The 45,889-nt window shown below is 64.5% G+C and carries 46 protein-coding genes and 2 pseudogenes; 26 read left to right on the top strand and 22 right to left on the bottom strand.

From position 1 onward, the window contains the following. Window positions 1-123 precede the first annotated feature (123 nt). The 3 genes and pseudogenes from ACWEKS_RS41690 to ACWEKS_RS41680 form a co-directional block, all read right to left on the bottom strand. Window positions 124-474, bottom strand: coding sequence for a DUF732 domain-containing protein (locus ACWEKS_RS41690; protein ID WP_452345233.1), 351 nt, complete (start codon window positions 472-474; stop codon window positions 124-126). Between the two features lie 419 nt (window positions 475-893). Then, window positions 894-1,409, bottom strand: a pseudogene (locus tag ACWEKS_RS41685) (IS30 family transposase); the annotation flags it as partial. Between the two features lie 115 nt (window positions 1,410-1,524). Further along, complete coding sequence (locus ACWEKS_RS41680) at window positions 1,525-2,268, bottom strand: group II intron maturase-specific domain-containing protein (RefSeq protein ID WP_452345236.1); 744 nt, start codon at window positions 2,266-2,268, stop codon at window positions 1,525-1,527. Between the two features lie 158 nt (window positions 2,269-2,426). Here ACWEKS_RS41680 and ACWEKS_RS41675 point away from each other — a divergent pair, with 158 nt between their 5' ends. Then, window positions 2,427-2,633: a hypothetical protein gene (locus tag ACWEKS_RS41675; RefSeq protein WP_452345232.1), complete on the top strand. Its 207-nt coding sequence runs from the start codon at window positions 2,427-2,429 to the stop codon at window positions 2,631-2,633. Window positions 2,634-2,655: 22 nt separating this feature from the next. On the opposite strand, the gene ACWEKS_RS41670 is transcribed toward ACWEKS_RS41675, so the two are convergent. Together ACWEKS_RS41670 and ACWEKS_RS41665 are read right to left on the bottom strand one after the other, a co-directional pair. After that, window positions 2,656-3,471 (bottom strand): reverse transcriptase domain-containing protein, encoded by an 816-nt coding sequence (locus ACWEKS_RS41670; RefSeq protein WP_452345231.1) that lies wholly within the window; start codon window positions 3,469-3,471, stop codon window positions 2,656-2,658. A 600-nt stretch (window positions 3,472-4,071) separates the two neighbouring features. Then, window positions 4,072-4,959: pseudogene (locus tag ACWEKS_RS41665) on the bottom strand (transposase); the annotation flags it as partial. Between ACWEKS_RS41665 and ACWEKS_RS41660 the strand changes: the two are divergent. Further along, a complete protein-coding gene (locus tag ACWEKS_RS41660; RefSeq protein ID WP_452345237.1) occupies window positions 4,902-5,336 on the top strand; it encodes a hypothetical protein in 435 nt (144 codons plus the stop codon). The pseudogene ACWEKS_RS41665 and the gene ACWEKS_RS41660 sit on opposite strands and share 58 nt — an antisense overlap. Before the next feature lie 349 nt (window positions 5,337-5,685). Here the strand turns inward: ACWEKS_RS41660 and ACWEKS_RS41655 are convergent, their stop codons facing one another. The 3 genes from ACWEKS_RS41655 to ACWEKS_RS41645 form a co-directional block, all read right to left on the bottom strand. Further along, a complete protein-coding gene (locus ACWEKS_RS41655; RefSeq protein WP_452345230.1) occupies window positions 5,686-5,895 on the bottom strand; it encodes a hypothetical protein in 210 nt (69 codons plus the stop codon). A gap of 601 nt (window positions 5,896-6,496) precedes the next feature. Continuing rightward, on the bottom strand, window positions 6,497-9,241 hold the full coding sequence (locus tag ACWEKS_RS41650; protein WP_452345229.1) for a tetratricopeptide repeat protein: 2,745 nt from the start codon (window positions 9,239-9,241) through the stop codon (window positions 6,497-6,499). 12 nt (window positions 9,242-9,253) lie between these two features. Then, window positions 9,254-9,667: a hypothetical protein gene (locus ACWEKS_RS41645; RefSeq protein ID WP_452345228.1), complete on the bottom strand. Its 414-nt coding sequence runs from the start codon at window positions 9,665-9,667 to the stop codon at window positions 9,254-9,256. A gap of 108 nt (window positions 9,668-9,775) precedes the next feature. Here ACWEKS_RS41645 and ACWEKS_RS41640 point away from each other — a divergent pair, with 108 nt between their 5' ends. From ACWEKS_RS41640 to ACWEKS_RS41610, 7 genes are all read left to right on the top strand, one after another. Beyond that, complete coding sequence (locus tag ACWEKS_RS41640; protein WP_452345227.1) at window positions 9,776-10,723, top strand: hypothetical protein; 948 nt, start codon at window positions 9,776-9,778, stop codon at window positions 10,721-10,723. Further along, on the top strand, window positions 10,680-10,898 hold the full coding sequence (locus ACWEKS_RS41635) for a hypothetical protein (protein WP_452345226.1): 219 nt from the start codon (window positions 10,680-10,682) through the stop codon (window positions 10,896-10,898). The genes ACWEKS_RS41640 and ACWEKS_RS41635 overlap by 44 nt, the downstream gene beginning before the upstream one ends. Further along, on the top strand, window positions 10,895-11,359 hold the full coding sequence (locus ACWEKS_RS41630) for a hypothetical protein (protein ID WP_452345225.1): 465 nt from the start codon (window positions 10,895-10,897) through the stop codon (window positions 11,357-11,359). Before ACWEKS_RS41635 ends, ACWEKS_RS41630 begins: the two co-directional genes overlap by 4 nt. Continuing rightward, window positions 11,356-11,586: a hypothetical protein gene (locus tag ACWEKS_RS41625; RefSeq protein WP_452345224.1), complete on the top strand. Its 231-nt coding sequence runs from the start codon at window positions 11,356-11,358 to the stop codon at window positions 11,584-11,586. Before ACWEKS_RS41630 ends, ACWEKS_RS41625 begins: the two co-directional genes overlap by 4 nt. Beyond that, window positions 11,583-11,966 (top strand): DUF6221 family protein, encoded by a 384-nt coding sequence (locus tag ACWEKS_RS41620; protein ID WP_452345223.1) that lies wholly within the window; start codon window positions 11,583-11,585, stop codon window positions 11,964-11,966. Before ACWEKS_RS41625 ends, ACWEKS_RS41620 begins: the two co-directional genes overlap by 4 nt. Before the next feature lie 271 nt (window positions 11,967-12,237). Next, window positions 12,238-12,978, top strand: coding sequence for a hypothetical protein (locus ACWEKS_RS41615; protein ID WP_452345222.1), 741 nt, complete (start codon window positions 12,238-12,240; stop codon window positions 12,976-12,978). Between the two features lie 63 nt (window positions 12,979-13,041). Next, a complete protein-coding gene (locus ACWEKS_RS41610; protein ID WP_452345221.1) occupies window positions 13,042-13,248 on the top strand; it encodes a hypothetical protein in 207 nt (68 codons plus the stop codon). A gap of 167 nt (window positions 13,249-13,415) precedes the next feature. Here the strand turns inward: ACWEKS_RS41610 and ACWEKS_RS41605 are convergent, their stop codons facing one another. Then, entirely contained in the window at window positions 13,416-13,718 is a 303-nt protein-coding gene (locus ACWEKS_RS41605; protein ID WP_452345220.1) for a DUF6907 domain-containing protein, read from the bottom strand. Window positions 13,719-14,090: 372 nt separating this feature from the next. Here ACWEKS_RS41605 and ACWEKS_RS41600 point away from each other — a divergent pair, with 372 nt between their 5' ends. Beyond that, window positions 14,091-15,212 carry a hypothetical protein gene (locus ACWEKS_RS41600; RefSeq protein ID WP_452345219.1) on the top strand — a complete coding sequence of 374 codons (1,122 nt, stop codon included), beginning with the start codon at window positions 14,091-14,093 and terminating at the stop codon, window positions 15,210-15,212. A gap of 1,146 nt (window positions 15,213-16,358) precedes the next feature. Here ACWEKS_RS41600 and ACWEKS_RS41595 read toward each other — a convergent pair. After that, the gene (locus tag ACWEKS_RS41595; protein WP_452345218.1) at window positions 16,359-17,318 is read right to left on the bottom strand and encodes a restriction endonuclease; all 960 of its coding nucleotides are present in this window, start codon (window positions 17,316-17,318) and stop codon (window positions 16,359-16,361) included. A gap of 334 nt (window positions 17,319-17,652) precedes the next feature. Then, window positions 17,653-18,180, bottom strand: coding sequence for a hypothetical protein (locus ACWEKS_RS41590; protein ID WP_452345217.1), 528 nt, complete (start codon window positions 18,178-18,180; stop codon window positions 17,653-17,655). Window positions 18,181-18,207: 27 nt separating this feature from the next. Here ACWEKS_RS41590 and ACWEKS_RS41585 point away from each other — a divergent pair, with 27 nt between their 5' ends. Next, window positions 18,208-18,609 (top strand): hypothetical protein, encoded by a 402-nt coding sequence (locus ACWEKS_RS41585; RefSeq protein WP_452345216.1) that lies wholly within the window; start codon window positions 18,208-18,210, stop codon window positions 18,607-18,609. A 280-nt stretch (window positions 18,610-18,889) separates the two neighbouring features. Then, window positions 18,890-19,138 (top strand): hypothetical protein, encoded by a 249-nt coding sequence (locus ACWEKS_RS41580; protein ID WP_452345215.1) that lies wholly within the window; start codon window positions 18,890-18,892, stop codon window positions 19,136-19,138. Between the two features lie 432 nt (window positions 19,139-19,570). On the opposite strand, the gene ACWEKS_RS41575 is transcribed toward ACWEKS_RS41580, so the two are convergent. Further along, entirely contained in the window at window positions 19,571-20,464 is an 894-nt protein-coding gene (locus tag ACWEKS_RS41575; protein WP_452345214.1) for a hypothetical protein, read from the bottom strand. Between the two features lie 167 nt (window positions 20,465-20,631). On the opposite strand from ACWEKS_RS41575, the gene ACWEKS_RS41570 reads away from it, so the two are divergent. The 5 genes from ACWEKS_RS41570 (at window position 20,632) to ACWEKS_RS41550 (ending at window position 26,488) form a co-directional block, all read left to right on the top strand. Next, entirely contained in the window at window positions 20,632-21,615 is a 984-nt protein-coding gene (locus tag ACWEKS_RS41570) for a hypothetical protein (RefSeq protein ID WP_452345213.1), read from the top strand. A gap of 244 nt (window positions 21,616-21,859) precedes the next feature. Further along, the gene (locus ACWEKS_RS41565; RefSeq protein WP_452345212.1) at window positions 21,860-22,342 is read left to right on the top strand and encodes a hypothetical protein; all 483 of its coding nucleotides are present in this window, start codon (window positions 21,860-21,862) and stop codon (window positions 22,340-22,342) included. A 440-nt stretch (window positions 22,343-22,782) separates the two neighbouring features. Then, window positions 22,783-23,742: a tyrosine-type recombinase/integrase gene (locus ACWEKS_RS41560; protein WP_452345211.1), complete on the top strand. Its 960-nt coding sequence runs from the start codon at window positions 22,783-22,785 to the stop codon at window positions 23,740-23,742. Window positions 23,743-25,019: 1,277 nt separating this feature from the next. After that, entirely contained in the window at window positions 25,020-25,214 is a 195-nt protein-coding gene (locus ACWEKS_RS41555; RefSeq protein WP_452345210.1) for a hypothetical protein, read from the top strand. A 434-nt stretch (window positions 25,215-25,648) separates the two neighbouring features. After that, the gene (locus tag ACWEKS_RS41550) at window positions 25,649-26,488 is read left to right on the top strand and encodes a sulfurtransferase (protein WP_452345209.1); all 840 of its coding nucleotides are present in this window, start codon (window positions 25,649-25,651) and stop codon (window positions 26,486-26,488) included. Window positions 26,489-26,555: 67 nt separating this feature from the next. Here the strand turns inward: ACWEKS_RS41550 and ACWEKS_RS41545 are convergent, their stop codons facing one another. Next, the gene (locus ACWEKS_RS41545; protein WP_452345208.1) at window positions 26,556-27,203 is read right to left on the bottom strand and encodes a helix-turn-helix domain-containing protein; all 648 of its coding nucleotides are present in this window, start codon (window positions 27,201-27,203) and stop codon (window positions 26,556-26,558) included. A gap of 140 nt (window positions 27,204-27,343) precedes the next feature. Here ACWEKS_RS41545 and ACWEKS_RS41540 point away from each other — a divergent pair, with 140 nt between their 5' ends. Further along, entirely contained in the window at window positions 27,344-27,997 is a 654-nt protein-coding gene (locus tag ACWEKS_RS41540) for a TetR/AcrR family transcriptional regulator (protein ID WP_452345207.1), read from the top strand. Beyond that, window positions 27,997-28,839, top strand: a complete 843-nt coding sequence (locus tag ACWEKS_RS41535) for an LLM class flavin-dependent oxidoreductase (RefSeq protein ID WP_452345206.1) — start codon at window positions 27,997-27,999, stop codon at window positions 28,837-28,839. Before ACWEKS_RS41540 ends, ACWEKS_RS41535 begins: the two co-directional genes overlap by 1 nt. 25 nt (window positions 28,840-28,864) lie before the next feature. Here the strand turns inward: ACWEKS_RS41535 and ACWEKS_RS41530 are convergent, their stop codons facing one another. The 4 genes from ACWEKS_RS41530 to ACWEKS_RS41515 are packed head-to-tail and all read right to left on the bottom strand — an operon-like array spanning window position 28,865 to window position 34,139. Continuing rightward, window positions 28,865-30,508: a dipeptide ABC transporter ATP-binding protein gene (locus tag ACWEKS_RS41530; RefSeq protein ID WP_452345205.1), complete on the bottom strand. Its 1,644-nt coding sequence runs from the start codon at window positions 30,506-30,508 to the stop codon at window positions 28,865-28,867. Beyond that, window positions 30,505-31,413 (bottom strand): ABC transporter permease, encoded by a 909-nt coding sequence (locus ACWEKS_RS41525; RefSeq protein WP_452345204.1) that lies wholly within the window; start codon window positions 31,411-31,413, stop codon window positions 30,505-30,507. The genes ACWEKS_RS41530 and ACWEKS_RS41525 overlap by 4 nt, the downstream gene beginning before the upstream one ends. Beyond that, complete coding sequence (locus ACWEKS_RS41520) at window positions 31,410-32,363, bottom strand: ABC transporter permease (protein WP_452345203.1); 954 nt, start codon at window positions 32,361-32,363, stop codon at window positions 31,410-31,412. Before ACWEKS_RS41520 ends, ACWEKS_RS41525 begins: the two co-directional genes overlap by 4 nt. Window positions 32,364-32,369: 6 nt before the next feature. Continuing rightward, window positions 32,370-34,139, bottom strand: a complete 1,770-nt coding sequence (locus ACWEKS_RS41515) for an ABC transporter substrate-binding protein (protein WP_452345202.1) — start codon at window positions 34,137-34,139, stop codon at window positions 32,370-32,372. Window positions 34,140-34,343: 204 nt separating this feature from the next. Here ACWEKS_RS41515 and ACWEKS_RS41510 point away from each other — a divergent pair, with 204 nt between their 5' ends. The 7 genes from ACWEKS_RS41510 (at window position 34,344) to ACWEKS_RS41480 (ending at window position 40,696) form a co-directional block, all read left to right on the top strand. Next, window positions 34,344-34,829 (top strand): nuclear transport factor 2 family protein, encoded by a 486-nt coding sequence (locus ACWEKS_RS41510; protein WP_452345201.1) that lies wholly within the window; start codon window positions 34,344-34,346, stop codon window positions 34,827-34,829. A gap of 585 nt (window positions 34,830-35,414) precedes the next feature. Continuing rightward, on the top strand, window positions 35,415-35,906 hold the full coding sequence (locus ACWEKS_RS41505) for a nuclear transport factor 2 family protein (protein ID WP_452345200.1): 492 nt from the start codon (window positions 35,415-35,417) through the stop codon (window positions 35,904-35,906). 31 nt (window positions 35,907-35,937) lie between these two features. Further along, window positions 35,938-36,363 (top strand): hypothetical protein, encoded by a 426-nt coding sequence (locus ACWEKS_RS41500; protein WP_452345199.1) that lies wholly within the window; start codon window positions 35,938-35,940, stop codon window positions 36,361-36,363. A 10-nt stretch (window positions 36,364-36,373) separates the two neighbouring features. Next, a complete protein-coding gene (locus ACWEKS_RS41495) occupies window positions 36,374-37,261 on the top strand; it encodes a TIGR03621 family F420-dependent LLM class oxidoreductase (protein ID WP_452345198.1) in 888 nt (295 codons plus the stop codon). A gap of 46 nt (window positions 37,262-37,307) precedes the next feature. Continuing rightward, the gene (locus ACWEKS_RS41490; RefSeq protein ID WP_452345197.1) at window positions 37,308-38,600 is read left to right on the top strand and encodes a Rieske 2Fe-2S domain-containing protein; all 1,293 of its coding nucleotides are present in this window, start codon (window positions 37,308-37,310) and stop codon (window positions 38,598-38,600) included. Between the two features lie 372 nt (window positions 38,601-38,972). Then, a complete protein-coding gene (locus tag ACWEKS_RS41485) occupies window positions 38,973-39,563 on the top strand; it encodes a flavin reductase family protein (protein ID WP_452345196.1) in 591 nt (196 codons plus the stop codon). Window positions 39,564-39,991: 428 nt separating this feature from the next. Continuing rightward, window positions 39,992-40,696 carry a hypothetical protein gene (locus ACWEKS_RS41480; protein ID WP_452345235.1) on the top strand — a complete coding sequence of 235 codons (705 nt, stop codon included), beginning with the start codon at window positions 39,992-39,994 and terminating at the stop codon, window positions 40,694-40,696. Between the two features lie 175 nt (window positions 40,697-40,871). Here the strand turns inward: ACWEKS_RS41480 and fabD are convergent, their stop codons facing one another. The 5 genes from fabD to ACWEKS_RS41455 are packed head-to-tail and all read right to left on the bottom strand — an operon-like array spanning window position 40,872 to window position 45,876. Further along, a complete protein-coding gene (gene fabD / locus ACWEKS_RS41475; RefSeq protein WP_452345195.1) occupies window positions 40,872-41,801 on the bottom strand; it encodes an ACP S-malonyltransferase in 930 nt (309 codons plus the stop codon). A 2-nt stretch (window positions 41,802-41,803) separates the two neighbouring features. Further along, entirely contained in the window at window positions 41,804-43,072 is a 1,269-nt protein-coding gene (locus ACWEKS_RS41470; protein ID WP_452345194.1) for an MFS transporter, read from the bottom strand. Further along, entirely contained in the window at window positions 43,065-44,105 is a 1,041-nt protein-coding gene (locus tag ACWEKS_RS41465) for an LLM class flavin-dependent oxidoreductase (protein ID WP_452345193.1), read from the bottom strand. Before ACWEKS_RS41465 ends, ACWEKS_RS41470 begins: the two co-directional genes overlap by 8 nt. Before the next feature lie 17 nt (window positions 44,106-44,122). Next, window positions 44,123-44,344, bottom strand: a complete 222-nt coding sequence (locus ACWEKS_RS41460; RefSeq protein WP_452345192.1) for an acyl-CoA carboxylase subunit epsilon — start codon at window positions 44,342-44,344, stop codon at window positions 44,123-44,125. After that, entirely contained in the window at window positions 44,341-45,876 is a 1,536-nt protein-coding gene (locus tag ACWEKS_RS41455; protein ID WP_452345234.1) for an acyl-CoA carboxylase subunit beta, read from the bottom strand. The genes ACWEKS_RS41460 and ACWEKS_RS41455 overlap by 4 nt, the downstream gene beginning before the upstream one ends. Between the last annotated feature and the right edge of the window lie 13 nt (window positions 45,877-45,889).

Below are 45,889 nucleotides of genomic sequence, written 5' to 3'. Positions count from 1 at the left end.
CCCGCTCTACCAGGGGCTTCGCCATCCCGTCGCGCGACACGCCACACCAAATATCCACTGCCACAACAGCATCCATCACAGATGAAAAGGGCTCACGGTTCCGGGGGCGGCAGTCACGAGCAGCTACGAATATTCCGGGCACAACTCGGTCGTAGCGATCGCAACCCACATCGCGGCATCTTCCTCCGAATACGTCTTCGACAGCACGATGACTTCGCCGGCCGTCGTCAGCCCGCGATCGAGGCCCTGGCACACTCCCCAGCCGAGGCCGATGGACTCTGACCGCAGGTGCGCAGTCGGATTGGCGGGGATCAGGCCCATGCGGATGATGCCGTCGATAAACGCCTGTTCCCGCTCCGCCCGTGTCGGTGTGTCCTGATCAGCGTGTGCGCTGCCAGCGGCGGCAACGGCCACGGCGATCGTTGCTGCCGCGAGCGCGGAGGCAGGTAGAAAACGGCCATTTCGCAAACCCATGGAGAACCCCTCTTGTGAGAAAAACGAGCACAGAGTACCGCCGTAATCACCTGCGTAATAGGGGGATTCGAACTCCTAATTGCGTACGGCACGGATTGTCAGAAAGTTACGCAGCGGTAGCTCCTGATGCACGACCCACAGTAGTCGTAACGTGAATTCCGTGCGCTTCACTTACGTGGCAACGCTTCTCGTCTCAGCGCTGTTCACCGGCGCCTGCGGAACGCAGCTCGTACGCACCCGTCATGCCCGCACGCACGCCATGACACTGGCCCCCGCGAAGTGGATGACACCTGTGTCCATGGGCTGTGATCTGGTCACCAGGGACGAGGCGGCGAAGATCTTCGGCGTCACCTGGGATGACGTTGATCCGATCGACGCTGGTATCTCTGAGCACAGAGACGGCGGTTTGATGGGCGGATTCAAGCGGTCCTCGCAACGCCATTGTGTGGGCGCGAGTATAGCCGTTCGTGGAAGGCTTCTGCGGGCGTCTTCCAGTCGAGCACTTTTCTCGGTCGGGTGTTGAGGGTGTGTGCGATCGCATCGACTTCGCTTGCGCCCCAACGTGATAGGTCGGTACCTTTGGGAAAATACTGTCGCAGAAGACCGTTGGTGTTCTCGTTCGTGCCGCGCTGCCAAGGGCTCTTCGGGTCAGCGAAGTAGACCTTCACGCCCGTCTCGGCGGTGAAACGAGCGTGATCGGACAGCTCTTTCCCGCGGTCCCAGGTCAGCGACCGCTGCAACGACACCGGGAGGTTGCGCAGCGTGCTGGCCAGGGCGTTGGTCATGGTGATCGCGCCGTAGCCGGCTAGCGCGGGCCCGTTCTTCGTGCGCGCGACGGTCCCGTAGCCCTTCTCCCGAGGCAGGTGGATCAGCAGCGTGAACCGCGTCGTCCGTTCCACGAGCTCCCCGATCGCCGAACGGTTGAGCCCGATGATGTAGGGGTCGGACCGGGGCGCGGTGCCGGGATTGCTCCCGGTCCGTTTCCCCGGCCCGCCCTCCGCACCGGACGTGCGACTCTCATCGCATCCGGCGCTCCACGGATCGCCACTGCTATGCGGGAACCGCAGTTCCCGCGAGGCTGGACCATGGTGTGGGGATGTTGTTCGCCCGCCACCGATACCGGGTAACGGCAACGGTTGCGGTGTCGAACATGACGATCCCGCCTGCCTCGGGCCGGTTGCCTGGCCTGCCGGTCAGAAACCGCCGATAGAGCTCCGCCCACGTGATTCGCTTGTGCCGCTTGAGCAACCATTGGGTGACCCGATGCCAGGCAAAGGAATCGAGATATCCGAAGGTCGCCTTCGAGACACCGTGACGGAAATACGCACACCATCCTCGGAGCACCGGGTTGAGGCGTCCAAGGAGATCAGCGAGGCCGTGATGACGTGCCTTCTTGGTCAGCGCCCGCACCTTCGCCGTGATAGAAAGCAGCGCCTTCTTCGACGGATAGGTGTAGACACTCATCGTGTCGGTTCCCTTCTTCCGGCGTCGCTGGATGCGAAACCCAAGGAAATCGAACCCCTCATCGAGGTGGCAGACCCGGGACTTCTCGACGGACAACCGAAGGCCCAACGGGGCGATCACGTCCGCGACCTCGTCCCATAATGCGTCCGCGTGCGCTTTGGTTCCGGCCACCATAATCACGAAAACGTCCGCGTAGCGGACGATTCGATAGGTGGCCCCGCCGCGTTTGCGGTGCGCCTCCCGCTGGTAGGGAGTTGTGTGGGCGTCCCATTTCGCGCAGAAATGCGCGTCCAGCACCGTGAGAGCGATGTTGGCCAGAAGTGGGGACAGAATCCCGCCTTATGAACAGCGCTGGGTTATGCGCAGCGGCGGACCGTAAGGCCTGGTCGCGGTGGTGCTGGGGGCGAATCACTACCCATAACCTGGGGACTCTCGGCCCTGGCCGGCGCCGACCTCAGCCCACACGCCCTGCGTCACACAGTAAAGCCATGCACCTCTACGAAGCCGGCGTCCCGTTGCCCTACATCCGCGACATCCTCGGACACGTCGACCTGTACACCACCGAGATCTACGCCCGCGCCTCCACCGAGGCCAAACGCAAAGCCCTCGAAGCCGTCTACACCGACATCGTCACCGACGATCTACCCGAATGGAACCACGACACCGAACTGTTGAACGGGCTCACCGGCCTGTGATCCCCGACCCCCGGCAGAAGGGTTATGCGCAGTGATTCAACCCCGGCATCGCCGTCACCAGGCCCAGCGGGCCACCACTGCGCATAACCCGGCACTGTTCATAAGGGGGCTTATGTTCAGCTGAACATAAGCCGCCCTGTGGCGTGCCGGTGTCGGAGTTCCTGATCGTCCCGTCGCCGGACATGATGCCCGCCTTCAGGAACGCCTTGATCAGGGCCAGGACTCGCTTATCGGCGATTCGCGTGCGGACCCGTTCCATGATCGCGGAATGGGCCAGCTCGTCGAAACATGCCGCGATGTCAGCCTCGAAAACCCAGTGGTAGCGCCGGGTCCCGAGGGCATGAATCTCAGCGATGGCGTCCTGAGCGCGCCGCCTCGGACGGAAACCGAAGGAAACCGGTTTGAAATCCGCCTCGAAGATCGGCTCCAACACCAGCAACAACGACGCTTGCACCGTCCGGTCCATCGCTGTAGGGATGCCGAGACGTCTGAGCTTGCTGCTCCCCGGCTTGGGAATGAGCCTCTCCCGCACCGGAAGTGGAGCAAAGGTCCGAGTCTTCACCCGCTCTCGGACCTGGCCCAGGAACGCCACGATCTCAGCGTCGCCGACGATGGACGCCGGAGCGAGCCGGTCTACGCCGGCTGAACGCGCGCCCTTGTTGCCTTGCACCCGGTCCCACGCGACGGTGAGGAAGTCCGGGTGATAGACGAGGTTGAACACGTCATCGAACAGGCGGCCGGAATTTCCGACCGCCCAGTGGTGCAGCTTGCGTTGCATCTGTCGTACCCGCCATGCCGCCCGATCTGGATCGGGCCATGACAGCTCACCGGTATTCACCAGCGACTCCTCCTCTACTCGCGTACTGCGTCAAATCCGCTGGGGCCCTTCGCCATGTACGAGGCTTTCCCCCGCTCGGACTACTACGACCCCTCCGCCCCACCACGCGGCCATCGACTGACGACGCGTCAACCCGGATCATCGCCGCCTGGCTGGCGGCGGCGACCGGGAGCCGCACGGCGGTTCCCACTGCAAACCGATCGAGGAGGGAGGTGCCCAGCTATGCCCCTGCGATATCGCCACGGCTACGCCGCAGGCATTCACCGTGGCCTCCGGAACCGGCGACCTAAACCGATCCCGGAGTTCCCAACGCCCTCGAAAGGTGTTGGTGCGCATCGCAGACCAGCCCGAATCCACCGGTTTAGAGCTGGCGGGAGACTTGAGAGGCGTTAGAACACTGGTTCCTCGCGTACACCTTCTCCTCTTGCTTGCCGGACCCGAACCATCCGGCAGTACTGGCCCGTCCCGTCGTTGTCGGGGCTGCTTGCCACCCTCACCGGCGTCTCCCGGCTCGGGCTGCCCCCAGCTTCGTTATGCTGCTGCGACAGCACAACGGCGCAGGTCTCTCACCTCCGCTCGGTTCAACAGCGCCTCGTGGCGCACCAGATCGCCTTCCCAGTGCCCGGCGACCGCTCGGTCGGCGACCTCGGCGGGACGCTGCTTGATCAGTGTTTCTTCGGTGACGTGCGCCCATGCCTTCTGCCTGCTGCGGGCGCGGGGAACCCACAAAGCGCGACCCTTGCGCAGGCAGCCGACGAGCTCACGCTCAAGGCCACCCCGGGACTCGACATACAGCGCCTGGTAGATCGCCTCGTGGCTGATGCGCATCGACTCGTCGTCGGGGAACTCCACCTTCAACCGGCGCGATATCTGCTCCGGGCTCCATGCCGAAACCCACGCACGATCACCGCGGTGAGGTTTGTTACGGCCCTTCCACTCCGGGGCCTCCGGCCCCTCGACGACAGTGCCGTAGGCGTCGCGGACGGCACCGTTGAGCCGGTCCTGGACATACCTGCGGAGCCGGTCGTTGGTGACCAGCTTCGCGACCTTCGGGCGTCTGGCGCGCCGCTCGGCATGCCACTGCGCGACCGTCGCCTTGTAGTCGAGGCGATAGGTCCGTGTCGAGGCGTTACGCCGCAGCTCCCGCGAGATCGTCGACGGATTGCGACCCAGCCGACGGGCGATCTCACGCACGCAAGCACCCTGCGCGCGCCACAACGCGATGCCTTCACGCTCAGCCGAAGACAGATAACGACCCGAAACTGACTGCGGCAAACCAGGATTCACGCCACCAGCATGCCGGAACCACCGGAACCCGACCGGCGCCGACACCCCCGCCTCGGCGGCAGCGTCCTCGGTCATCGCCCCGCGCGCGATCGCCGCCCAGAACCTCACCCGATCCTCACGCCAGGCCACCGTCGGTCGCCCGGGTGACGGCATCTGGCCCCGATACTCGCGAGCATCCTTCCACCGTTGAACCGCTCCCATACAACACCTCCAAGATCGAGGTGTTGCGACAACCAGTTGATTTCGCCATGTGTTCTTGGTCCGAATTCCGTACCCCCGTCAAACACATGGTAAATGGAACGCTGACCGGCGCAGGCGGATTCCCCGATGACCGGGACGCGCGAGCGGAATACGCGAAGTGGAGCAGCGAAGACGCGAACAACAACCTGCAGCCAGTCCCGAAGCTCGGCGATGCCGCCTTCTGCGAAATGACTCCCGGAGGCGGACGCTCGGGGGCTGTGCTGGTCATCCTCGCTGGGCAGCGCACCCTGAACCTGATCCCCTACGAGGCCGCCGACGACTCGTGCGAGACGCTCGTGAAATTCGCGGCCCTCGCCCTCTCCAAGATGGACCGCTGAGACTGGACCCGCATCGTGGATTCGACGCCAGGTTGCTCACGATGCTCGATGCCGATCGGGAGAGGTTCGTGCTCAAACCGGCGAATCGTCTCTGTGGTGAAGGTGTCGTCATCGGGGCGGCGGCCAGTCTGGTTGGCACGTCGCACTGTTGGCGGCCGCCGCGGCCGGTAGCTATGTCGCGCAGAGGTACTGCCCGCTGCCCGCCCTCGCCGGTCATCCTCACCTCGCGGTCGGGCTGGATGCGTTCCTGCTCAACGGGGCTTTCGTCGGTTACACCGCCCGATGCTCGGAGAGCGCGATCCTCAACGTTTCGGCGGGTGTGTCGTGTGACACGCCGTTGTCGTTGTCCTCACGCGGCACGATCTCGATGGAAGGCGGTGCCACCGCGCCCCATCACAAAGTCCGCGATCCGCAACCCCAAGACTTCCCCGAGCCGGCAACCAGTTTCAGCGACCACGGCGAACACAAACCGGTCGCGCATATTGCCCACCCACTCCCCGGTATCCGGATCCGGCACCGCACAGCCGTCGAGGACCACTTGAATATCGTTCGGCAGCAACAGCGGAGGACGATCCTGTCGGCTCCGACTTACCCGCACCAGCGACGACGGTCGCGGAGCCACCCGCGCCAACAGGTGCGCCAGCAGTCCCCGCGCGGGCTTGCGCCGTGGTGCACCACGCAGCAGCCGACCGGCCACCGGCACCGCGGTGACAGCTTCCTGCCACCGATAGAACGAGACAACGCCGCCGACCTGGCCTCAAGCGTGCGTGGCGACGGCTCGGTGTCGGCGGTGACGAGGCTATGTTCGACCGTGCGGCCGTTACGAAGCCACGACACGAATCCGAGCACTGTCGAGACCTCGGCACCGTCCCATCGGTCGGCCTCACCGCCTAGCTCGAGGAAGCTCCACCAGTGCGCCAGCGCGGTGGCATATCCGCGCACCGTGTTGGGCGACCACACCGTGCGATGCGCCTCGAGCCAGCCCTCGATCGGCGCGACCGTGCGGTGCGAACAATCGATCACTGTCCATGTGCGCCTCCCGGACGAGGGCCGCACCGCCAGGGCATACGCCATCCAATTCCCGCCTCGAAAAGCCATGGGGTAGACCCCGATCGGAGCACGCCGTAATCCCTGACCGGCGAACGTGACAGCGGATTCTCCTATCCCGAATGCTGATCCACTGGCGAAGGTGATGTATTCGGGGAGTTCTTGCCGAGCTCTGTGTCTACCTCGACCGTCATTATGCTCAGATAGGCTGCCAGGGAGTCGGTTTCAGCGGCTCCCAGGCGTCGGCAGATCGCCACCGCTTCTCGCAGTTCGCAGAGCGCGGTTTCGCGATCACCTTGCTGGGCCCGGCCCCGAGCGAGCCCTTCCAGTCCGCGCGCTTGTTCGAGGAGGTTGTCGATCCTACGCGCGAGATGCAATGCATCGTTGTAGGTCGCGAATGCTTGGGGGAAGTCGTTGGATTCGGTCAACACTGCGGCCAGCCGGTTGAGGGTCTCGACCTCACCGGTGCGGTACCCGATCGTGCGGAAGATGGTCAGCGCCTGCTGCAGTGAATCTGCGGCTGCTGTGTGGTCTCCGGTCAGGCGTTGTGCCCAGCCGAGATTGCTGAGCGCTTCACCTTCGCCGATCCGATTGCCGATCTTCCGGTAAATCGCCAGCGCCTGCCGGATCGCGGCAATGGCGGTTGGATAATCTCCCGTGGGTATCCGGATTCGCCCGAAATTGTTGAGGGCTGATGCCTCACCGGACTGGTTGCCGAGTTTGCGGTAGATCGCCAGTGCCTGCTGTATCGCGTCGGCGGCGAAGCAATGATCACCGCGCAGATGCGTCAGCCAGGCCACGTTGCTCAGCAGAAATGCTTCCCCGGCTTGGTTGCCGAGGTCGCGGTAGAGCGCCAGTGCCGACCAGCACCGATCCGCGGCGAGCGACCAGTCACCGGTAAGGTAATGCAACCACCCCAGCAGGCTTGCGACAAAAGCTTCTCCGGACCGTCGACCGGCTGCACGGTATGTCGTTCGAGACCGCTCCAGCAACTCGACTACCGAGGAGCGGTCACCGGAGAGAAACCGCACCCACCCGAGGGAAAGCAGGGCGGCGGCGGTCCCGCTGCGGTTGCCGATTTCCTCATTGGTCCTCAAGGCGCGCTCGAGAGTGTCGATCGCGCTCGTATAGTCTCCGGTCAGGTGGAGCACCCAGCCCAAAGTGTTGTATACGGCGGCCTCGCCCGACCGATGACCGACGCTGAGACACAGCGACAACGCCTGTCGCAGTACATCGACCGCGGCCCAATAGTCGCCGGCCAGATACCGTGCCTGGGCCAGTGCCCGAAGAGCCGAGGATTTGGTGGCTAGGTCGACATCGCGGTGGGCGTGCAAAACATGCTGTAACGCCGTGCCTGCGGTGGCGTAGTCATCGGCCAGAAACCCCACCCCACCCTGGTCTTTGACGGCGAACGCCTCGGCGCAACTGTCGCTGATGGTGTGAGCTGCGACGGCCGAACGCTGCTGAAGTGCGACCACTTGCTGCCAACCACCGTGCAGGCGCAGCTCCCCGGTCAACGCAGTGGTGAGATCAATTGCGCGATGCAGCTGATTGTTCGACGCGGCAAACAGCAAGCAGGCCAACAGATTCGCGCGCTCCTTCCGCATCCACGTCGTGGAGGAGGCATAGGTGAACAGCGGCGGTTTTGCTGTTGGTAGCGGGCCGGATGTGGGTGGTGGTTGCGTCTCGTGGTGCGGGCGCACGGCGGTCAGCGCAGTGCGCTGGTAGTAGTCGGCGAGCCTGCCGAAAGCCATGGCGCGGCCGTGCGCGGGATCAACCTCGGCGAGGGTGCGGGCGTATTCGCGCAGGAGGTCGTGCAGCCTGAAGCGGCCCGGGGTGGTCTCGATCAGCAGATGATCGGTGTGGAGCGCGTCGAGTTCCCGGCGTGCGCTGGCGAGAGGGACATCGCTGAGAGCGGCGACGGCATAGGCATCGAAATCGGTTCCGGGGTGCACGCCGAGATGACGGAAGATCTGTTGCCGCTGCGGCGGCAACGCTCGATACGACATGGTGAACGCGACTCGCACAGCGCGGTCGCCCGCCTCGAGTTCAGCGAGCCGATCCTGCGCGGCCGCGAAGTCGGCGGCCAGCTCGGTCACCGTCCACGACGGGTGGTGCGCCATTCTGCCCGCCAGCAGCACGATCGCCAGCGGCAGGTACCCGCACAAACGAACGATCTCCTCCACCGCGGCCCTGTCGGTGTCGGTGCGATGGGCCAGGGTGGTGAACAGGTCAACGGCATCGCCACCGTCGAGCACGTCCAGCGGCAGGGGCACCGCGCCGTCGAGCGCGACCAGACGCCGCCGGCTGGTGATCACCGTCAAACAGCCATCCTCGGCAGGCAGCAAAGGTTCGACCTGCGCATGATCACGGGCATCGTCGAGGACCAGCAGCATCCGCTTCCCGCTCGACCGGTCCAGCCACAGATCGCGCCGCCCTGCCAGGGTCGCAGGCAAAAAGCCGGGATCGACACCGAGATCGGTGAGCAACGTCGCCAGAACATCCATCGGATCCACCGGATCCCGCCCTGGAGTGTGAGCATGAAGATCGACGACGAAACGACCATCCGGAAAACGGTCACTCAGCTCATGTGCCGCCCGGACGGCCAGCGCGGTCTTGCCGACGCCGGGCATACCGTCGATAGTGTGGATCGACACCACCCGCCCTGGCCCCGCCGCCGCCAGGATCCGCTCCAGTTCCAGGTCTCGGCCGATGAACGTGCCGACATCGCGACGCAACGCGGCGGTCACCACCGGACGTGGCGGGGCCTGATGCACCGTGGTCTGAGTGATGGCGCCGGTATTGTCGCCGGCGACGTTGACCTGCTGGGCGTGGTCGCGGGCGTGATAATCGGGCACAGAATCTTTCGTTCAGCTGGTGAGGTTGATGGTTCCAGTGTTGTCGCCGCGGATGTTGACCTGCCGGGCCTGATCGAACGCCTGAGCCACGAACACCTCCGCAGTACCGTCCTGTCGAGCCGCTGCAACCAAGCGTTCGACCTCGGCAGCGAACCGTGGATCCGCCGCGGCAGCCGCAGTGATCCGAGCGGCGACCGCCGACGTGTCCGCCACGGTCGGACTCGTCACCACTACGGCTGTGGTGCCGCCGGATTCGGGATCTTCGTGCAACTTCCCGGCCACGACCTCCCGTAGCCGCCTGACCGCGCTCCACGCGCTCTCCCCGGCGTCCTTGGCGAAACCCTCACCGAACTTCGCCGCCAGCAACGCCGCAGCAGCAATCCCCAACGACACCGGCTCCATATCCCCACCCTCCTGCTCGACCACCAGACCGCCCCATCGTACAAGCCCCAGACCTGCCCCGCCGTCCAGATCATTGCCGCAGCACCACTTTTCGTGCCCTGATACGAACCCAAGGGCAGGCTGAATGAGCGCATGCCAGTTCGTGACGTCCTCACCGACATCGACGCTTTGATCTCCGAACAGCTCGACGCCGGCGAACCCGAAACCGGCTACGACTACAACGACCCCACCTACCCGAAATGCCAGTGGCCAGGCTGCTGGGAAGGCTGGCACGGGCTCCCCATCACCACCCGCATGCGCGAAATGCGCTGGCACGCAACAATGCCCGCGGACTACAGGTACCGTGACGACGACTCCACGGTCATCTGCCCCGGCGGAGACTTCATCGGACCACCAGCACCTGCGAAGCCGTACGAATGGCAGAGACCCGAGCACTACCCAGACATCGGCTCGCTCCTGTATTCGGCCGTGTCCCTGTTCGGGGACTTCGCTGCGAGCTGGCGGACAGCGATGGCGCCGTTCCTCGAATGGCCTGCGATCCTTGGCTCCTGGGACGTACTCGATTCGTCCATACTGCACCGGCTCGTCCTGCCACCGAACCCGCTGCTACCGACCGAATGGCCGCACAGCGACGACACGCCCGCCGCACCCGACCCTGTCTTGGACCGGGCCATGCAAGAACATCCGCCGGCGCCGTCGCTGCTCGACCCGGACACCGAGTACGTCGACGGCTTGGTGTGGGTCGACCAGGGGAGTGGATTCGAATCGGTTGCGAGACAGGTTGACCGGACACCAACCTTCGCGCTTTCAGTGACTGCGCACCTCGACTCGGAATGCTGGCCGTTGCAAGCGTGGGGGCAGAGAAGTCAGCCTCCACGGTGGGGTTCCGGCACTCCTGTGCAGTGGGATGTCACGATCGGCGACCCCGTCGTGCCGACAACTCCGCCGCAGCGACAGGCCACGCTCGTCCCGACCTACCGATGCCAGCACCCCACCCGCATTGAGCAGCCGCGCCCGTGGGTACAGGAACGCACCTTTGATCGACGCGGCCGACGAAACAACCGAGGAACAAAACGATGACCGGCGCTGCGATGCAAGGGGCGCTCCTGTAGCGCGGGAAGATTGGGATGCGTTCATCGCGTTCCAGCAGCAGTGGCGGGAAGAAGCGCTGCAATCGGCGATCAAAGCAGAGGACGATAAGGAGCGGATTCGCCAGGCGCCATGGCTTTTCGGCTTGGGAGGACCAGCGACATGACCACAGAGTTCTTCGACGCACTCACCGCAGTACTGGCCGCCGATCTGCGAAGCGGCCTCGAATACGCCATCAAATCCGGGTCTGGCGATTGGGAACGGTTTGCGGCCGGCGTGGGCCGGATCATCAGTGTCACCGAATCGCTCGAACCGGAGTACGAGAAGCCGGCCGCACGTGCAGTCGAGATCGCCTACCTCGATCGCGCGGGCGGCGAGCGTTTCCACTACCTCTGCGATATCACCGTCGAGGAGTTGATGCGCGGCACGGGCGTTCGAGTGCCCGACCACAAGCTGGCATGGACACTGGCGGCCGAGGGGGATCCGGCCCAGCGGGCGCGGAAGCTGATCGACACCTGGCTCTCGGAGGAGAGTCCCAAGGACGATTGGCGGCAGCGGGCGGTGTGGAGGAACCTCCGCGAGATCCGCGCGGCTCTCGAAGCCGGCCAGGGTGGATCGGCAGCATGAGCGACTTCGCCGCCGAGTTCAAGGCAGCCGTGGACGCCGTGGCTCAGTTGATCGCAGAGAAGGACATCGCGGCCGAGCGGGCCCGCGCGCACGAGTGGATCGAGCGGGGGCGAAAATATGACGACATTCGTGACCTGATCCGCGTTTGTGCAGACACTCCCGAAGGGCATGCGGAGTTCTACGACGAATGCGCGCGGATCCTCTTCGGACAGGAGACGCCCGAGTGACCATCGAGGGGTTCATCGAGGCCCGCCTCAGCGAGCGGGAAGCAGCGGCGAACCAAGCGCTCGACCTCGAAATGTCCTTCTCGCCAGACGAGTTCGACCTCGACTACCAGTGGGTCCGATTCGTCCGCCGGCGGGTCCGATCCGTTCGGCGGCCCGGCGGCGATCGGGCGCACTCGTCCAACTTCGCGCCCGGCGCACCGAGCCCGCGCGAAGTGCTGCTCGAGTGCGTGGCGATGCGTGCACTGGTGCGCTCGACTCGCCGGCGTATCGAACATGGCTGGGGCTATCACGATAACGAGTACCTGATCGAGGCCGACCTCGCACCGCTGGCTGCCATCTGGTCCGAACACCCTGACTACCAACAGGAGTGGAAGTCGTGAGCAACGGTGAGGTCATCGTGAGAGAGTGGGAAGCCATGCGCTGCAGCGAGTTCATCGTGGGGGAACGGGTTGGACCCTCGGGCCCTCGGATTTCGGTTTGACGCTGCTCGTGTGGTGACCCTATTGGCACGATGTGTCATAGATAGCGGTGCGCGAATATCTAGCAACCGATGTCAAAGGTGTGCTTGAGTGCTAGTTCATGGGCATTTCTTTACGAAGACGTGGAACTGCACCATGACACAGACCTACGCGCGCTGAGGACGATCGACCGGTGAGCAGATTCTGGAACCTGATACAGACCTACCTCGATGACACCGGCGTCCGCGAGACCGAGTTCGCCCACCGCATGGGCAGCAGCCCCCAAACACTGAACTTGTGGAGAGAGCGCGGACTGATAGCTCTGCCCGAGCGTCGGCTACTCGAAGCCGTCGCCCACCTCACCCACATCCCATACCCAGATGTTCTAGATGCCGCTCTCACCGACATCGGCTATTCCAGTGTCATCGGAAAAGCCCAGTCCTCCAACATAATTGACATAACAGACCTGGTCGCACCGTCATTCAAGGCAGATGACACCGAGGTAGCCGCGCGACAGGCCGACGGATACAACGAGGAACTTCGCCCCACGCTGCAAGATCTACTCCGAATGGCCGCCGCCGATCGGGGTATGTCAGGCCGTGCACTGGGCGAGCTGGCCAGCACCCACGGATGGCGACTCAGCCACGCCACCGTGAACCAGATTGCGTCCGGCAGGTACAAGTCCCGCCCGTCCGACCAGACGATCCGCGCGATTGCTTGGCTCGCAGACGTCCCGGATCGAGTTGCGTACGAGGCGGCCGACCTGCCCGTGCCAAACGCAGCCTTCCGCGACGAACTGCCCGACAACGTCGATTCGCTCAGCCCGAAACGCCGGCGGATCGTCCTCGACTTGATCCGGAATCTGCTAGAGACGGAAGAACTCGAGCACTCCCGATTCGGTCAAACATCAGGGGACTATCAGCGCCGTGAATGAGATCGATACCCTGAGCGACCTGATCGACAACGGCCCGAGCATGACTGGGCTACCCTCTCGAAAATGAGCAGCAACCCAGACAACGACCTGCCAATGAGCGAGCTGTATCTACCTGATGGCCAACTGAACCCCGAATACACGCGAGGGGTTCCGCCCAGTGACGAAGACATTGCGATGATCCTCGAAGCACGCAACAATCCGCCCATGACCGCAGAAGAGATCGAGGAGTGGCTCCTCGGATTCCCGTGGGGCGACGAACGGAACTCGTAAAAGGTATTGCAGTCCAAGCCGTCCGCGTGTCGGATCCAGATTCGCGCCGAATCGGCGTACCGTAACGGCCGTCACATCAGGAATAAATGCCGATGTGCGTCTGGCAGAGCCGGTCCCGGAATTCCCCCTCCGCGACCGGCTCTCGTCATCTTCGGGGCGGCTGAAGGTTATCGTGCGCCCTGGAGCTGGTCGGCGGTGCGGTTGAGTAGGTGCGCCAGCGCGCGCATTTCCACGGCGGTCAGTTCAATACCGTTGCCGTCAATGTTGAGATCGGCCCACTCGTCGAAGAACCCCTCGGGAGTGTATGTGCCTTCGAGCTGGAGCCGCACCATCGCCGACACCTCCGCCAGATTCGTGCCCGAGATGGCCAGCTCCTCAGGGGCGCTGCGGTGCACTGGCTCCGCGTCGGGTTTTGTTTCGTCCAGGGTGATGTGTTCGGAACACCAGATTGGGCACTTGGTTTGACTCATGGGCTCTATCCTGCCCAACCCGGCCCGCGGCTGCCACCCACACAAAACAGTGGAACCCGCACGGCGGCAGGCCGTTTCGCGGCAGTGAGACGGCGTCGCCGCAAGCTGTGTGGGGCCAGCGAATAGCCAGCCGCGAACAGCGCGCGACCACATCCATCGAATGAATCTATGGGTTTGGCTTGACCTCGTCTCGAGAATAGCCACGTGACTGACCCCGCCGGCCGCGACATTCTCGATGCCATCGACGAACTCGTCGACGAACAGCTCGCCGGCTTCGACAACCGGTCGGGCTGGGACCACGACGTCAACCAAGACATGTGCCCGCACAAGTGGTGCCAAGAACCGTGGCACGGGCTGGCGATCACCGCGCGCATGCTGGAGATGCGGCGCCTGCATCGCTCGACGGTCGCCTATTACGAGGACGAGCCGCGGGTCTCGGAGGAGACCGCGGCTGCGCTCGATGCCTACCGGTACGACGAAGACGACTCCGAAATCATCTGCCCCGGATCCACGTTCGAAGGCGAGTTCACACCAGTCACACCACCTCGCCCGCAGCCCATGGTGCGGATCTGGAGCAACGACGGCTGGGCACCAATCGGCTACGTCTCCGGCGGCGGGATCCAGTACACGCGAGCCGACGAAGCCCCTCTGGACCTCGCGCGGTGGACGCAGTCAGTGCGGAACCTCGAAATCACCTTCCGGCTGCTGACCGAGCCAAGCCAGAGCGCAACGGTCCACGGGATCCTCACTGGCGCAGCGACAGCTGTGCAATCTGGCCCGCACTGGTGGCGGTGCGACGACATCCGCGGGCACGGCGACATCCATCTCGAAACCGCCGAAGACGACCCTCTCGGAAGCTACAACCCGCCCTACATGATCACCACACCACGGCGCGACGTGCTGCGCGTCGGTCGTCAAGTGGTCGAACTGATGTCGCAGCGGGGCACCGGGATCCGTGCACGGCGTGATGTCGGCGACGACGGCCGGTACTGGATGGAAGTGCACTCCTACGAACGTCCTGCCGCTGACGGCTGGTACCTGCGGGACGAGGACGCGATCCTCACCCTCGACCAGCTGCGGCACCTCCGCAACTGGCGGCTCCAACGTTCGTGCCCACGCCTTGCCATGGGCCCAGATCTGGACCGCGTCCACGTCAACGAATTCCGGCGCGAGGTTCAACGGCGCTTCCCTGGCGTCCACATCCGCGACCTTGCATCCACTGAGATCGAACGCGACCACCAGCACGACACCGTGACAGTCGAACTGCGTTGGCTGCCACCGGATTCACGCACCGGCGAATGCCGCGGCGGACCAAACAACGGACGCACCCACTACCTTCACCGGGCAGGCTCCCAGGTCGATCGCATAGCCGGATGGGCTCCGCGCCCGATTCTGTTCGCGCGCGGCGATGACATTGCGACGACTGCTCCAGTCGACCACGTCACCTACGTCCGCTCCGGCCTCAACACCGTCACCGGCAACTGGGTGTACTGACCCGCAGGTGAGGCTCGAACGAGCCGAGCAGCCTGATCCCCGCCGCCCTAAACCCTCGACAGGAGAAGACCTCTCATGCTCCAAATCACCCCTCTGCCGCGCGACACTCGTCCCGACCCTTACGATACCCGTTGGGCGCGCGCCATCCTCCTCGGCCTCCAGTCGAAACCGATCTACGCCGGCGCCGTCCCCGACGACGAGATCACGCGTCGGCGAGTGAAGAACCGCGCTGCCCGCAAAGCATCCCGCCGCGGCCGGTAGGAGTGCTCGCTTCTTGAGCTTCACATTCGAACTGCATTCAGGAGTACAGGCATGACCCGCATCACCAAGCCCATGGCCCTGGCCGCCACCGCCCTCGCGAGCGCCGCCGTCTTGGCCGGGTGCTCGTCCAGCGCCGACGCAGCCTCGGAGAACATCTCCAATGCTGCGCGGCCGTACGGGCGAACCCGTGCTTCCACAGATCGTCACCGACTTCCGCAGCCCAATCTGGTGGAGATCAACGAGGCGTTCGCGGCGGGACTGCTCGCACGACCGCAGGCAACAACAGGTCCTGGCTGCTGCTCTCAGCAGAGGTCACGCTCAACTCCGTTCCGCCCGCGAACGGGCCGACAGCAGGAACAAACCATGGAACAGCACCGACCAGCAACAGCATCCGTGGCGCTGAAACGCTCAGACAGATTCTATATGCGGTGTGTGACAAGTTGATTCAACACAATATGTTGTGCCTGGTCGAGTGAGTTTCGGTTCATCGCCACAGCCCCGATACACGACAGCAACCACGGCACCATGCGTACTGATCACCCAAACCGCACTGAAAGACGGCAGACCGCAGCGCAATTGCGCGCGACGGACACGGTGTTGTCTACGGCCTACCGCCGTAAAGCCCCGCACCCCAGGACGATCCGCCGATACCGTCGAGCCGTGCGGATTCCTGACTACGCCATCGGGCCGGGAGAACCGAGCCCGGCCGAGATCGACGACGCCGAGGTAGTCACGGGGATCATCGCTGGCGAACCGGTGCTGATGCTGCTCGTCCGTTTTCGGGTCGCCAAGATCGCCGCGGACGCCACATCCGCACCCGGTGCGAGGCAGGGGATTCGGTTCTCAGCGATGAGTGCCCGGCACGGTCCACCGAGTGGTTGTGCGCTAAGGCTCGTCTGGTTGGCCTCCGACTGCAGGGCTTTGAGTGCTCTTGCGGAAGTGCCACCGTGTACACGCGGCACACACCGCACTGAGCGCTACCGCGACCGCAGCGCCGACCAGCCGATCCGCGACTGACTGAACGCTGCTAGCGAAGGGAACAACGACCGCGCCGAGTGCGAACAGCAGCGTCAGAAGCCCGTAGACCAGTGTCATGAGAACGGCGTCGCGCTGGCTTACTAACTCAGGGTCGGTGTCACGGCTCGGTCGTGGGCGATTGAGCCAGTAGTTCGCATCGTTCATGAATTGTCGGGTCTTCGATAGTTCCACCGTCGGCTGCCTCGGGTGTAGTTGCACCTGGACGTCGCCGGCGATCGTGCGGGTTACCGTGAACTCGGCTCGGCAGCGACCACATCTGCGCCGCCCGTAGCCATTAATGTTGTTCCGGACCGTGCATGCCGGGCAGCGGATTTCGGCAACTGTTGGTGCCGTTCCGGCGGGATCGTCATCGGTCGTGGCGGCCCGGGAAGCCTTCTCTTGTGCATGACGCGCCTGGGCTGATCTGGCTGCTTCTCGCTCCTGTGCGGCGTGTGCTCTGTTCCTGGCATTGACCGTGATTCGTTTGGCGGTGTCGTTTATCGGGGTCACACGCCCGGTCGGGTCGTAGGTGAACAGGGCCATGTAGACGCTGTCGGCGTACTGCACAGAGTGCCGGCTGAAGGCAGAGGCGGCGAAGAAGAACATCTGGGTATCGAAGTTGTTGGCTCGTGCCCCGAAAAGTCGCTGGACCTCGGGGCGGCTGACCTGACCGGTGCGCCATTTGACCTGCGCGATTGCGCCTTTCGCGCGAACGTCGATTCCTCCGTCCGCTCCGGGGTCGGTGACCGCGGCATCGGGATAGCCCAGTAACCGCATTTGTACTGCCGCGTTCGCCTCCGCCGCGGCAGCGTTGTCGATGTACTTCACGTGCCTTCCCTCGCTCGAACGCCCCTGCACCGGTTGGCTCCGCGCCAGTGACAGCACAGCACTCATCGGGTCGTTCGATGGTAGTAGACAGCTGTCATCACCTGAGCGGTTGCTGTCGGGCTCGGTGACCAGCGAGATGTGCCCCGGCAGTAGCGATGTTGTTGTCCGGTACCGTGCTGGTGGGCTCGAACCCCGATGCCGGTGCCGTCGTTCTGGCCTTCGAGGCAGGCAGTTGTTGAGCATGTGCACCGATGGTCGAGTTGAACGGGCGCCGTCTCCCGGTCACCTGATCGCGCCCGCGCCTTTGACACTGGCGCGATGGGTGGACTCGGCCTCAGCCTCTGCGGCCGCCCCAGAACGCATCCATGTGCTCGCAAGTCCGGTCGGTGTCGGCGTAAGACTCGCCGGTGCGTTCGGCGACCAACAGCCAGAAGCTCTTCGCGCCGAGCTGGTGCAGGCTGGTGCGCCAGGTGTAGCCCGGCACCTGCTCGCGGATCTCTGCCAGCGCACCGGTCGCGATCCCGCGGCCCCAGAAGTTCTTCTGCACATCGAGATTGCCGATGAACCCGCGTCGGCATTCATGGCAGATCAGATAGGACACCTTCCCGATCGGGAAGCTCGGTTGCTGCTCGTGCCAGAACGTGATCGAGCGGTACGCGGCCGCGGCCCCCTCGGCCACCGGCGGCCCGTAGTAGTCGAAACGGACCGCCCGCCGTGTCCGGCGCCGCAGCTGGATCCGGCGCGGATCCAGCTGCCGCAACAGCGGATGGGCCGGGCGCGGCCACAGATACTCCGTGTAGTCGTACAAAGAACCAATGTCGTCATCAACGGGCACGCCGTCAGCCTCGGTGTGAGGATCCATCACCGGAGTCTCCCACCGCGCACCGACATGTTTGCCGAGCATCTGCGCCCCACATTGCCTGTGCTGGTGATGATTTGGAAGATCACCGGCGGTGGTTCTGGCTATGGATGGAGAATCGACCGACGGCCTGAGCCATTCATCTCGTCATCGAAGACAGGTCAGCGCCACAACAGAGAGCTCCGCAGAAAAAGCGAAAAATACGCAACCGGCGGCAATGCAACACCCAGGTTCGTGGAGGTTGTCGAGCTCGATGACGGCTGCAACACGACGATGATCATGTGCTACCCGAAGGTCCGTGCCGCGAACTCGCACGGGCCCGCCGCGGTTCGGTACAAGCTGACACCGCGGCTGCTCTCCGGCCCTCCTTACCGTTGGGCGCATGACCGACATCTCGCCCCTGGCTGCTTCCACGCGGGCCCGGTGCGGTGACGCGGTCGTGCGGGCAGGGCGCACCGTGCACGCGGTCAGCCTCGGCGAGTGGGTCGAAGGCGAAGTGCCCAGAGCTGTTGTGCCGCACCGGCGTCGCCGGATGGTCGCCCGCGGCGCTGGCACCAGCCCCCCGACTCCCGAACGCCCTTCGCGGCCGCGACGTGTTGCCGATTTTGGCCGTACAGGATCAAGGCGCGCCGATCCCAGACCACCACCCGAGAATTGCTGCAATGCAGCACTATCCAAGCCTGGCAGGGTAAAGGGCGGGGATACTCTCCTGATGACTAACAGGCGGAAGAACGTCAAGCTGACTGTCGAGGGTACCGATCTGCTGATCTCGATCTTCCCCGAAGACGGCGAGGTCCGAGTCACATCGAACGAGTACATCTTGAACTGTGGTGACGACGGCAAGCCACGGCATCGTCATACGCTGGTCGTCACCCGAGCCGACAAGAACCCGGATTGCGAGCATCAACTACGACGTCCTGACTTCCACGTCACCCTGGAGGGCGACATTCGAGCGGTCTAGATCGAGGGTTGCGCGGCCTTTCCGCTCCCGCAGCGCGGGCAGCGGCGTACACCTGGGCGCGGTGGTATCCGCGCGTGCTGATCGTCCTCTGCGGAGAGAATGGGGAAGCGATCGGGTCGGCTGTACGCACCGATCGTTGTCGCAGATCGCATGGCCGAGCTCCCAGTGCCCGCAGCTCGCATGGGCATGCCGGGACCGAGCCCATAAGCGCTTTGATGCCAGACCGGAGCTCTGACCTGCACTGCAACGCGTCCGCGGAAGCGCCTCCTCCCGATCTCGGCGAGGAGGCGCCGCAGCTTCAGCCTGAGATAGCATCCGCTACGCGAAAGGCCAGGACACCGCTGCCATTAGTTGGCTCAACGCCTACCTGGCCCGTTGTCGCAAGCCGACAGGAACATCGAATCTGCATGGCCCTCGATGTGCTGCGAGGGTTCAGCGCAGCACCGTTCGGGCGGCAAAAGCGGTTACCGTGCGAGTTGCGGGGTCCGGAGCGTTCTGCGCCGATACCGTCCGTGTCCAGGCTCGCATCGCGAGATCTTTGAATAATCGCGCGCTCGCGAACAGCATCACCAGTATCGCGGCGAGGATGAGGGCGACTACCAGTGCCGGAGCTCCAAGGCGAGTCAGCACACCCACATTCACTCCAGCTGACCCGAGAATCGCCAGCACTGGCACCGCCCAACTCCATGGCGCTCCCAGGCGCGATTCAGTGACCGATGCGCTGCTGACAAGCTCGCGCTCCCGCTGCTCCGACGCAGAAACCACCGGGACGCTCGCGCTTGCCTCCGCCGATGAAAGCCAGTGCACGGCAACCGATTCCGGGTCTTCGTGAGTGAGGAACTCGTATACGCTGACCGCGTTCCATACCCCATCAGCGGCCCACCGATTCAGCATCAACGCACGATCGAACGCCTCATCGGCACACTCGTCGCCGTGAGCACGCATCTGACCGGCATGGACAGCCAAAAACATTCCGGCAGTGCGGAGAATGTCCGCAATGGTGGCATCGGTTTGAGCCCAATCCGCGTCGATTATCGGTACGTCATGCTCAGTGACCCGGAGATCGAGCAAGAAGCCCTGCTCATGACCGAAGATCTCGGTCATGACCCTCCCCCACTTTTCGTAGAGAGAAGGACTCGCGTGTTCCGCATTCGACGGCTCGGCGAATATCACCATCACACCGTCGCCTGGAGGGCGGTCAAACTCCATCACGGCAGTGTTCAACGAGGCGAGCAACACAGGCTGTACCGCACGTTCGGCGATCTGCCTCACGCCTGCCGCGAGTTCAAGGGTCAAAGGACCGTATCTCGTTGAAAGCTGACTCATGAATGCATCCTCATCTCATTGAAAGCTGCTCCATGCAATGCAGTCTGCCCGCTGCGAGGCAGGCGTGGCCAGAGGCACTTTCGTTAAAGCGTGCGGAGATGAAGCCGGATACGTTAAAACCGTTGCGGCAGTTGACGAGACCGGATTGTGACCTGATACTTCGGCCTATGGTGCTCGACGAGTCTCTCGCTGGAAGCGGAGATACCCGGACCCCGGCGCAGATGTACGGCGCCGGCCCGTGGCTAGTGCTCCACGGTGCCGGTGACAAGGAGGTCGCCGAGGCGGCCCGTCGACAGTGTCGCGAGCGTCAGGTGGCTGTCTATCTACACGAGATCGGCAAAGTGCCCCCCGAGTTCGAACTGGACAAGTTCCCCGGGTTGGTTGTTGTGCTGCCCGCGGATACGAACGATGCCCAGTTCAAGCTAGCTGCGCCGATCCTTCGCCAGTACCGCATCAGAGGAGGCCGGCGCGGTTTGAAGTGGCTCAAGCAGAGCAACGGCCACTACTTGATGGCACGTGTCGCCCAGGTCGTGGCATCCGACCCGAACCAACTGACGGCCGCCTCGGCCACATCCATACACGGGGATGCGTGTTGGGTCCACTACCTCAACGAGAAGTCCACCTCAGAGGAGGTGGACTTCTTCGCTATATACGAGACGACAGATGCCGACCGGCCTGTTTCTCAGACTGGGTCTGAGATCGAGAAGGAGTTCAACAAGCTCGAGGCAAGAATCAAGTCCAATGGCATCCGGACCCGCGAGGAGGCCTGGAAGGTCAGGAGCATCATCGAGCGCTACCGCGACGAGGTATTCAACCAGCGCAGACCGAAGCCGAAGATGTATCGCCCTCTCAAGGCCATCGATGCCAACGTGCTGCAAATCATTCTCCAGCCAGGCGAGCGGTTGCCGATACCCAGCGGGGTGGCGACATCCTTTCAATCCAATACCGCCCGCGCGGTTCGTATGGTGAAGGAGGACATTCTCAAAGTCGTGCCGACGTTCGAGCGGCCCAATGATGATGACAACACGCGGGGCGCGGTCGACGCGTTCAGGGATCTATACATCGACCTGGTCACCTACACCGATTCGCCGGAGCCTCGCCGAACCGAATCGGAAGACGCTGAGTCGTCAGTCGACCCTAAGCGTGATTGAGGTTTAACGTTTCACGCTCAACTTTTAACGCATGCCGGTTGACGTTCAATGTTTGAGGTTTCACGAATAGCGTTCGATATTTAATCTAAGACGTATCGCTTTTCACGATTCACGGTTAACTCTTCATGCTTTCGGGATTTCATTTAACGTTTGACGAAATTTTGATGTTTAACGCAGTGGAATGAATGCAACTGCCCCCGGTATCGACTCACGAATTTCCCACTCAGCTGGTTGTGTGGAAGTTATGAGAAATAACGGGTTTACCCACAGCAATTCCGATAATAGTTTTCATTTCGGCGAATGCCGTGAAATTCCGCCCTGCCGGATTCACCGCCTCGCGCATCGCGTCGGCGCTCTCGCCCAGGAGTACGTCCGCCAAGGGGTGCGTGCCGCCCGCACGGCCGCCGAGGAGGTCGCCGACTTTGTCGCCCACCCCTCGGTTGACAAGCTCATCGAGCACCTCGAGCGCCCCGCGGTCGGCAAGCTGATCGGCCTGTTCGAGCTCGTCAGCCTCGTCGCCCACCTCGCCGGTCTGCACGAGGTGTCCTACGTGCTGGACTTCCTGGCCTTGGTTCTGCGCATCGCGCGCAGCCGCCGAGCCCGCACGGCCGGGCATGCGATCATCCACCGGGCCATTCGTTCGGTCCGCTACGTCTGCATCCGCACCATGCATGCGCTGCGCACCGGCTGGCGCCGTCTCTCGGCCGCGGCCCGCCGCCGCTGGTAACCGCCGCCCGACGGCGGGCCGAATCCCTACGCCCCCAAGGTCATTCGACCTTGGGGGCTTTTTTGTGCCCGCAGCTGGCGCCGCCGTCGTGGCCCTCCTCGTTCAGCCCGAACGTGCCGTCGCCGATCGTCGGCCGATGGACCCGGCGTGCATTGCCGACCGTGCGGGGGCGCGTGCTGTTCGAGGTACGGCAGCGGGGGCCGTCGCGGAATCGGCCGCAGTGCGGTCCGGCTGTATGGCCCGCAGCCGGATCCGGGGTACCTCTACCCCTCCCCCGATGCGTTGGGGGCCGCAGGAGGGGCACACAGACGGGTTGGTGAATAACGCCCGTTATCCACCAACTCCCGTAAGATCGGCATCGGCGACGTCGACCGATGCGGCGGCCGCCGGACAACTCGATTCCCCGTTATCCACCAACCTCGCCGAAGGAGATGGCCGCAGTGGTTGTTTCGGTCCTCCGCGACACCCGCGAAGTCCTCACCGACGCACTCGGCGACAGCCACCCTCTCGTGACGCACATCGACAACTTCCTCACCGATCTGCGCAACGCGGGCCGCTCCCGCAACACCATCAAGGCATACCGCGGCGACCTGATCATGTTCGCCCGCCACCACCACGACGACATCGAGACATTGACCGTCGTGCCGGTGCGTGCCTTCCTGTCCGAGAACATCGACAACTCCGCCGCCACCCGCTCACGGCGACGCTCCGCAGTGAAAGCCTTCTGTGCGTGGGCAGTCCGCCAAGAACTGCTCGACGCCAACCCGGTCGACAAGACCGAATCAGTGGCCGTGCCCAAGGGCCTGCCCCGCCCGGCGCCCTACGAGCAGATCCACAAACTGCTGAACACCATCTGTCCACGTCGCCCCCGCAAAGACGTGCCGATCGACGTCATGCGTGATCGGGTGCTGTTCGAACTCGCCTACGTCTGCGGCACACGCGCCGCCGAGGTGTGCGGCGCTTACGTCGAAGACCTCGATCTACGCGTCGACAACGAGCACATCACCCTGCACGGCAAAGGCAACAAGACCCGCGTCGTACTGCTCGACGACCGCGGATTCGTTGCCCTGCTGCGGCTTTACCTCGCCCGCACCGGCTACACCAACGGCCCGCTGTTCCGGCCGTCCATCAACGGCGGAGGCGGCCCCATCTCGTACAACGCCGTGCTGAATCGGTGGATCAAATACCGCACCGCCGCCGGCGTCGACATCGAAATCCACCAGCTGCGCCACGCGCACGCCATGGAACTCCTGGACTCCGGAGTCTCGCTCGAAGTCATCCGCCGCCGACTCGGACACGCCAAAACCGAAACCACCCAGATCTACGCCCAAGCGCGAGATGAACTGGCAGACAACGAAATCCGCGCGGCCCGCCGACGACGTGACGCTGCACGTCGCTAGGGTCGCGGATGATCCACTCACATCTCGGGCAGACTGATAATCCGTGGCCCTTGCAGAGGACTTCGATGGCGTAGAGATCATGCCTGCCCATCGGTACAGCGAAATGAATAGGCAGTGGTACTGGGGGTGGGTGGCGGTCGACCGAGCTGACGATCTCGCGATCGGCATCATAACGACGTATCGCATTGCCTATTACACGATCGACAGCACGCCGGTCCCGCCACATATGCCGGGGTTGTCATGATTGTCCACGCCCGTCGACACCGAGGGTCTCGGTGTCCACCTGCTGGTCTCTGCGCGGGACGCGCTTGCCGCACTCCATCCACCGGTCACGCTCTACCGCAGCGGCGTCGGCACGCCGCAAGTTCGACAGGCATGTCTCGACGCGAGGCTCGATCTCGACCCGATGAAAGCAGCGCACATCGCGAAGGAACTAAAAGAGGCAAGCCGGTCCCTCACCAGCCTTACACGCAAGCCGATGCCCTCGATCTTGGACGCAGACACCTCGAAGCCGCGGCCCAGATGCTCGGCGTGGCACCCATTCCGCCGAAGTAGGTAGGGCCAGAACGCTTACAGACTGGAAACGAGTTCGTCGGCGCGAGCGAGCCGCCCCGGGGCGATCTCGAAAAACGGGGTCGCCGACTGGTGAGATCGCCCATTCAACTGTCGTGGGTTGTCGTTGGCTTCCAGCCCTCGGGCGATCGGAATCGGGGTGCGGTGACGTAGCGGCTCCAGGTGATGCGGCCTCGGCAGCGAGTTTCGTGGTGGTGACGGGGTGATAGCCGAAGGCGTCGGCGACGACCGGTGCGGGCATCTGCTGGACGTGCTGGCGCATGGCCAATGTACGGCCCGGAACATTCGGGACGCCAAGGGCTTTCATCAATCCGCCCAGCGTCTCCGGGTGCATCGGCTGCCCCGCCCGTCGGCCGGGGAACAGCCAGCGGGAATCACGGTTGGTGGCGGTGTTCATGTTGGTGCGGTTGTCGATCCAGGCGAGCAGGATGTCGGCGGCCGGTTCCGGGACCGGGACGGAGGTTCGCCGGGTCGCAGTGGTAGACCCCGGGAATCGGCTAGAACGTAGCCTGTCGTTGACCTTGAAGGCCTACTATGGCCCAGGTCGGCCTCCTCTGTGGTGGCGCAGACCCCTCGGCATTGCCCTGGGCCTTCGTGCCATTCCTCGCGCGCGGTCGACCTCGGCGTACACCGCCGCCGCGAGCCTGAGAATCCAGCCCGCCCCGGTGAGACCGGGCGTCGGGCCAGGGATTCGGAGGTGCGCCATGACAGCAACCCCACGCGAACCACGCGGTGACAGGCCCGCTCGGCACCCGGAAAAGCGGCATACGACCACACCCACCATCACCAGCGGTTCCGATGACGATGTGCCCGTGGTGCGCTGGCCGGATCCGAGTCGGCTCGAATCGTGGTGGCACGCCGTCATGCACCCCGCCGCCGAGCCACCCACCCCCACATGACCAGAACCGGCTCGATCGGCATACACCGGTAGTTCCCGGTGTGGTCCGTGACCCGCATGATGGGCGCCAGGGCGCCGATGGCGTGGTGCGCGCCGTGCTTGAGGTAGACGTAGTCGTCGTGATTGTGTCGGAGCCGATACGCGGTGATAGCAAGTTGTCACTGATAGCTGGCGCAACCTGGCTACAAATCATCTTGAGCAAAATTATCCAATTGACCTGGAGGGTTGCCTAAACTGAACCTACGAGTTCATTGCGAGTCCGGGTAAGGGCACATCCTCGGATGATCTGTTTTCAAGCGGCAAACCCGATGGACTCAAACACGTTCCGCATGTTGACAGCCTTTTCGAAGGTTCACTGACAGTTCTCTTCCGGACCGTGCCCACACACCGAAAAGGATCATCTGGATGTCTTCTTCCGTTCCTGCGCTCGTTAGCGTGGACTGGCTGGCCGAACACCTCGACGACCCGGACTTGCTCGTTCTGGACGCGACGATGTGGCTTCGGCAGGGCGACGACGGTTCTGTCTATTACGACAGCGGTCGGGACAGTTGGGCTGGCGGGCACATTCCGAACGCTGGGTTCGCAGACCTCATCGACGAACTGTCCGCGCCGGGCTCGCAGTTCCTGTACACGGTGCCGGATGTCGAACGATTCACCGCGGGCATATCCCGGCTGGGAGTAGGGACGGGCACTCATGTCGTTGCCTATGACGCCGAATCGGGGATGTGGGCCACTCGCCTGTGGTGGCTGCTGCGGTTGTTCGGCGTCGATACCGTCAGCGTGCTCGACGGTGGCCTGACCGCATGGAATTCCGCCGGTCTGGGGTTGTCGACCGACACGACACCTCGGCCCAGCGCGAGTTTCACGGCTGTCTTCCGACCTGAATGGCTGGCCACGACTGCGCAGGTGCATCAGCTGCTGGGGAACCACGAGGCGAATCTGGTCAGTGCTCTGCCGGAGTTCATCTTCCGGGGGGACGGCCCGCAGATCGCGGCCCGAAGGGGCCATATACCGGGAAGCGCCAGCGTGCCGGCTCTGGATCTGATCGATCCGGTCACGAATCGTTTTCGATCGATCCCGCAGTTGCAGACTCGGTTCGAGGAAGCCGGTGTCATATCCGATCGACCTACGGTGGCCTATTGCGGAGGCGGTATCGCGGCCACTCTGAATGCGTTCGCGCTGACCCTGCTCGGCTATCGAAACATCGCCGTCTACGATGGCTCACTCGCCGAATGGGCGGCTGCGGTACCTGAACTGCCTGTCGAACTCGGCTGAACAGCAACACTATTCGCTGATCCTCGTCGTGTCGGACCGCGCGTACCGGGCGTCGGGCACGGTGCCATCAATCAGTCCGCTTCTGCGGCGGTCGACCAGTCGATTTCTTGCCGTTGCCGTGATAGGTGCCCGTTGGTCCGAGCCGGAGTTCACGGATCAGATCAGCGCCGTGAAATATTCGGACGATGCCGTTTCTCTCCACTGCGTGCACAGTTTCGTCGACAAGTTGCGCACCGACCTGGATCCTGCGCCGACGATAGTTGATCGCGCCGCGAGTACCCACTCGCAACGCGCGCACGGGCGTCGCATGGTCCAGGCCGACGAGTCGGTGGAGCTGTACCGGCGCAGAGCCTTCGGGATTCACGCCGACCAGACCGTGACGGCGCATGATCGCATGCACCGTCGAGGCCGCGGGAACATGCTCCGCACCGCAGCGTCGCAACTCCTCGCGGATCCGGCGCGCCCCCCACCGCGGTCGCTCCCGGCGAATTCGCACCACGAATGCCTCGATATCGGATGGGGACCGGCCGGGAGAAGTCTTGGGGCGCCGCGAGTTCGGTCTCAGGCCGGCGTTGCCCTGCTCTCGATAGCGCGCCAGATAGACATAGAAGCTCTTGCGCGACACCTGATATCGACGGCACACCTCGGTGACAGTCAGCTGATGTCGCTGTGGCGCCTGCAGGATCTCCAACCATTGCTCGGACGAAAAACTCATCTCACAGATCTCTCCCGGACAGCAGCAGATCTTGAACCAGCAAGTTCACTTTAGTGATCCAGCTGGAGAAGCTCAAGCTGGTTCATGCATATGAACCAGCTCGTTAAAGTCGTATGAGGTTGATCCGGTACACTGCTGGTGTGACAGCAGCGACGACGCCCCCGGGGCGAACGGCCTTGCGGGGGCGGATCGACAAACGGCAGGCGATTCTGGAGGCGGCTTTCCTGGTGTTCGCGCGCCAGGGTTACGCGATGGCAGGCGTCGCGGAGATCGCCGAGCGGGCTGGGGTCGCCAAGCCGACCATCTACAACCATCTCAACGACAAGGAAACGCTGTTCCGGCACGCGCTGACCGCTGTCGCCGATGCTGTGCTGGCCGAGAATCTGGCAGTGGTGGAACGATTGCGCAGTCCAGGGCCGGATCTGCGCGTGACACTGAACGACGTCGCCTATCGGCTGATCCGAGTCTGCTGCACCGATCGATCACGCTCGCTGCGCTGGCTGACCTATGCTCAGGTCGCCCAATTTCCCGACCTCATCGACATCGTTGTCAACCGCACGTCGACCCAACTGGCCGACGCGCTGGCCGATCGGATTGCGCGCCTGTCGCTCTCGGGCCGTCTGCGCAGCTGCGATCCGGCCGTCGCCGCGGAGCAATTTCTGGCACTGATCATCGGCCCGATGGAGGGCCGCTCGCTGCTGGGCACCCGCAAGGTCGCCACCAGCGAGATGCGCACTGTCGCCGCCGCCGCGGTCGATACCTTCCTGTGCGCCTATGAGGCACCCGAGAACTAATGGGCCTCAAACCTTTTCGATTCGGAGTAATCGCCACATCCGCCTCCGACGTTGGGCAGTGGAGCGCGATGGCGCGACAGGCCGAGAGCGCCGGTTTTTCAGCGCTGGTGGTACCCGAGCTCCCCGCGCCGGTGCCCTCACCGCTGGCAGCTCTCGCCTTCGCCGCAGCGGCGACTACCACACTGGAGGTCGGAACCTGGGTGCTGGCCAACGACTTTCGCAATCCTGTGCTCCTGGCACGTGAGGCCGCGACGCTGGACCTGCTCACCGGCGGGCGTTTCCGGCTCGGACTCGGCGCCGGTCAGACCGCAAACGGCTACGCCGAGCTAGGAATTACCGCAGAATCCGGCGCAGTACGGATCCAGCGGCTCACCGAATCGGTGCGTATCCTCAACGCGTTGTTCCGTGGTGAGCAGATCCGAACCAGCGGTGGGCACTACCGAAGCGACGGTGCACAGTTGCTGCCCACGCCGGCACGCAAGATACCGCTGCTGATCGCCGCGGGCAGGCGCCGCGCCACCGAACTCGCCGCAACCGAAGCCGACACCGTCGCCTTCAGCACCTTCTCGCGAGAGCACCTCATCCGCCAGATCGAATGGCTCGAAACCGCTGCTGGACAGCGGTTCCCGGATATCGAGTTGGCACTGCGGTTCAGCACGACCTCCAGCACTGTAGGCCCGCCCATGCCAGAGGGAGCGCCCACACTACTCAGCGATACACCGGGCGAGGCCGCCGACCAGCTCCAGGTGCTCCGGGAGAAGTTCGGTATTACTTATGTCGTGCTGGACGAGGACGCCGCACGCCGGCTCGCGCCGACCGTGCGGCAATTGGCCGGTACCTGATCGCCACGGGCACCGACCTCCAGCATCAAGTGTTCACCTCGTCGAGCAAACGGGAACCGGGAATCGCCTCCAGTAGCTGCCGGGTGTAGGCGTGCGCCGGTTGACCGAACAACCGCTCTGTCTCTGCGATCTCGACGATGCGTCCCTGCCGCATCACCGCGACACGGTGCGCGACCTGACGGACGACAGCCAGATCGTGTGAGATGAACAGGTACGCCACACCGGTGTCTTGCTGCAGCTCCGCGAACAGATCCAGAATCTGCGCCTGCACTGACACATCCAGCGCCGAGACAGGCTCGTCGCACACCACCAGCTCCGGCTCGAGCGCCAGCGCCCGCGCGATCGCGACCCGCTGGCGTTGCCCGCCCGACAGCTCCGCGGGCCGCCGCCGCAGCACAGCGGCGGGCAGGGCGACTCGATCGAGCAGCTCACGCGCACGCGCCGCCCGCGAACGCCGGTCACCGATGCCGAAGACACGCAACGGTTCAGTGATCACCTCGTCAATGGTGAACCGGGGATCCAAAGACTCGTAGGGGTTCTGGTAGATCAACTGTGCCCGTCGGCGCAGTGCGCGCAGCCGCTCGCCACGACTGGCCGTCACATCGTCTCCGTCGAAGACGATGCGCCCAGAGGTCGGCCGCGCCAGGCGCAGCACCAGCTTGGCGGTGGTGGACTTACCCGAACCCGACTCTCCGACCAGCGCTAGCGTTTCGCCGCGATGCAGTGCGAAACTGACGCCGTCTACCGCCCGCCTCACGCGGGCCGAGGCGGGGACTGCCCGTGGCAGCGCGAACTGCTTGACCAGATCCTCCACGACCACCAGCGGCTGCGTCGACACCGCATGCTTGAGCAGCTGCGGGCGTGTGGTGGTCAAACTCGGCGCGCAGCGCAGTAGTTGCTGTGTGTAGGCATGGGCGGGGGCAGTGAGAATCTCTCGCGCCCGCCCGGTCTCCACGACCCGGCCGCTGGTCATGACCGCCACCCGCTGAGCACGCTCGGCAGCGACGGCCAGATCGTGGGTGACCAGCAGCACCGCGGTGCCGTACTGCTCTGTCAGGTGCTGGATGTGATCAAGAATGAGCCGCTGAACCGTCACATCCAAAGCGCTGGTCGGTTCATCAGCGATGATGAGTTTCGGCCGGGCGGCGACCGCGATGGCGATGAGCGCGCGCTGGCGCAATCCACCTGACAGCTCGTGAGGGTACTGCCGCGCCCGCGTCGCTGCCTTGGGCATCCCCGCGCGTTCGAGCACCTCGAGCACCTGGGCGTGCGCGGAGCGTCGTGTGGCCAGACCATGCACGATCAACGCCTCGGCGACCTGAGTCCCGATGCGCTGCACCGGATTCAGCGACACACCCGGATCCTGTGGGATCAGCCCGATCTGAGCGCCACGCACCGTGCGCAACTGTTTGTCGCTCAGATCGACCAGGTCCAGACCGCCGAATCGGACGACGCTGCCGGACTCGATGCGTGCGGTCGGCGCGAGTAGACCGGTGATGGCGTGCGCGGTGGTGCTCTTCCCCGAGCCCGATTCGCCTACCAGAGCGACGATCTCACCCGGCGCGATATCGAGATCGACCGACCGCACCGCATGCGCCAGACCGGCCCGGGTGCGATAGGTGACCGACAATCCGCGCACCTCCAACACGTTTCCACTCATCGCTGTCATACCCACTCCCTGTCCAGGGCTCGGGCGATCCGATTGGTCGCCAGGACCACCACCGCCACCGCCAATCCGCTGAAAGTCGATGTCCACCAGGCGTTGGCGAGATAGTCGCGGCCCTGGGAGATCAGCGCACCCCACTCCGGCGTCGGTGGTGCCGCGCCGTAGCCGAGGAAGCTCAGCGCCGACACCGCCAGCACCGCGGTGCCCAGATCCAGCGCCGCCAACACCACCACCGGACCGATCGAGTTCGGCAGCAGATGTCGACCGAGCACCGTGTGCCAGCGCGCGCCGCTCGACCATGCCGCCTCGATGAAGACCGCCTGGCGCAGGCGCAATACCTCTGCGCGCATGACCCGCGCGAAACCCGCCACGCTGGCCACCCCGACCGCGATCGCGACCTTCACCGTGCCATAGCCCAGCGCCGTGACCAGGGCCATCGACAAGAACACCGTGGGAATCGACAACAGCACATCCGCGCATCGCATCAGCACGTCATCCACCCACCCGCCCGCGAACCCCGCGACCAGGCCTATCACACCACCGGCGAAGAAGGCGACCGCCACCGCGATCACCGCCGCCTGCAACGAGCGGCCGGTGCCGTACACCACGCGGGTGAACACGTCACGGCCGAGTTCGTCGGTCCCGAACCAGTGTTGGGCGCTCGGCGGCAGGAAGATCTGCGAAGGCACTCCGAGCAGCGGATCTCGGCCGGTGAACAGCGCCGGCCACAACGCGGCCAGCAGTACCAGCACGAGAAAGGCCCCCGACAGCGCCAGCCCCGGACGCCGCAGCAGCCATCGCAGGCACCGGCCGCTGCGGCGTCCGGGTCCAGGCGCTATGAGACTCTCGGGTTCAGTGCCGAGTTCGCTTCTGCCGGACGCCAGCTCGGTCAATACAATGTCGGTCACCCGAGTCCCCTTCGCCCGGCCACGACGATCCGCGGATCGAGCAGCGGAAATATCAGATCGACAGCCAGATTGGCCATCGCGAACACGAATGCGCCGAACACCACGACACCCTGCACCAGCGGGATATCCTGCACACTGACCGCACTGGCCATGACCCGCCCCAATCCGTTGCGGGAGAACACTGTCTCGATGACCACGGCGCCGGCCAGCAGTTGACCGATCAGCAGCCCGAGCAAGGTGAGCGCCGGCAGCGACGCGTTACGCAGGGCATGACGCACGTGTACGCGCACGCGCCCCGCGCCCTTGGCGCGCGCGGTCTGCACGAACGGTGCGTCCAGTGTGGCCAGCAGGCTTCTGGCCAGTAGTTGCGCGATCACCGCGCCGGTCGGGATCGCCAGCGTGACCGCTGGAAGCACCAGCGCGTCGACTCCGGTGTCGCCGAACGCGGGGAAGACTCGAGCCCTGAACGACAACAGTTGCACCAGCATCAGGCCGAGCCAGAAGGTCGGGATCGAAATCGCCAGCGGCGGCAGTGCAAGTAGTAGCTGGCGCAGCCAGCCGCGGGTGGTGTAGGTAGCCGAGAAGGCCAGCCCTGCGCCGAACAGCACGGCGAGCACCACCGCCGCGGCTGTCAACTCCAGCGTCGGTGGCAGCGCCGCGCCGATCATGGCGGTCACCGGCCGTCCAGTTGCCACCGAATCGCCGAAGTCCCCGCGCAGCGCCTTGCCCAGGTCATCGAGATACTGCACGGGGAGGGCCTTGTCGAACCCGTATTGCGCCCGCAGCGCGGCCAACTGTGCGGGGTCGGTCGGTGCGGCGTTCAGTCCACCGCCCGCCATCGCCGACACCGGATCACCCGGCAGGTATTCCAGTAGCAGAAACGACACCGTGTATGCTGCCCACAACACGCCGACAGCCCCCGCGATGCGTCGAAATACATACCATCGCATAGGTTTTCAGCTCCGCCACGTATCATGCAGCACGGGCAGGCTCGTCGCGTTGAACGTCAGCCCGTGGGTATGCCCGGACAGTGCGAGCGAGGTCTCCAACTCCACGATCGGTATCCCGTTCGCATTGCGCACGATCAGCTGCTGTGCCTGCTCGACGAGCGTCTGTCGCTTCCCCGCATCGACCGCGGCGGCCTGATCGGTGAGCAGGCTGTCGAGCGGGCTCGGCGTGAGCCGATAGGCGTTGACCAACGGTGTGGCGAACAGCGTGCGCAGGCAGTCCGGATCGGCTCGGCTCAGGTCGCCACCCCACAGCGCATCGAAATCGCCCGACTGTACCAGTTGCGGAAACTGGGCGACCTGTAGCTGTTTCAACTGAAGATCGACGCCGATCGCCTTGAGTTGCTGCTGGACCAGTTCCAGCGCTGGGCGGGTGTTCTCGTAGTTGTTGAACCAGACCGCGGTCAAACTCAGTCGGCCACCGTCCTTCTGCCGGATGCCGTCGCTGCCGGCCTTCCAACCCGCAGTGTCCAGCAGCGACTTCGCCTTCCCCGCGTCGAGCGCCAGATCAGCGGACAGGTCGACATAGCCGGGCGTGGTCTTCGACAGGATGCCCGAAGCCGCGACAGTGCCGGAGGGGAAGACCGCCTGCACGACCTGCGACCGATCGATGGCTACCTGAATGGCCCTGCGCACCAGCGGATCCCGCAGGTTGGGGCGGGAGTTGTTCAATCCCATGCCGAACACCGCGCCCGGGTGAGACCGGGTCAGCAACTGCACCCCGGAGCCCTTCAGAGCCGTCTCGTCGGCACGCCCCAGTCCGGACACCACATCGACCTGACCGGATCGCACGCTGCCCGCCCGGACCCCCGACTCCGGGATCACTGTAAAGACGATGCTGTCCAGATAGGCCTCGCCGGGCTTGGCCCACAGCGGGGAGCCCCAGCCGTAGCCCGCGCGCTTGGTGAGCGTGATCGACTGGTTGGGAACGTATTTCGAGACTACGAACGGACCCGAGCCGGTCACCCCGTCGCTGCAGCGCTGTTGCGGCGTCTTCGCGGCACTGGACTCGGACACCAGTCCGAGCGCCGCCGTGGAAGTCGCCTGCAGGAACTGAACATTGGGCTGGGCGAAGGTGATCCGTGCGGTGAGCGGGTCGACAACCTCGGTGCCGACATATCCGCTGAGGTAGCCCTTGGCGAGGATGGCCAGTGCACCCAGCTTCGGGATTGCGTCGAAGTTGTCCTTCACCACATTCGCGTCGACTGGGCTGCCATCACTGAACGTCACTCCCGAGCGCAGGTGGAAGGTGAAAGCTGTCGCGTCTGGGCTGACCTCCCAACTCTGCGCGAGCCATGGCACGGGTTTGCCAGTCGTCGGATCCTGGTCAGTCAGCGAATCGACGCTCTCGCGCAGCGAATAGAGCGTGTCGCTGCTACCAACCTGCTGAGGATCGATGCAGCCCGCGTCCGAGGCGACCGCGAAGGTCAGTGTGCCACCGGGTTTCGGCGGACCGGCGTTCCCTGTGCCGACCTGCTCGCCGCTACCCGAACCGCAGGCACCGGCGAACAGGGTTGCCGCGACGCCCAGCGCCAGGGCACACCGGGCCGACTTCCAACGAATTGCACTACTCACTGGGGTTTCCTTGTCTTCGGCAAGAATCGCCCGGGTACCACGCGGGCAGTCCAGGCCGTGGCCATTGTGCGATATTTGAATCCGCTGGCCGCTCACGGAACGGTGGCATGTCTGAATTGTCAGGTCAACGATTCGAATCAGCACGCTCGAAACACTATTCACGCCCACGCTGCTCGAAGGAACACGCTTTCTGGTCGACAATGCTGTGCCGACCGTCGATACTTTGTAGGAGTCGGACACGCCGTGCCATTCCGTGGATCGAAATATGCGCGCGGGATGCTCGATGTACTGATGATGTAGTGAAATCGCACCACAATGCCGGGCGCGCCCCGGCGGGAGAGGATCGACGTGACAGCAGCACCCGAGGACCTGATCGCGACCATCGAAGCAGAGCGAGCGATCTTCCAGACGTTCTATCGCTTCTTCCGGATCGCCGATACGGGTGAGTGTGAGCGCTTCAATGAATGCTTCACGCCGGAGGCGGTGATCGAGTACCGCATCATGCCGGGCCCAGCCGTCCGGTTCGATGGGCGCGACGAGTTCACCTCCCACATGACCCGAGTGCCCAAGGAGTTGCGCAGCCCGGTGGCCCACGTCATCGGCCAGGCCACAATCGACTGGAGTGGTGAACGTCCGCTGCTCACCGCCTATGCGACGGTGTGGCACTGGTCCTCCACCCGCGCCTACGCCGACTACGATCGGCCGGCCGACTGGATCGTCATCGGCCTGGTTCAGGACCAATTCGAGAAGTACGACGGCGAGTGGCTGATCTCCCACCGCGACGTGCGCCCGGTTGCCGGACGAACCGCTGCCGGTGGCCTCGGCCCGCGCTGACCATTCGCGGCAAACCTGTCCGCGCGGACACCATCGGTGGGCTGGACTCTTTCGCGAGTCCAGCCCATTGCTGTTACCGGACTCGGCTGCGGATAAGCAGTTCTAATTGTTCGGCGACATCGGTGACACTATGGACCGGCGACATCGGTGACATTTCGATGCATCCAGGTGGACGAACAATTAATTATCCACGGGCTATGCGATGCTCGATGATCACCGTAGAACGGTCTCGATGCACCGGACTTTGTCACGGATGTCTCGCGCACGATGACTCCATTTTTCGCCGTTCGGGTCGCGGAGTGTCCGCGCCGCCGAGCTTATTTTCGCTCCCGCGCGCTACATGTGCGCTGGCGTCAGCGAATCTCTGGGGGCGGTCCCTGAGAACCTACGGGTGCACCGTAGATTTTTCCCGACGATCTTGTTGGCGCTGAATCAGCCGTGTCATCGTTTTCGAGCGGGTACGCACACCACGCCGTGCACAGCAATGCGCCGCGATATCCCGCAGTTCCCGATCGAACACTTGTACGCCGACGGTCACGGGCACCCTGCTGCGGGGCGGCGAACGGAACGAAAGGTAGCGCTGCTATGTCGGACGATCTGGAGCTCGGTGAGCAGATCAAGCGACTCTCCGAGCGCCTCGAAACGCTGGAGAACGTGCGCGCGCTGAACACCCTGCGCCATAGCCTGCCCCGCTACATCAACGACGGACGATGGGATCGGGTCGGCGAATTGTTCAGCGAGACAGCGTGTCTCGATTACGGTGAGCTCGGTCGCGCCGAGGGCCGCGAAGCGATCCAGCAGTACTTCATCGGCCTGCCGCAGCTGATCGAGGACAGCAGCGCGGCCTCACAGGTGCTGGTCAAACAGTTCGTGCACGCACACGACGTGGAGATCCTGGGCGACCGGGCGACCGGGGTGGCCTTCTTCGAGGAGAAGGTCGTGTTCGACACCGAAAGCTCGGCGGTCGCAGGCAAATTCATCGACAGCTATGTCCGCGAGGGCGACCGCTGGCTGTTCTCGCGTATCGAGCTCGACCCGTACTGGGTCATTCCCTACTCGCGCGGCTGGCAGCGGTGACCGGCACGTTTGACGCACAGAAAGGCTCGCCATGCTTCAGAAGAACACGACCAAGCGCATCGGCTACTGGCTGCTCCTTCTACACCAGCGTTTCGACGCGGCCACCGGGGAGCTGCTGCGCGAGGAGAAACTCAGCCGGCGGCACTGGCAGGTCTTGCACGCCCTGCAGATCGGGCTGAACACCGTCGTAGAGATCGACGAGGCCTTCTCCCCGTTCCTGGTGGCCGATGGCGCGCAGTCCTACGGTCCAATCGTCGAGGAGTTCACCGGACGAGGCTGGGTCCAGACGTCCGGCACGACTGTGACGCTCACCGCCGACGGGCTCGCGGCGCACGAGCGCGCCGAGGCGCTGGTGAACGCACACGCCTCCGAGTCGCTGCGCGGCATCACCGAACCCGAATTCCTCGCTGCGAACGCCGTATTGGCCAAGATCGCCGACAATCTCGGCGCCGAGTGAAGGGAGTGCCATGACCTCCATCCACGACCGTCCGTTCCGATTCGGCGTGGCCGTATTCACCCCGTCCAGCCGAGCGGAGTGGGTGGCGAAGGTCAGGCGAGCCGAGGAACTCGGATTCGACATCGTCTCGGTCTCCGACCACCTGGGCATGCCCGCGCCGGTACCGACACTGCTGCTCGCCGCCGAGGCGACCGAGCGGATCCGCATCGGCACGCTCGTGTTCAACACAGTGTTCTACAACCCGACCGTGCTGGCCCGTGATATCGCCACGGTCGACCGCTACTCCGGAGGGCGAGTCGAACTCGGGCTCGGCGCCGGCTACGACCGAGCCCAATTCGACGCCGCCGGACTGCCGTGGATCGGTGCCGGCGAACGCGTAGCACAGTTGGAGCGCACTGTGGCGGAGTTCCGCAAACCCCGCGCCGAACTCGACACCTACGCCCGGTTCGAACAACCGCAGGGACCACCGATCCTCATCGCCGGCCGCGGGGAACGCGTGCTGCGACTGGCTGCGCAGCACGCCGACATCATCGCCTTCACCGGCACAGGCCCGGTCCGTGACGGAGCCGGGCTGAAACTCGGCGGGCTCGCCGAAGTCACCGATCGAATCGAGCTGACCCGTCGGCTGCTGGGCCCACGGATCGACGAGGTGGAGTTCAACATGGCCATCCATCGCGTGCTGCCATCGGGGACAACTGGCGGCGTGACCGACGTGTGGCAGAACTCTCTCGACTTCGACGCCGCCGAACTCGCCGAATTGCCCGCCCTGTTGATCGGCACCACCCAGGAGTGCACGGAGACGCTGCGGCACCGCCGAAAGACGCTCGGCCTGTCGTACTACACCGTGCTCGAACCCGAGATGGAGGCGTTCGCCCCGATCATCGAAGCCCTCCGATGAACGGGCCGTAGCCACGGACCGCTTTCCTACTACCGAGGAGACCGACGTGACCGAACAAGCGAACACGGACACCGGCACCGGGTACGGCCGCAAACCCCCGTCCTATGACGCGCGGCTGACCGAGGTCGGCCCGGGTACGCCCATGGGTGAGGCCCTACGGCGGTACTGGCACCCCATCGCCACATCCGCCACATTGACCCCCGACCTACCCCACCGCACCCGGGTGCTCGGCGAAGACCTAATCGTTTTCCGCGACGGCCAAGGCAATCCCGGTGTGGTCTTCGAACGGTGCTCGCACCGCGGTGCAAGCTTGTTCTACGGCCGCATCGAGGACGACGGCATCCGCTGCGGCTATCACGGCTGGAAGTTCGATGTCCGAGGCCGGTGCCTGGAGCAGGCCTGCGAACCCGATCGCGGACGACGCCGCGACGCCGCCCGCCAGCCGTGGTATCCGGTCCAGGAACAGTACGGCCTGGTATTCGTCTACATGGGGCCACTCGAGCGCAAACCTGTTCTGCCGCAGTACGACTGCCTCGAGGACCTGGCCGACGGGGAACAGTACTTCGCCGAATGGCCTATCCCCGGCATGAACGTGACCGGTCCGGTGCAGGACTTCAACTGGCTGCTGATCTACGAGAACACCATCGACCCGGTGCACATCAACTGGCTGCACTCGCAGCACAGCGGCTATCAATTCCTGGGAACCGGGACCACCGGATTCCCCGAGGACTTCTTCGACCCCTACACCCTGCCGGGTCGGGTCAGCCACGACCGGACCGAATACGGAACCAAATACACTGTCCGCTTCCTCGACAAAGAGGACAACGGTGTTCGGCCCGAACGGGTGTGGGGCGCCGAACTGCATCTGCCTAACGCCACCGTGCTCCCCGACTGGGTGCAGTTGATCCCGGATACGAAGGCCGACATGGTGATCTGGGCCGTGCCCGCCGACGACACTCACTTTCGGGCCTTCTTCTCTATTCGCACCGCCGATCCCGGGCGGGTGCAGCGATTCGTCCTCGGGATCACCCAGAACGGCAAGGATGCTTGGGAATTGAGCGAGGAGGAACGCCAGCGCTTCCCCGGCGACAACGAGGTGATGACCTCCCAGGGGCCGATCGCGCTGCACTCCGAGGAGACCCTGGCGACCACCGACCGCGGCGTGGTGCTGCTGCGCAAACTGCTGCGCACCATGATCGACGATGTCGAGGCCGGCCGCGACCCGCAGGGCGTGAGCCTGGTCCCGGTACACCCGCGCCACACCCAAGCCGGCCTGTTCACTCTGGTCTCCAGCACGTCGGAGTCGGCCTCGGCAGCAGCACCCGCGGTCGGCGACTGAGAAATGCCGACCAGGACCTGGCTGGAGGCCGTGGTGGCCGCCAGCTTCCGTGCGACACCAGAGATCGCAGTGCTCGAGCTGGCTCCTGCAGCAGGAGAACGGTTTCCGGCGTACACCGCCGGGGCACACATCGATGTGCTGATCAGGCACGGGCTTATCCGCCAATATTCGCTGTGCGGACCACACGAGAGCGCGCGGTACCGCCTGGCCGTGTTGCGCGAACCCGCCTCGCGTGGTGGATCGCGAACGATTCACGCGCTCAAGGCGGGGGATCGACTACGAATCTCAGCCCCCCGCAACAGTTTTCCCCTCACAACTGCCCGACATCACGTGCTGTTCGCCGGTGGAATCGGTATCACCCCGTTACTGGCGATGGCACGCCAACTCGACCGTGACGGCGGCGACTACACGCTGCACTACTGTGTCCGCAACCAGGCCCGAGCCGCATTCGCCGAGGAGTTGGCCGGAAACCCCCGCGTCGCCCTGCATTTCGACGATGGGGACCCGGGCCAGCAGTTGGACCTCGCCCGCGATCTGGGCGAGCCACGCCCGCACACCGCGATCTACGTCTGCGGCCCCGGCGGGTTCACCGACTTCGTCCTGGACAAGGCCCGAGCGCGCGGCTGGCCGCCGCACACACTGCACACCGAACGGTTCAACACCGACCCCGCCCCACCCGCCTCGTCCGGGAAGCAACCGGGCGGGTTCACCGTGCGCGTGGCCTCGAGCGGAGCCGAGTACTTCGTCCCAGAGGATCGCAGCGTGCTCGACGTGTTGCTGGACAACGGCATCGACGCGCCCTACTCCTGCCAGCAAGGCATTTGCGGAGAGTGTGCCGTACGGGCATTACATGGGATCCTCGATCACCGCGACAACGTGCTCACCGACAGCGAACATGCCGAGGGCCTGTTCACCACCTGCTCGTCCCGAGTCCTCTCGCCCCTGCTCGAGTTGGATCTGTGATCGGTCCGCATGTTCGAATTCCCAATTGAGAAGTCCAAGTTCAGGCACCCACGTCGACATGAAAGAAGATTCCGCTCCGACACGCGGCCAACAATCAGATAGCAGGCCGATAGATCACCAATCAAGTCGGTCTATATCGGCATGCCTGAGCACAGAAGTGGCACAACAGTCAAATAAATATTGTCATATATTTCACCACCGTAATGTAGAGACTTGAACATGCAAGTTGCCAGATCAGGGCACGGTTTCACTAGTGATTGGCGACTGCATGCCCCCATAGCGGCCGCGCCGACGGATGGGCACGCGACAGTGGATCGTTTTTGTCGATTTGGTCCGATTTCAATCTCGATGAGAAATATCATCCCCCTATTCGACTCGATCACAGATTCTCATTTGGGTCACCTGACGACAGATGGATAGGGATTAACATGAAGTCGAAACAGATTCTCGTCACCGCTGTCTGCGCCGCAGCGGTGCTTGCGGCCGACACCGGTACCGGTCACAGCGCGCCGGCACACGAGGACGGCACCGTCGGATACTCAGTCACCGTCACCGACACCGCGCTGCAGATTCAGACCGACGCCGGGTCACTTCACGACGATAACGGGAAGTTCACCATCGAAGCTCCCGATCACACGGTGCTGGCAGGCGCCGAACTGTCGTTCAGGGTCGACGATTTCGTCTTCCCGATCGCGGCCCGGATCCACGACCTCTCGGCGACACTGACGCCGCAGTTCGACCTCGCCCACGCGGTGTACCAGCCGGTCGCGCTGCCCTATGAGGACCAGGCACCCTGGAAGAACAGCTACGACCGCGAGCAGGCTGCGTGGAACCGCCTGACCAGCACCCTCGCGGTTGGTGCCACACTCGCCACCATTGTTGGCGGTGTGGGCGGTGGCGCGGTCGGCTGCGTACTCGGCGGAATCGCCGGCGCCGGAGTAGCCGCGGCTACCATCGCGGGACTGTTCGGACCGTTCGTCCCCGCAGCCGCCATTGGATGCCTCGGTGGAATCGCCGCGATCGGCGCGATCGGCACCTTCGCCGGACTCTTGCTGATCGCCGCACCGATAGCGATCCTGGCCGGGGTGCAATACTTCACCACGATCAACTCGCCCCTGACACCTGCGAAGTAGACCGACCCGCACATCCGAGGCCCCGGACCTTCGCCGGTCCGGGGCCTTCGCCATTGTGATGCCTGCTGCGAAACAACGAATCTGCCGGAGCCCGCGACACCGTCCGGTTCGCACAATCAGCGCGGCCGAAATAGATCAGCGCCGGTGGTGACCCACCGGCGCTGTGTGATGACGTCTAAGGAGCCGATATCGCCGAGGATGCGACCTCGGGGGCGATGCGGCGGGAGAATCCGGTCAGCGCCTGGCCGGGGCCCAACTCGACCAGTTCGTCGTAGCCGTCGGACACGGCTCGCCGGATGGTTTCGACCCATCGCACAGGAGCCAGTAGCTGGCGTTGCATGACGGTGCGGATGTCGGCGGGGTCGTCGATGTAGTCAGCCGTCACGGCGCTCAACATCGGAATCGTCGGCGGACGAAGGTCGTAACGGTCGAGTTCAGCGGCGAATTCCTCGGCGATATCGGCCATCAGCGGGGAGTGGAAAGCACCGGAGACCTTGAGCCGCACAACCTTTACCGCGCCAGCGGCACGGGCTGCCTCCTCGATGTCGGCAACAGCGACACGATGTCCGGAGACCACCGTCTGCGTGGGCTGGTTGTAGTTGGCCACGATCACCACACCCGACCTGACCGCCGCGCACAGGTGATCGATCTGCTCGGCCGATACACCGATGATCGCGCTCATCGCCCCGTCGTATCGATGCGACACCTCGGACATGAGCTCACCGCGACGGCGCACCAACCGCAACGCGGACTCCTCGTCCAATACGTCAGAGACTGCCAGAGCGGTGAACTCACCGAGGCTATGGCCGGCCACCGCCGCCGGGGTCAGGCCCTGCTCACGGCGCACAGCCGCCAACGCAAGGCTGGTGGTAACGATGGCGGGCTGAGCAACATCGGTAGCGCGCAGTTCCTCAGCAGTGCCGTCGATGCACATCTTCCGTAACGGTATTCCGAGGATCTCCTCGGCCCGCTGGAACACGTTCCCGGCGACCGGGTGATCGGTGATCCAGGCCGCCATGCCCGGTCGCTGCGATCCCTGTCCAGGAAACAGGGCCAGCGTTCGCGAACCGCTAGGTTGTGTGCCAGAAACGCTGGTAGGGGCCATGATCAGAACCTCCGAGTCTGTGAGGTGGACACCACCGACGCGGGGAATGCCGCCGCAGGCGGTGACCCGCTCGCTGCGTCGCCGCGCGGCGACCGCAGCTCCACCCCGGCCACGATGACGGCGAGCAGTCCCGCACCGGCGATCACCGCCGCCGCAGGCCGGTAGGTGTCGAAACAGGCGGCCAGCGCGGCGGTGACCGGCAGCAATACCGCGGCCCCGATCTGGACACCGGTCTGATAGAACGGCGCTGCCACCGGGCGCATCTCCGCAGAAACAGTCGCGGTCGACTGCATGTTCAACGCCGCGAACGACAGCACGAACCCGGCTTCGACCAGAATCAGCACGGGCAACACGTCCCCGGAGTAGTGGTGGATCTGAGGGCGGGCCAGGAACAACAGCTGGCCGGCGAACGTCACGACTGCTCCGGCAAGGATGAGACGCGCGGTACCGAACCGGGCCACCCACCGCCCTGCGAACAGAACCGATAGTGCCAGTGGCACACTCGCTGGCAGCAGCCCGAGCGCAGTCAGCCACGGCGACCAGCCGAGCACGTCACACACTCGTACGGCAAGCAATATCAGCATCGCGATGTAGCCCCCATTCAGCGCCGCTGCACCGAGTGCGGAACGCACCAGAGATCGGTTGCGCAGCAACGAGATCGACGGGCGCGACAGACCGGTGACTGCGGCTTCCGGGATCACCCGCCAGGCGATCACCAGTAACGCCAGCGCGGTCGGTGCGGGAAGCAGGAAGATCAGATGCCAGTTCACTGCGGCGAGAACACCCGAAAGCAGCAGTCCCACAGTGAATCCAGCCGCGCCGAACACCGCATACACCGATATCGCGCGTCGTGACTGAGCGCCAGCGGGGAACTCTGCGGCGATTACCGCGAGCCCTGCGGGCGCTGTCAGCGCGGCCGCCGCACCCTTCACCACACGGATCACGACAAGCACGGAGATACTGGTGCTGAACCCACCGACCACCGATGCCACCGCGAACAACGCCATGGCCGCGAGATACACACGGCGGCGACCGAACCTCGCGACCAGGCCCGGCCCGGCCAGCAGCAACGCCGCGAAACCGATTGCGAAACCGCTCAGCAGCCACTGGGCTTCCCACACCGATCGATGCAGCCCTGCGGCCACCGAGGGCAAGGCAGGCACCAGGATAGAACCCTCGATCGCGTCGAGAATCATATTGCCCGACAACACGATCAGCAGAACCCAGCGGCGGCGGCCCCACGGCGGCGCCCCCGGACCCAGCTCAGCCATGACAGCCGCCCGCTGTCTGCGACCACTGTTTGTCCAGCAACGGCGGCAACTGTTCACTCACCAGCTCGATGTGGCGCAGCACCAGGTCATCGGGCATACCAGCGATGCTGGCCCAGAAGATCAGATGACGCAGCGGCAGCCCAGCGGCGCGCTGGTAGATCCGGGCTGCGGCCTGATCGGGAGTGAGTATTTCGAGCAGGCCCCACGACCCGTCCTCTGGTCGTTGACGCATTTGGTCGAGTTCCAGCGGTGGCGGCGCTGGTGCGTCGGTACCTTCCACCGAAAGCCTTCGGTAGCTGTTGATCTGATGAGCCAGATGCGGGGCCACCCGCTGCCATACGGCCTCGGGGTCGTCTGCCAGGAGGATCGGCAGCAGATCCGATACCCGCGCACTGTGCGGATCGTGGCCACCCTCGATCAGGCCCTCGCGGTAATGCTGGAACAGGGTGTGGGAGATGTGCAGATAGCCGATGCCCAGTCGACCGGCCAGCCGCGCGCCGCGCGGACCATAGAACCCGCCCCACAGCGGTACCGGGTTCTGGATCGGGGCCGGGGTGATTCCTCCTGTCGCCCACAGTTGCTGGACTTCGGCGATGGTGCCGCCGGTGCGGGCGAAACGCTCGCCGATGTCGGCGTCGAAGAGCCGGTACTCGGGTACGCGGTAGCCCGCGCCGAGGCCCAGTTCCAGTCGCCCGCCGCTGATCAGGTCGACCAGGGCCGCTTCCTCGGCGAGCTGGGCCGGTTTGCGAAGCGCGGGAAGCACGACTGCGGTGCCGATCCGCACCCGCTTGGTCCGCGCGGCGGCCGCCGCGGCGAAGGTCAGCGGCTGCGGAAGGTAGCCATCGTCGAACAGATGGTGCTCGGTGAACCAGATCCCGCCCGCGCCACGTCGGTCGGCCTCCTCACAGAACTCGATGGAGTGAGCGTAGTGGTCGGCCCACGGTCGCTCCCACTGTGGCGGATTGCGCAGGTCGAACAGCAGCCCGACATCCCGAGCAGGCGCGTCGGGGGAAGAAGAATCCGGAGAAGACATGCGAAGGCTCCCTTCGATCAGTGAATGGCGCTGGACCAGCCGCGGGGATCGGTGAAGACCGTCCGGCGTTCGAGGCGATGCCAGCGGGCGGCGGTGGGGCCGGGCGTGGAGGTGACGGCCGCGCCGAGGCGGCGGGCGTGGAGTACGACCGCGAGAACGGCGAGTTCCTCCGGGTCGGCGACGCCCTTCTCGACGCGCAGGAACGGTTCGGGCGCCACCGGTTCCATGGCGGCGGTCATTGCGGCGGGTTCCCGTGTTTGCGGCGCGGCAGGTCGGAATCCTTGCCCGCCAGCATCGCGAACGCGCGGATCAGGATGTTGCGGGTGTCACGGGGGTCGATCACATCGTCGATGAGTCCACGCTCGGCCGCGTAATAGGGGTGCACGAGCTCCTCGCGGTACTCGGCGATCTTGCGGTCGCGAGTGGCCTCACCATCGGTGGCCGCGGCGATCTCACGCCGGAACACCACGTCCGCTGCCGCCTCAGCGCCCATGACAGCGATCTCGTTGGTCGGCCACGCCAGAGCGAGATCGGTGCCGATCGACAGCGAGTCCATCACGATGTAGGCGCCGCCGTAAGATTTGCGCAGCGTCAAAGAGATTCGCGGCACCGTGGCGTTGCAGTAGGCGTACAGCAGCTTGGCGCCGCGCCTGATGATGCCTGCGTGTTCCTGATCGACGCCCGGCAGGAAACCTGGCACGTCGACCAGCGTCAGCAGCGCGATATTGAACGCGTCGCAGAATTGTACGAAGCGGGCACCCTTCTCACTGGCGTCGATATCGAGAACCCCAGCCAGGCTCATGGGCTGACTGGCCACCACGCCGACCACCTGACCGTCGAGCCGGGTCAGCGCACAGACCAGATTCGTCGCCCAACCGGCCTGCACCTCGAAATACTCTCCGTCGTCGACGATTTCGGTCAACACGTCACGAATGTCGTAGGCGCGGTTGCCATCCAGCGGCACCAGATCGACGAGCCCGGGAGTCTGCCGGTCGGCCGCGTCGGTGGTGAAGGCCACCGGCGGCAGTTCCCGATTGTTGGCCGGCAGCATCGACAACAGCGCCCGCACATCCGACAGGCAAGATGCTTCGTCGTCGTAGACAAAGTGTGCCACCCCCGATACCGACGCGTGCACATCGGCGCCGCCGAGCTGGTCGTGGGTGACCTGCTCACCGGTCACGGTGCGCACCACATCGGGGCCAGTGATGAACATCTGCGCGATATCACGCACAACGAAGATGAAATCGGTCAGTGCTGGCGAATACGCGGCACCGCCCGCGCATGGCCCGAGCATCACGCTGATCTGCGGGATGACACCGGAGGCCCGTGTGTTGCGGCGGAAGATCCCGCCGTAGCCGGCCAGCGCCGATACTCCCTCCTGGATGCGTGCGCCTGCACCGTCGTTCAACGAGACCAGCGGCGCGCCGGCACTGACGGCCATATCCATGATCTTGTGGATCTTCTGTGCGTGCGCCTCACCGAGCGCGCCACCGAAGATGCGAAAATCACTGGCGTAGACGAAGATCGTGCGCGCGTCGACGGTCCCCCACCCGGTGATCACTCCATCGGTGTGGGGCCTGCGTGCCTCCAGCCCGAAGCCAGTGGCGCGATGCCTGCGCAGTGGTTCCACTTCTACGAAAGAGCCGGGATCTAGGTTCTGTCTCGAAGTGAGTGATGGGGCGGCACCGCGCAGCGGTGTCGCCCCATCAGCATGTTCGACCGAAGTTGTTGCCCGCGTTGGCATATAGGCGAGGTCTCCGGTAGTTCGGATTAGCGACCAAGCA

Source organism: Nocardia sp. NPDC004711 (genome assembly GCF_053601595.1).
This window is presented reverse-complemented; position numbering and strand designations above follow the sequence as displayed.

Bases quoted from the DNA above. Each gene is read 5' to 3' on its own strand.
- ACWEKS_RS41690 (WP_452345233.1), bottom strand. From the start codon at position 474: ATGGGTTTGCGAAATGGCCGTTTTCTACCTGCCTCCGCGCTCGCGGCA.
- ACWEKS_RS41675 (WP_452345232.1), top strand. From the start codon at position 2,427: ATGCACCTCTACGAAGCCGGCGTCCCGTTGCCCTACATCCGCGACATC.
- ACWEKS_RS41640 (WP_452345227.1), top strand. From the start codon at position 9,776: ATGCCAGTTCGTGACGTCCTCACCGACATCGACGCTTTGATCTCCGAA.
- ACWEKS_RS41630 (WP_452345225.1), top strand. From the start codon at position 10,895: ATGACCACAGAGTTCTTCGACGCACTCACCGCAGTACTGGCCGCCGAT.
- ACWEKS_RS41625 (WP_452345224.1), top strand. From the start codon at position 11,356: ATGAGCGACTTCGCCGCCGAGTTCAAGGCAGCCGTGGACGCCGTGGCT.
- ACWEKS_RS41610 (WP_452345221.1), top strand. From the start codon at position 13,042: ATGAGCAGCAACCCAGACAACGACCTGCCAATGAGCGAGCTGTATCTA.
- ACWEKS_RS41605 (WP_452345220.1), bottom strand. From the start codon at position 13,718: ATGAGTCAAACCAAGTGCCCAATCTGGTGTTCCGAACACATCACCCTG.
- ACWEKS_RS41600 (WP_452345219.1), top strand. From the start codon at position 14,091: ATGCTGGAGATGCGGCGCCTGCATCGCTCGACGGTCGCCTATTACGAG.
- ACWEKS_RS41590 (WP_452345217.1), bottom strand. From the start codon at position 18,180: ATGGATCCTCACACCGAGGCTGACGGCGTGCCCGTTGATGACGACATT.
- ACWEKS_RS41585 (WP_452345216.1), top strand. From the start codon at position 18,208: ATGTTTGCCGAGCATCTGCGCCCCACATTGCCTGTGCTGGTGATGATT.
- ACWEKS_RS41580 (WP_452345215.1), top strand. From the start codon at position 18,890: ATGACTAACAGGCGGAAGAACGTCAAGCTGACTGTCGAGGGTACCGAT.
- ACWEKS_RS41575 (WP_452345214.1), bottom strand. From the start codon at position 20,464: ATGAGTCAGCTTTCAACGAGATACGGTCCTTTGACCCTTGAACTCGCG.
- ACWEKS_RS41570 (WP_452345213.1), top strand. From the start codon at position 20,632: ATGGTGCTCGACGAGTCTCTCGCTGGAAGCGGAGATACCCGGACCCCG.
- ACWEKS_RS41565 (WP_452345212.1), top strand. From the start codon at position 21,860: ATGAGAAATAACGGGTTTACCCACAGCAATTCCGATAATAGTTTTCAT.
- ACWEKS_RS41555 (WP_452345210.1), top strand. From the start codon at position 25,020: ATGACAGCAACCCCACGCGAACCACGCGGTGACAGGCCCGCTCGGCAC.
- ACWEKS_RS41545 (WP_452345208.1), bottom strand. From the start codon at position 27,203: ATGAGTTTTTCGTCCGAGCAATGGTTGGAGATCCTGCAGGCGCCACAG.
- ACWEKS_RS41535 (WP_452345206.1), top strand. From the start codon at position 27,997: ATGGGCCTCAAACCTTTTCGATTCGGAGTAATCGCCACATCCGCCTCC.
- ACWEKS_RS41530 (WP_452345205.1), bottom strand. From the start codon at position 30,508: ATGACAGCGATGAGTGGAAACGTGTTGGAGGTGCGCGGATTGTCGGTC.
- ACWEKS_RS41520 (WP_452345203.1), bottom strand. From the start codon at position 32,363: ATGCGATGGTATGTATTTCGACGCATCGCGGGGGCTGTCGGCGTGTTG.
- ACWEKS_RS41505 (WP_452345200.1), top strand. From the start codon at position 35,415: ATGTCGGACGATCTGGAGCTCGGTGAGCAGATCAAGCGACTCTCCGAG.
- ACWEKS_RS41500 (WP_452345199.1), top strand. From the start codon at position 35,938: ATGCTTCAGAAGAACACGACCAAGCGCATCGGCTACTGGCTGCTCCTT.
- ACWEKS_RS41495 (WP_452345198.1), top strand. From the start codon at position 36,374: ATGACCTCCATCCACGACCGTCCGTTCCGATTCGGCGTGGCCGTATTC.
- ACWEKS_RS41485 (WP_452345196.1), top strand. From the start codon at position 38,973: ATGGCACGCCAACTCGACCGTGACGGCGGCGACTACACGCTGCACTAC.
- ACWEKS_RS41480 (WP_452345235.1), top strand. From the start codon at position 39,992: ATGAAGTCGAAACAGATTCTCGTCACCGCTGTCTGCGCCGCAGCGGTG.
- fabD (WP_452345195.1), bottom strand. From the start codon at position 41,801: ATGGCCCCTACCAGCGTTTCTGGCACACAACCTAGCGGTTCGCGAACG.
- ACWEKS_RS41470 (WP_452345194.1), bottom strand. From the start codon at position 43,072: ATGGCTGAGCTGGGTCCGGGGGCGCCGCCGTGGGGCCGCCGCCGCTGG.
- ACWEKS_RS41465 (WP_452345193.1), bottom strand. From the start codon at position 44,105: ATGTCTTCTCCGGATTCTTCTTCCCCCGACGCGCCTGCTCGGGATGTC.
- ACWEKS_RS41460 (WP_452345192.1), bottom strand. From the start codon at position 44,344: ATGACCGCCGCCATGGAACCGGTGGCGCCCGAACCGTTCCTGCGCGTC.